This window comes from Halopelagius longus, assembly GCF_900100875.1.
GTDB classification, from domain to species: Archaea; Halobacteriota; Halobacteria; order Halobacteriales; family Haloferacaceae; genus Halopelagius; species Halopelagius longus.
The window spans coordinates 1-57671 of sequence record NZ_FNKQ01000001.1 but is presented as its reverse complement, the minus strand read 5'-3'; the positions used below and the strand labels follow the sequence as shown (position 1 = coordinate 57671).

At 60.8% G+C, this 57671-nt stretch carries 56 protein-coding genes, 1 tRNA gene and 1 rRNA gene (1 of these 58 running past the window's edge); 26 read left to right on the top strand and 32 right to left on the bottom strand.

Annotation, left to right across the window (positions count from 1 at the left end; translation table 11 throughout):
* A protein-coding gene (locus BLS11_RS00280; protein ID WP_092531355.1) for a competence protein CoiA family protein crosses the window boundary here: on the bottom strand, positions 1-549 show its start. The gene continues 702 nt to the left of window position 1, outside the view; only the first 549 of its 1251 coding nucleotides appear in the window; its start codon is at positions 547-549; its stop codon lies beyond the left edge, outside the window.
* Positions 550-954: 405 nt separating this feature from the next.
* A complete protein-coding gene (locus BLS11_RS00275) occupies positions 955-2193 on the bottom strand; it encodes a PqqD family protein (protein WP_092531353.1) in 1239 nt (412 codons plus the stop codon).
* A gap of 1198 nt (positions 2194-3391) precedes the next feature.
* Here BLS11_RS00275 and BLS11_RS18915 point away from each other — a divergent pair.
* Positions 3392-3808 (top strand): DUF7342 family protein, encoded by a 417-nt coding sequence (locus tag BLS11_RS18915; RefSeq protein ID WP_139172746.1) that lies wholly within the window; start codon positions 3392-3394, stop codon positions 3806-3808.
* 200 nt (positions 3809-4008) lie between these two features.
* On the opposite strand, the gene BLS11_RS18910 is transcribed toward BLS11_RS18915, so the two are convergent.
* The 5 genes from BLS11_RS18910 to BLS11_RS00255 form a co-directional block, all read right to left on the bottom strand.
* On the bottom strand, positions 4009-4353 hold the full coding sequence (locus BLS11_RS18910) for a DUF7970 domain-containing protein (protein ID WP_139172745.1): 345 nt from the start codon (positions 4351-4353) through the stop codon (positions 4009-4011).
* Between the two features lies 1 nt (position 4354).
* Positions 4355-5185 carry a ParA family protein gene (locus BLS11_RS00270; RefSeq protein WP_092531351.1) on the bottom strand — a complete coding sequence of 277 codons (831 nt, stop codon included), beginning with the start codon at positions 5183-5185 and terminating at the stop codon, positions 4355-4357.
* A 1337-nt stretch (positions 5186-6522) separates the two neighbouring features.
* Positions 6523-7350: a hypothetical protein gene (locus tag BLS11_RS00265; RefSeq protein WP_092531349.1), complete on the bottom strand. Its 828-nt coding sequence runs from the start codon at positions 7348-7350 to the stop codon at positions 6523-6525.
* A gap of 59 nt (positions 7351-7409) precedes the next feature.
* Positions 7410-7655 carry a type II toxin-antitoxin system HicA family toxin gene (locus tag BLS11_RS00260; protein ID WP_092531347.1) on the bottom strand — a complete coding sequence of 82 codons (246 nt, stop codon included), beginning with the start codon at positions 7653-7655 and terminating at the stop codon, positions 7410-7412.
* A 125-nt stretch (positions 7656-7780) separates the two neighbouring features.
* A complete protein-coding gene (locus BLS11_RS00255) occupies positions 7781-7999 on the bottom strand; it encodes a type II toxin-antitoxin system HicB family antitoxin (protein ID WP_092531345.1) in 219 nt (72 codons plus the stop codon).
* A 119-nt stretch (positions 8000-8118) separates the two neighbouring features.
* On the opposite strand from BLS11_RS00255, the gene BLS11_RS00250 reads away from it, so the two are divergent.
* The gene (locus tag BLS11_RS00250) at positions 8119-8340 is read left to right on the top strand and encodes a hypothetical protein (RefSeq protein ID WP_092531343.1); all 222 of its coding nucleotides are present in this window, start codon (positions 8119-8121) and stop codon (positions 8338-8340) included.
* Here the strand turns inward: BLS11_RS00250 and BLS11_RS00245 are convergent, their stop codons facing one another.
* Positions 8341-9030 carry a ParB/RepB/Spo0J family partition protein gene (locus BLS11_RS00245; protein ID WP_175454333.1) on the bottom strand — a complete coding sequence of 230 codons (690 nt, stop codon included), beginning with the start codon at positions 9028-9030 and terminating at the stop codon, positions 8341-8343.
* Between the two features lie 232 nt (positions 9031-9262).
* Entirely contained in the window at positions 9263-9454 is a 192-nt protein-coding gene (locus BLS11_RS00240) for a hypothetical protein (RefSeq protein WP_092531340.1), read from the bottom strand.
* Between the two features lie 321 nt (positions 9455-9775).
* On the opposite strand from BLS11_RS00240, the gene BLS11_RS00235 reads away from it, so the two are divergent.
* The 3 genes from BLS11_RS00235 (at position 9776) to BLS11_RS18905 (ending at position 10874) form a co-directional block, all read left to right on the top strand.
* Positions 9776-10354, top strand: a complete 579-nt coding sequence (locus BLS11_RS00235; RefSeq protein ID WP_092531339.1) for a hypothetical protein — start codon at positions 9776-9778, stop codon at positions 10352-10354.
* Between the two features lie 75 nt (positions 10355-10429).
* The gene (locus tag BLS11_RS00230; RefSeq protein WP_092531338.1) at positions 10430-10681 is read left to right on the top strand and encodes a hypothetical protein; all 252 of its coding nucleotides are present in this window, start codon (positions 10430-10432) and stop codon (positions 10679-10681) included.
* The gene (locus tag BLS11_RS18905; protein ID WP_139172744.1) at positions 10674-10874 is read left to right on the top strand and encodes a hypothetical protein; all 201 of its coding nucleotides are present in this window, start codon (positions 10674-10676) and stop codon (positions 10872-10874) included. Before BLS11_RS00230 ends, BLS11_RS18905 begins: the two co-directional genes overlap by 8 nt.
* A gap of 1108 nt (positions 10875-11982) precedes the next feature.
* Here BLS11_RS18905 and BLS11_RS19195 read toward each other — a convergent pair.
* On the bottom strand, positions 11983-12147 hold the full coding sequence (locus BLS11_RS19195) for a hypothetical protein (RefSeq protein ID WP_175454332.1): 165 nt from the start codon (positions 12145-12147) through the stop codon (positions 11983-11985).
* Positions 12148-12511: 364 nt separating this feature from the next.
* Entirely contained in the window at positions 12512-13657 is a 1146-nt protein-coding gene (locus tag BLS11_RS00220; RefSeq protein ID WP_092531334.1) for a tyrosine-type recombinase/integrase, read from the bottom strand.
* Positions 13658-14286: 629 nt separating this feature from the next.
* Here BLS11_RS00220 and BLS11_RS18900 point away from each other — a divergent pair.
* Positions 14287-15741, top strand: a complete 1455-nt coding sequence (locus BLS11_RS18900) for a hypothetical protein (protein WP_139172743.1) — start codon at positions 14287-14289, stop codon at positions 15739-15741.
* Between the two features lie 87 nt (positions 15742-15828).
* Here BLS11_RS18900 and BLS11_RS00205 read toward each other — a convergent pair whose 3' ends face one another.
* The 5 genes from BLS11_RS00205 to BLS11_RS00190 all read right to left on the bottom strand — a co-directional run bounded on the left by BLS11_RS00205 (position 15829) and on the right by BLS11_RS00190 (position 19786).
* On the bottom strand, positions 15829-16605 hold the full coding sequence (locus BLS11_RS00205; protein ID WP_342701724.1) for a tyrosine-type recombinase/integrase: 777 nt from the start codon (positions 16603-16605) through the stop codon (positions 15829-15831).
* A gap of 703 nt (positions 16606-17308) precedes the next feature.
* Complete coding sequence (locus BLS11_RS00200; RefSeq protein ID WP_092531326.1) at positions 17309-17878, bottom strand: DUF411 domain-containing protein; 570 nt, start codon at positions 17876-17878, stop codon at positions 17309-17311.
* A 27-nt stretch (positions 17879-17905) separates the two neighbouring features.
* A complete protein-coding gene (locus BLS11_RS00195) occupies positions 17906-18316 on the bottom strand; it encodes a cupredoxin domain-containing protein (protein ID WP_175454331.1) in 411 nt (136 codons plus the stop codon).
* A 336-nt stretch (positions 18317-18652) separates the two neighbouring features.
* Complete coding sequence (locus BLS11_RS18895) at positions 18653-18967, bottom strand: hypothetical protein (RefSeq protein ID WP_139172742.1); 315 nt, start codon at positions 18965-18967, stop codon at positions 18653-18655.
* A gap of 213 nt (positions 18968-19180) precedes the next feature.
* The gene (locus BLS11_RS00190; RefSeq protein ID WP_092531322.1) at positions 19181-19786 is read right to left on the bottom strand and encodes a helix-turn-helix transcriptional regulator; all 606 of its coding nucleotides are present in this window, start codon (positions 19784-19786) and stop codon (positions 19181-19183) included.
* Between the two features lie 354 nt (positions 19787-20140).
* On the opposite strand from BLS11_RS00190, the gene BLS11_RS00185 reads away from it, so the two are divergent.
* Together BLS11_RS00185 and BLS11_RS00175 are read left to right on the top strand one after the other, a co-directional pair.
* Positions 20141-22888: a glycoside hydrolase family 97 N-terminal domain-containing protein gene (locus tag BLS11_RS00185; RefSeq protein ID WP_217628966.1), complete on the top strand. Its 2748-nt coding sequence runs from the start codon at positions 20141-20143 to the stop codon at positions 22886-22888.
* Between the two features lie 371 nt (positions 22889-23259).
* Positions 23260-23670, top strand: coding sequence for a DUF5684 domain-containing protein (locus BLS11_RS00175; RefSeq protein WP_217628965.1), 411 nt, complete (start codon positions 23260-23262; stop codon positions 23668-23670).
* A gap of 110 nt (positions 23671-23780) precedes the next feature.
* Here BLS11_RS00175 and BLS11_RS00170 read toward each other — a convergent pair whose 3' ends face one another.
* Positions 23781-24542 carry a cytochrome b family protein gene (locus BLS11_RS00170; RefSeq protein WP_092531316.1) on the bottom strand — a complete coding sequence of 254 codons (762 nt, stop codon included), beginning with the start codon at positions 24540-24542 and terminating at the stop codon, positions 23781-23783.
* 344 nt (positions 24543-24886) lie between these two features.
* Between BLS11_RS00170 and BLS11_RS00165 the strand changes: the two genes are divergently transcribed.
* Positions 24887-25756 (top strand): winged helix-turn-helix domain-containing protein, encoded by an 870-nt coding sequence (locus tag BLS11_RS00165; RefSeq protein ID WP_245698639.1) that lies wholly within the window; start codon positions 24887-24889, stop codon positions 25754-25756.
* 154 nt (positions 25757-25910) lie between these two features.
* Entirely contained in the window at positions 25911-26990 is a 1080-nt protein-coding gene (locus BLS11_RS00160; RefSeq protein WP_139172741.1) for a hypothetical protein, read from the top strand.
* 51 nt (positions 26991-27041) lie between these two features.
* Here BLS11_RS00160 and BLS11_RS00155 read toward each other — a convergent pair whose 3' ends face one another.
* On the bottom strand, positions 27042-28061 hold the full coding sequence (locus BLS11_RS00155) for a hypothetical protein (RefSeq protein WP_092531312.1): 1020 nt from the start codon (positions 28059-28061) through the stop codon (positions 27042-27044).
* A gap of 222 nt (positions 28062-28283) precedes the next feature.
* Here BLS11_RS00155 and BLS11_RS00150 point away from each other — a divergent pair, with 222 nt between their 5' ends.
* From BLS11_RS00150 to BLS11_RS00125, 6 genes are all read left to right on the top strand, one after another.
* The gene (locus BLS11_RS00150) at positions 28284-29492 is read left to right on the top strand and encodes a PstS family phosphate ABC transporter substrate-binding protein (protein ID WP_092531310.1); all 1209 of its coding nucleotides are present in this window, start codon (positions 28284-28286) and stop codon (positions 29490-29492) included.
* Positions 29493-29553: 61 nt separating this feature from the next.
* On the top strand, positions 29554-30687 hold the full coding sequence (gene pstC, locus BLS11_RS00145) for a phosphate ABC transporter permease subunit PstC (RefSeq protein WP_092531308.1): 1134 nt from the start codon (positions 29554-29556) through the stop codon (positions 30685-30687).
* On the top strand, positions 30687-32315 hold the full coding sequence (gene pstA / locus BLS11_RS00140) for a phosphate ABC transporter permease PstA (protein ID WP_092531306.1): 1629 nt from the start codon (positions 30687-30689) through the stop codon (positions 32313-32315). The genes pstC and pstA overlap by 1 nt, the downstream gene beginning before the upstream one ends.
* Positions 32312-33223 (top strand): phosphate ABC transporter ATP-binding protein PstB, encoded by a 912-nt coding sequence (pstB, locus tag BLS11_RS00135; protein ID WP_092531304.1) that lies wholly within the window; start codon positions 32312-32314, stop codon positions 33221-33223. Before pstA ends, pstB begins: the two co-directional genes overlap by 4 nt.
* A gap of 85 nt (positions 33224-33308) precedes the next feature.
* Positions 33309-34337, top strand: coding sequence for a phosphate signaling complex PhoU family protein (locus tag BLS11_RS00130; RefSeq protein WP_092531302.1), 1029 nt, complete (start codon positions 33309-33311; stop codon positions 34335-34337).
* Positions 34338-34396: 59 nt separating this feature from the next.
* Positions 34397-35410, top strand: a complete 1014-nt coding sequence (locus tag BLS11_RS00125; RefSeq protein ID WP_092531300.1) for an alcohol dehydrogenase catalytic domain-containing protein — start codon at positions 34397-34399, stop codon at positions 35408-35410.
* 554 nt (positions 35411-35964) lie between these two features.
* On the opposite strand, the gene BLS11_RS00120 is transcribed toward BLS11_RS00125, so the two are convergent.
* Positions 35965-36270: an L-rhamnose mutarotase gene (locus BLS11_RS00120; RefSeq protein WP_092531298.1), complete on the bottom strand. Its 306-nt coding sequence runs from the start codon at positions 36268-36270 to the stop codon at positions 35965-35967.
* 81 nt (positions 36271-36351) lie between these two features.
* Here BLS11_RS00120 and BLS11_RS00115 point away from each other — a divergent pair, with 81 nt between their 5' ends.
* Positions 36352-37215 (top strand): amidohydrolase family protein, encoded by an 864-nt coding sequence (locus BLS11_RS00115; RefSeq protein ID WP_092534326.1) that lies wholly within the window; start codon positions 36352-36354, stop codon positions 37213-37215.
* On the opposite strand, the gene BLS11_RS00110 is transcribed toward BLS11_RS00115, so the two are convergent.
* The 4 genes from BLS11_RS00110 to BLS11_RS00095 all read right to left on the bottom strand — a co-directional run bounded on the left by BLS11_RS00110 (position 37216) and on the right by BLS11_RS00095 (position 41870).
* Positions 37216-38388 carry an ABC transporter ATP-binding protein gene (locus BLS11_RS00110; protein WP_092531296.1) on the bottom strand — a complete coding sequence of 391 codons (1173 nt, stop codon included), beginning with the start codon at positions 38386-38388 and terminating at the stop codon, positions 37216-37218.
* Positions 38389-38492: 104 nt separating this feature from the next.
* A complete protein-coding gene (locus tag BLS11_RS00105) occupies positions 38493-39458 on the bottom strand; it encodes a carbohydrate ABC transporter permease (protein ID WP_092531294.1) in 966 nt (321 codons plus the stop codon).
* Positions 39458-40384, bottom strand: coding sequence for a carbohydrate ABC transporter permease (locus tag BLS11_RS00100; RefSeq protein ID WP_092531292.1), 927 nt, complete (start codon positions 40382-40384; stop codon positions 39458-39460). Before BLS11_RS00100 ends, BLS11_RS00105 begins: the two co-directional genes overlap by 1 nt.
* 49 nt (positions 40385-40433) lie before the next feature.
* Positions 40434-41870: an ABC transporter substrate-binding protein gene (locus BLS11_RS00095; protein WP_092531290.1), complete on the bottom strand. Its 1437-nt coding sequence runs from the start codon at positions 41868-41870 to the stop codon at positions 40434-40436.
* A gap of 302 nt (positions 41871-42172) precedes the next feature.
* Between BLS11_RS00095 and BLS11_RS00090 the strand changes: the two genes are divergently transcribed.
* Positions 42173-42937, top strand: coding sequence for an IclR family transcriptional regulator (locus tag BLS11_RS00090; protein ID WP_092531288.1), 765 nt, complete (start codon positions 42173-42175; stop codon positions 42935-42937).
* Positions 42938-43463: 526 nt separating this feature from the next.
* On the opposite strand, the gene BLS11_RS00085 is transcribed toward BLS11_RS00090, so the two are convergent.
* A complete protein-coding gene (locus BLS11_RS00085; RefSeq protein ID WP_092531286.1) occupies positions 43464-43709 on the bottom strand; it encodes an HTH domain-containing protein in 246 nt (81 codons plus the stop codon).
* 343 nt (positions 43710-44052) lie between these two features.
* Between BLS11_RS00085 and BLS11_RS00080 the strand changes: the two genes are divergently transcribed.
* On the top strand, positions 44053-45540 hold the full coding sequence (locus BLS11_RS00080) for an aldehyde dehydrogenase family protein (RefSeq protein WP_092531284.1): 1488 nt from the start codon (positions 44053-44055) through the stop codon (positions 45538-45540).
* Between the two features lie 78 nt (positions 45541-45618).
* Positions 45619-46269, top strand: a complete 651-nt coding sequence (locus BLS11_RS00075; RefSeq protein ID WP_092531282.1) for a hypothetical protein — start codon at positions 45619-45621, stop codon at positions 46267-46269.
* Positions 46270-46342: 73 nt separating this feature from the next.
* Here the strand turns inward: BLS11_RS00075 and BLS11_RS00070 are convergent, their stop codons facing one another.
* Positions 46343-46963: a VOC family protein gene (locus BLS11_RS00070; RefSeq protein WP_092531280.1), complete on the bottom strand. Its 621-nt coding sequence runs from the start codon at positions 46961-46963 to the stop codon at positions 46343-46345.
* 161 nt (positions 46964-47124) lie between these two features.
* On the opposite strand from BLS11_RS00070, the gene BLS11_RS00065 reads away from it, so the two are divergent.
* The 3 genes from BLS11_RS00065 to BLS11_RS00055 are packed head-to-tail and all read left to right on the top strand — an operon-like array spanning position 47125 to position 49262.
* A complete protein-coding gene (locus tag BLS11_RS00065; protein ID WP_092531278.1) occupies positions 47125-48132 on the top strand; it encodes a VOC family protein in 1008 nt (335 codons plus the stop codon).
* Positions 48129-48782: an alpha/beta hydrolase gene (locus BLS11_RS00060; RefSeq protein ID WP_245698637.1), complete on the top strand. Its 654-nt coding sequence runs from the start codon at positions 48129-48131 to the stop codon at positions 48780-48782. Before BLS11_RS00065 ends, BLS11_RS00060 begins: the two co-directional genes overlap by 4 nt.
* A 57-nt stretch (positions 48783-48839) precedes the next feature.
* Positions 48840-49262, top strand: a complete 423-nt coding sequence (locus tag BLS11_RS00055) for a Rieske (2Fe-2S) protein (RefSeq protein ID WP_092531276.1) — start codon at positions 48840-48842, stop codon at positions 49260-49262.
* A 39-nt stretch (positions 49263-49301) separates the two neighbouring features.
* Here BLS11_RS00055 and BLS11_RS00050 read toward each other — a convergent pair whose 3' ends face one another.
* On the bottom strand, positions 49302-49514 hold the full coding sequence (locus BLS11_RS00050) for an HVO_2142 family zinc finger protein (RefSeq protein ID WP_092531274.1): 213 nt from the start codon (positions 49512-49514) through the stop codon (positions 49302-49304).
* A 131-nt stretch (positions 49515-49645) separates the two neighbouring features.
* On the opposite strand from BLS11_RS00050, the gene BLS11_RS00045 reads away from it, so the two are divergent.
* Both BLS11_RS00045 and BLS11_RS00040 read left to right on the top strand, forming a co-directional pair.
* Complete coding sequence (locus BLS11_RS00045; protein WP_092531272.1) at positions 49646-50686, top strand: NAD(P)-dependent alcohol dehydrogenase; 1041 nt, start codon at positions 49646-49648, stop codon at positions 50684-50686.
* 94 nt (positions 50687-50780) lie between these two features.
* Positions 50781-51788, top strand: coding sequence for a CapA family protein (locus BLS11_RS00040; protein WP_092531270.1), 1008 nt, complete (start codon positions 50781-50783; stop codon positions 51786-51788).
* Between the two features lie 220 nt (positions 51789-52008).
* On the opposite strand, the gene BLS11_RS00035 is transcribed toward BLS11_RS00040, so the two are convergent.
* The 3 genes from BLS11_RS00035 to BLS11_RS00025 all read right to left on the bottom strand — a co-directional run bounded on the left by BLS11_RS00035 (position 52009) and on the right by BLS11_RS00025 (position 53905).
* Positions 52009-52368 (bottom strand): DUF8062 family protein, encoded by a 360-nt coding sequence (locus BLS11_RS00035; RefSeq protein WP_092531268.1) that lies wholly within the window; start codon positions 52366-52368, stop codon positions 52009-52011.
* A gap of 192 nt (positions 52369-52560) precedes the next feature.
* Complete coding sequence (eif1A, locus tag BLS11_RS00030) at positions 52561-52845, bottom strand: translation initiation factor eIF-1A (RefSeq protein ID WP_092531266.1); 285 nt, start codon at positions 52843-52845, stop codon at positions 52561-52563.
* 199 nt (positions 52846-53044) lie between these two features.
* A complete protein-coding gene (locus BLS11_RS00025; RefSeq protein ID WP_092531264.1) occupies positions 53045-53905 on the bottom strand; it encodes a hypothetical protein in 861 nt (286 codons plus the stop codon).
* Between the two features lie 180 nt (positions 53906-54085).
* On the opposite strand from BLS11_RS00025, the gene BLS11_RS00020 reads away from it, so the two are divergent.
* Complete coding sequence (locus BLS11_RS00020) at positions 54086-55960, top strand: cation:proton antiporter domain-containing protein (protein ID WP_092534320.1); 1875 nt, start codon at positions 54086-54088, stop codon at positions 55958-55960.
* Here BLS11_RS00020 and solA read toward each other — a convergent pair.
* The 3 genes from solA to rrf all read right to left on the bottom strand — a co-directional run bounded on the left by solA (position 55957) and on the right by rrf (position 57633).
* A complete protein-coding gene (solA, locus tag BLS11_RS00015) occupies positions 55957-57111 on the bottom strand; it encodes an N-methyl-L-tryptophan oxidase (protein WP_092531262.1) in 1155 nt (384 codons plus the stop codon). The two genes, BLS11_RS00020 and solA, sit on opposite strands and share 4 nt — an antisense overlap.
* Before the next feature lie 157 nt (positions 57112-57268).
* Positions 57269-57344 (bottom strand) — tRNA-Cys (locus BLS11_RS00010).
* 167 nt (positions 57345-57511) lie between these two features.
* Positions 57512-57633, bottom strand: a 5S ribosomal RNA gene (rrf, locus tag BLS11_RS00005).
* Positions 57634-57671: the final 38 nt, after the last annotated feature.

Genomic DNA, 57671 nt, shown 5'->3' with positions numbered 1-57671 from the left:
ATAGTCTGCTTTCGTTCCGGTTTCGTCTAAGGAGGGTCCGTGAGGCACTCCGAATGGCCATGCAGGAATCGCTTGAGGGAGTTCGACGTCATCGTAGTCTGGATGTTCACCCTCGTAATTCTCTTCGAACAGCCAAATGACGCTGTATCCTCCTGTAAGGTAATCTGCAGTTGTTTCTGTGATGTCTTTTGCGTCGTTCCGGTATTGAACTTCGACCGCGATACCGGCCCCAAGTGGATGTTGTGGCTCAGAGAACTCCACAAATACATCTGCTCGGCGGGGTGTGTCCTCAGCACGGAATTCAACGCGCACCGTTGAGTCATCATATTCTGTGGTGAGTTTCTGTAATGCAATCGACTTCATCGCTAGATGTATCGATGACTCGCCTGCACACGTCGACTCTGGAGGATGGTAGAAGTGCCGAGCAATTCTCTCCCCCTCTCTCACCTTCATTTCTTCATCGCATTGAGGGCAGAGCGCAGTTTCGTCATCGTCGACGTTTACAGGGAGAAGTGGTTGGCCGTCGTCGTCAACCGCGATAAAGGGCATTCGGTAGTATCTGGAACGAGAGACTCTTACTTAATGTCTGTTGGTCATAATGACCTCTTGCAGTAGCCTACGCAAGCAACTGAAAGATGAGGCATCTGCACACTTTAGCTTAGGAAGGTCATGTCTACTGCACGATTATTATTGCTTTTCTCTACTTCTCCTTCGTTCTACTGTCAGTAGTGTAGTGGAGAAAGGCAGACCGAATCTCCTCCTTCGACGCAAAGTCTCCGTTAACTGCGTCAGAAATCCCTCTTAGAATTCCTTCTGGAAGTTGCGCCGGGTTATTGATGTTGTCCATAGTCTATTCTTGCAGGGATTGGATATGAATCCCCACCCGAATTAGAACGTGAACCGCTTAGTTACTGCACCGGGGGAAGGACACTAACTCCAGAGCGGAGACTACGATTAGTCAGATATCGCGTCCAGTAGTACATCACGAGCGTCCTGAACTCTATTAACGCTCTCTCTATCCATCTCATCGGTAGTTCTTCCTTCATCGACGGGAGTCTCTGCTGAATCGGGGTGTGTTTCCAGTATCACTTCCTGATACTGGCTCTTCACCTTCTCTTCTGACAGATTTTCTGACTCTACTCCTAAGATTTGACACGCCTCCTCGACGGACAGATCGTAATTCAATTCAGTTGAGGATCCCCTCCAAACCGTCTGGAAGTTATCCAATCGGTCGATAACACCCTTAACATCCGCCTCAGAGGTCGTTTCCCTAGCGACCCTCACAAGACTGTATGCAGCAGCCGATTCCTCGGGAGAGATTACTCCTCGTGAGCGCCATTTGTCTAAGGCGGTTTCCATAACGAGGTACCATGCTTCGCATCTCAACTGTGACGCCGACTCTGCGTCCGCCGGTTCTACGTATGGGCGAGTCCCAATGAGTTGTGATACAGCCCGCATTGTTTGGTATATACTGTCTCTATGGGCCTCCTTAGTGCGGATGAGGTCGGATTTGTACTTCGATTCGGTGAACAACTCCCAAGCCTTGCTAGTATTGTCGAATATTTTCCGCGCAGGTTCGTTATATGGGTAGTTGAGATCTTTGAGGTCCACGAACTCTCGCGGTGACATTGTTGTCCGAATCTCGTCGATACGACTCTTAGACCAGATCTCCTCATCAGCCTCAAGTTTCGGGTATAGGACTCCCCGATCAATTAGGCGCTGGACGTCTTTTCTTGCGGTCTCCTCGCTCACATCGAATTCCCGTTTTAGCAGGGATACTAGGTTCTCTCGAATGATTTCGCCCCTGAGACCGTGTGTGTGATTTATCAGAGCAACTATCGCAGGGAGCCGATCTGAGTGCGTTTTACTCACTACGCTTTTATCGCCTAAGTCGAGGGTTTCGGGATCCATCTCCACGTCATGTTCTAATCCGAGACTCCGCCAGTCCCTTGACCCGGATACGCTGGCTGGTAGCGAAGTCGTCTCCTGTCTATCTTCAGCGGTCTCTTCCACCAGAGTATGTAGCGTGCTAATCGTCGTTTCACCGGACTCGACGAGGTCTTCCTCCTGCACCGTAGCAGCTACATCAAGCAATTGTCGCAACGCTTTGGTCTTCGCGCCTTCTTCTTCCGCAAGTACATCTATCGCATCAAGTCGCCGCTCTTCTGTCACGTCACCATTGATTCGGGTCATCGTAACAGACCGTATTGAACTCGTATATAAGTACCCTCGCCGATTTCACACAATCATTACACAAATCGCCTTTACAGGAATCGTCTATAGAACTATTCAGAACCGAGCATACGGACTTTGCCTGCCCCGTGAGGATAGCTCTTACTCAGAGTCATCAAGGAGTTACTCACTAAAGAACGGAGGTAGAGTACCTGTCTCAGTCACGAAGAGAAGTTGATTAATCTCAGTAACCACACCCCGGATATATTCTCTTTAGTCGGGGCTTCTCTCCACTGAGTGAAGAGATTCTGTAGGTGAGGACTCCTACAGAGATCCCATCTCCCGCGCGTTCCGGTCGAGAGATGCCGGATTAGTGATAAAATGCGCTTTTAGACGCTCACTCGCACGATACTATGTCCATAGTATCGTACTTCGTTCGCTATAAGCGGCCGCTCACTCGATACTAATAGGGTGTTTTGTTTAAACCTTTCTCGGTTGAAGTTACTACGCTTCCGTTGAATTAAGATCCAGTCACTTCGCTGCACCGAGGTTGTAACCGGACGGCGACTAAGATCTAATCTGCTGAGTTGCGAGGTGATTTCCATCATCTGGTCCTTAAATCTGTAAGAGCGAAGAAGCACGCGAAGATGTCTCCATGTCTATTCTCGACCACTTTGGGGAACTTGGGGGTCGAGAATAAATATTCCAGAGACTGGTTTCGAGAGTAGTAACAGAGTTAGCGATGACCTCTGTACAGGGGTCTGTGCGGCTATATCGGGTTGAGTAACGAGTGAATTGAGAAGTGATGTTCTCCGTGAGGTAGTGTCTTATCCCCCTACTCGTAGAAACAGCGTCGAGAAAGAATATCTCAGAGACAGGTGTCGACAGGGAGTAGAGCCGTGATCCGTGAGGGTATAAGAAGTATTGAGAGTGCTGTCCTTGAGTAACCCTCTGCGAAAGTAGAGTGATTTTCCTCCCCACGTACTTCCGGAGTTACACTATTTCACTTTCACCCAGAATCCGTACTAAAGGCACATATGTGCCATTTCTCGCATTTCGTGCAAAAACTACCGCCTCAGTTCACTTGTACCGTCCAAAACACGGGATTGGGAGAGATGCAGAAAACGGTGGATATAGAATACCGTGTTGAGAAGTCCTGAGGACTACTTTCACCGGACTTGGGATTGATTCATCACACGTCCACGCGTTCACGGAAAACATGGAAGCAGGAAATGACGATTGGTCCAACGAGACTCCCCCTATTGAGCGTGTCACAACTGTTGCACTTACCCTCACTAGTCCAGCAACAGAAGCCGAAATCAGACACAAAGCACGCACCGATAAATCCACCACCGAAGCAATTCTCGAAACCCTCCAGAACCTCTATATCCTCCACCGGACCAGCGACACGGACGAAGCCCGCTGGTATCTAAATGAAGAGTTTAAGCGGTTTCGGAATGTCGAACAGGTCCGATGGACACACAGCCTTGATAACCTTCGACGATTCAGGGAGACCCTCGAGGATACACTCCCACACAGAAAGAGTTCAGACAAAATTGACCTCAGATACCGACTGATGCTCCTTGAAGACGCCATTCACCAACGGGAGAGTGATTGCTCAGGTCTCGCCAGATAGATACATCAGGTTAGTAGAATCCTCCAAAGTCAATATCATTCTCACCTTCTCCATTGTCTGATTCCCACTCGGTTTCTGAACTGAGGACAAAGTCGCCATAATTCTCCGTTGAGCTATTCTTTTTGTTCGAGGAAACGGCTCTGGCTCAAATTCTGAACTCGGTCGATCGATGCTAACCTTTCTCTATCTAATCGTCCTTCTCAGAGGTCATATCCCCATGTCTGGAGGATTTCTATTATTGACTCTGGGTGCAAAAGCCCTGCTCTAAATGCCGCTTCGCGGAAGTCAGTTAAGAGGATTTCTTCGTTAAGGACTTGCTCTACTTCGACCTTGCTTTGAGATCCCCTTCGTGTAGTCTCTTCCTGCAGGAAGAATTGGACCATTGTTCGCTCATCCTTGGCTGTCTTTCTGCGGAGCAGATAGGGATACCGTCTCTCTGTATCGGTTTGGGACTGATCGAATTGGACTTCATTTGTCTCGGTGGCTTGGTCTGTGCCTCCCTGCTCTGTCTCTTTGAATGGATCTGCTGAGGAGCCTTTTTTCATCTTAGACACCTCCCTCTTCTGTTGCCTCTAGGAACTCAGCCAACTCGTGAATTTTTTCGAGCGTCTCTTCCTCATACCCGCGTTTCCGATGTCGATGTTCTTCGACGAACCGGAACGCCGTGCATTGTCGCCGCCAGCATCCTTCGAAGAGTGATGCCCGTTCACCGATGACGACGGGGACGTCGAAGCCAAGAGATTCGATTTCCTTGCGGTAGTGGGATTGGTCGGTCGTGTGTTTGATTCCGTCCGGAACGACGGCTAAAACACCGATTGTAGTGTTAATCTCTTGTTCGAGCGCTCGAACAAGAGAGGAGAGGCCCTCGATTGACTGCTTCCCCTTGCCAGAGAGTTCTATGGGGATAACGAGGTTTTGCGACGCTGCAAGGGCATTATACAGTTGGGGCCCCTCCGTGGCGGGCGGATCAATGATGAGTGTATCGTATCTCTGTTGGATTCCTGCGTTCCGGAGGATGGTGAGTAATCGCGTATGCCGGTTGAAGTCGTCGAACCGCTCCTCGGCTTGGGCGAACCAGTCTCCAAGGTTTGCGAGAGAGTTATGGGCAGGAATGATGTCAATGTCCTCTTCGGTAGTCTGAATGAGATGCTCGACTGGGCCTTGGCCGATCCCGGCTAAGTGGTGGGTGAGTGTATCGACATTGTCTGATTTTCGTTCGTCGTCGACGTTGAGTAGGTACGTGAGATCTCCATCTTGAGGGTCTAAATCTATGACAAGCACGTTCCGGTTGTGGTCGTGGTGTGCACGTGCGAGGTTGGCAGCAAGGGTGGTCTTCCCAACTCCGCCTGCTTCAGTATATGTTGAGTAGGTCAACATACTCGGAGCGAGTGCCATTCTGGTATTAAAATTAACTCGTATAGACAGTCAAACTAAATAAGCAAATACGTATCGTAAACTAACCAAGAACTTGTTTAGATTAGGCTGAATATTGAGTATAACGTCTTAGTCTAACTTCTGTTGCTTAATTACTGTACCATCGAAACGTACCAACAGAAATGTACGAATCTCCTAATTCAAAGATCCGTTCCAGAATACAGAAGAACGGCTCAGAGAGGAGAGCGTACGTTAATAGATCTATATGAGGGCGAGTATGATTTAGTGGCCTTACTCCCAAAAGGCGTAGACGGTCACAGAGATATGACAGTCGAAGAAATCCATGACGCCTTCCTCGACGAGCCTTGATCTCTCTAGTTGCGACTAACGCATCCGGAACGCGCTCCTGTGCAGGGTCGGATATCTTGGCCTTCCTGATACCTCCCACAACAGTCAATTTCCGTAGTCGGCTCGACACATCCACCGTATTTAGCACGCGCTCTCTATTACTAACTAAGGCTCTAAACAGAGCCACTACGGTCTATAGTCGTGTTCCTCCTCTGCTGCTATCACGTACCGGAACGAGCACCAACGGAGTCATCTCTCTAATGGGCTATCCACTAGTGGCTATAGAGTTTCAAAAACTATGAGTGAGGTGATATATCCGGGGGTCAGCCGGTTTACTGACGAGTAACCTCTACAGTTTACTTGTTGGCTTACTAGTAATATTTCTTGTAGTCTGTATTTACAGACAACCGGCTGTACAACCATATTTACATACGGATGTCTGTACATCTGGCTGCATAGATGTCCATCCATACAGACGGATAGAAGTACATCCAACTAAGCCGACTCTGCACGGTTAATCCCCCTCTTCATTACTGCTAACTGAGGGATTCTAAATCAGACTCCAAACATCTCATTCTGGGGCGTTGCTTCCCTCCTCCCCACATCGACATTCGATTAGCTCGACGTGTTCGATCAATTTCTACTAGGAGTTTCTGTTGCCTCGTCTGAGCGTGCAACGGAATCGGCTCAAGATTCAAGAACTCGGCTACAACTTGATCTCTGTAGTCACTTGATTCGTTCTGGAAGAGGTGGTTTCTCTCTGTAGAATCATCCTCTCTCCTCGCAAAATAAAGGACAACTTCTAATACGGGTGTCTCCCACTTACTAGATGGAGCGCCGCAGGCACCGGCGTTTGAAGCCCGTCGCACCACTCCTGCCACACCCGGTAAGACGTGGTCCGAACGGGGACGTGATCGTTTAGAAACTCAATGCGCGTCCTCGGATAGGTCCCACGTGGAAACGGGGGTGGAGGCGGGAATCTGTGCCTTTTCCTACTGACTATCTAACCACATAGCGACATCGCTACAGCCTATTGCGTTGAGTCTTCCCACTACCGGTTGAACTCCGTCGCTCTCTGGTGGAGGTGCATGAGTTTGCCCAAAACTCCCGTTGAACCAGCATGTCACACGCTCGCGGAGTGAGCTAGCATACCGTTGTTCGTATGTTGCCCGTTGTACTTCTCCTTCCCCGCGTGCGACAGCAGAATAACCACGTCCCCAGAACCCTTGCTGAGAGTCTTGAGTTGTATTTATTATTGCCTCTACTGGCCCCTCCGGTGAGATAGAAGAAAGAACGGCAGAATCCTCCGAGACGGCGTCTGCTATGATACCCGCTACAAGGTCGGCCAGAAGGAGATGTGGATAATAGAGTTCTGATCGGACACAGTTCACTATCGAAGGTGGAACAATATCGATCGCTGAGGCCCCCTGATATAATTTCTCGGCTCGAGATTCGTCTCCATCAACAATGGCGATAGTATCGTCCGTAGTAACGCCCAGATTGTTAAGGATCATCGCAGAATGGACTGCCTCAGCAAACGGGAGTTTGACATCGTCGGTGTGGACACAGATGCCGACTTTCCCATTACATCGACGGAGAATATCTACTACCTTCTGTGATGGAAGAGAGAGGTCGCGGCTCTTTGTCCGGAATGGTAGATAGCCGTCATCAGAGATTGTCCGATATAAGTCATCAAGAAGTGACGCTTCCTGTGTTCGGTTCAGAAGAACGCCAACGGTCACGACCACATTCTGCCTGTCTGTAGCATCAAATCCGATAGACCGTGACCGTGGCTGATCGTCCACAATGAAATCCTGCATTCTTTCTTAGTCAGTCGTGAGACCTATGTGCTGATCAGTCGAGTCCCTGAATATCGGCGTCATAGAGTATCGCCGATCCACTCGCAGAACTTCTGGAAGTCATCGGCTCCGGCCTGCTTCGCGATTTTCTGAAGTGTTCCTGTCGCTATTTCGTCGTGCATCACGACGGTCACTCGGCGGTACTCGTCGGTCTCGGGATGTCTGTAGACGAGGGTGACATGGCTCCCGCCCCGGTTGGCTATCTTGAAGTCGTGTTTCCGGAGGGCTTTGACGGCCTCCCGGCCCGAGAACGTGCGGCGAGTCACAGATTCACAGGCGGTCGGCAACTTAAAAATCCCCCCGGTTTCTCGGTGTCATAGAGTGTTCCCGTGCGCACGTGAAGGGGGCTACGGGTCTCTAGGGGCACTACTTCGAGGCTACAAGACTCGGACTACAGCCACGGTGCCGAGGACGGTTCTAGGTCGTCCTCGACGTCGTCCGGAATAGGAGAAAGATGGAGTTCGATTGCTTCGGCGAGGTTAGTTAGGGCTTCAGGCCGGGTTGACCCTTGACTGGCGACGCCGGTTTCGGGGTCCTCAGCGACGTAGATGCCATCCTCATAGGTAAGGATGACATGGTCCTCCCCGTCCGAAGTATGGGCCTCGCTCATACACAGTTTTTCCGTGTCGCGGCAGTATAGTTGTTTACCTTCTGCTCTTGTTCGTCCGTTCCAGAAGCGATTCATATCAATCTAGATGATTGGGTTTTCTAACTGGGATAAGGAAGCGGATGTCTCTTCAGGAACTCCCGATGGATACAGCGTTCGCCATCCTCGCTGCCGCAGACCAGCGGAAAGCGTACAAGAGCGGCGAAGATCTGGTTGTAGGGTTGGGGAACCGTGTTGAGAGAGGCGAGGAATACCTCGTACTGGAACCAGAAGAACGGGACCAACTGAACGGTGCAACAAGTCTCAAAGACAGAGAAGTTGCGACGCTCTACCGGATGGGTTAGTCAGGCTTCCACGGCGTCTTCTTCCTGAGCGAGTTCTGTATCGTCGTTGTCCGGAGTGCCATCCTCGTTCTCATCGTCTTCGTTGTCCGGAACGACTTCTGCCTCATCGCTGTTCGGAGCGTCGTCCTCATTCTCCTCCTCCTCTTCGTCATCCGAAATGACCTCACCATCGAGCCAGCGCCGAACAACGGGGTGTTCACGGGCTTTCTCTTCTCCCCATCGGTCAACGAGTTCGTCTAACGCGCCCTCGACCGCTTCTTCCCGATACCAGCCCCGGTGCTGGGCCTTGAATCCGTCGTGCATTTCGTCCTCCGTGATGGGGATATGCTCGTCGACGAACCAGACGGCGGCTTCCCAGTCACTCATCTCTGTCACGAACACCGGAATAGACTGTAGTCCGGCTTGCTTCGCGGCCTCGCTCCGTTTATGACCGCTCACGACCTCATACCCATCTTCGATGGGTCGAACAACAGGGAACGACCCGAGGTGCCCCTGTGACCGGACCTGCCGGACGTATTGGAGGAAGTCGGGGTCGTCGAACGTACGCTGAGTGTACGGGGAGGGTTGGATCGCACTCGGAGGCACTTCTTCAATCGGCGGCTCGGTCTGTTCGCTGTGGACGATTTCGGGTCTGTCGATGTAGGTTGACCCGATATACTCGTCGTCGCCTTCTTCGTCCCCGATTTTCACCGCGCCGTCGAGCAGGACAGCCGGTCGGTGGTAGTGCCAGAGTCGTAGCCATCCATAGTAGAACTCTGTCCCTTCCGGACGATTACTTTCTCAGCCCGGAATCGGTCGTCAGCGAGGTCGTGGAATGGATTCCCCATTATTCAGTCAGAAGCGCACGTTCGTCATAGATAACGGTACACGTTGTTCGGTCCCTCAACGAAGACAAGAAAACCGGTTTGACGGCCTTTTCCAGTCACCCAGATATGGCGTCAAGGACCTGAGCGGCCCCGACAACAACCATAGCGAGCGCCAAGAATACTGCTAACGCAATCATCAGCCATCCAATGGCCGCGAAATTGAACGGGAGTATCGGAGCGAGGGCTGACCCCAGTAGTATCAGTACGACACCCGCGATGCCCAACTCTACTATGTCTTCACCGCTCACAGCCATTCACCTCCGAGTCGACGGAACAACAGCCAGATTGCCGCGAGTGCCCCCGTGGAGATTACTGCGGGACCTATCCCGATGACTATCGCAGGGAGTAACCCAATTACCGTCGCGATCGCTAGAAGGGTGATGACAGGGTGTCGGCCGTCGTCTCCTCCACGCCTTGGCTGGCCCTTGGTGAGCCGTCTTATCTTCGACATACACAGAAATTCACTCACCGTGACTACTTAGTGTGATGACTTGAATTGGGAGTTGATATGTCCCAACACGCCGATTCCATGACGGTTCGGGGAGAGTTGAGGGGTGCCAACTCAGAGGATGAGTGATGGATTGCCCGATGTTCCAGAGTGGATAGATGAGAAAATCGATGTCAACGAGCGACGGGAAACACAGGATCACCACATCGTGGACGCTATTCAGACGGCCCCCCGGCCGTTTGTTAGCGTGAAATACTTGATGAACAAACTGGGGATGAGTCGACAGGGAGTCAAGGACCGCCTTGATCTCCTTGAAGAGATAGATGTAGTTAGTAGCTGTCAAGGGGCGAATGGAAGGGTGTACTGGGTCACCAATCAGGTTTCAAAGTGGCCCGTCCCTCCTGACGTTGAGGTTGGACCCAAGAAGAGTGACGAAACTACGGTTTCTGAGTTTATCAGCCAGACTCACGTCCAACTTGCAGTCATTGCTTTGTTCATTGGGGTAGGAGGGAGTTTTCTTATCACGGTATTTTTGACCTCAACAGCACTTAGTGTGGAGATCCCATACGAAGTGATGGACGGAATCGTGCTTCTGGGCTTTCTCTCTTCGCTGTTTAGTGTCCTATTCATGTTTGTTGCTGGTGTCTACTGGCTATTCGATAGGGTTCAGAGACACGAATCACCCGGTCTGGGGTCATGAATCGTCGCTGGTGCCAGCCTTCGTTAGCTCTTCGCGGATGACTTTCTCGCCCCGGAATCGGTCGCCAGCGAGGTTGTGAAAACGGGTCTTCCATTATTCGTCTTCCTCGTCGATGTTGAACACCTGAACGAACTCCGCGCAGCGGTCAGCAGGTTACAACAAATCGTTGAGGAGGATCTCGCTCGTACGGTTAAAGGGACCGAGCCATGGGAAGACAGCCTCGGTCACGTCCCCTTCGGCGTTCTCGCCGACGGTCTCGACATCCAAATCGAGGACCTCCGGGATGTGCCACGGAAGAGTCACATGGAGGAATCCAACGATGAGTAAACCTGCGCCTTGCGATGGTGAAGCAGTCGTTCGGAACGAAGCAGACGATCTCCGGGAGTGGGCGCAGGGATACAACGAACCAGTTGTTGAGAAGAAAGGCGGCGGGCAGAAGCGAATCCACAACCCCGACCTCGACGCCGACGAACCCGTTCCTGACTGCCGGTCTGCAACGATTTCAGACGATGCTACGTAGCAGGTGAAGGAACGCACCCTCGTCTCTGGACCGTGGCGAAAATGCTACGGGCATTGCACATGGGAGGGCATCGACGATGAGTGAGCGTCCTCGAGTTGTCGCTCGGGTCCACCGGAACGAAAACGGAGACATTTGAAACGAGTACATCGTCGACGGCGTCGCCTACCCCTCAGCAGAGGCCGTGGAACGCGCTCTCAGCGGTCGAAGTGAGAAATATGTACTACGACCCATCGAAGGGGCGAACCTCAGAGACGGAATGTGTGGACGTATGACAGACTCAGCGACCGACTCATCGGCGTCCGCACGTTCGTTCCGAAACACTCCTTGCCGAACCCAACATGAAAACGCGGAATCGAAGTAGGAGGCCCAGAACACTAGAAAATAGAGATTATACACTTTGGATGTGGGGTGTCTCACGGTGGTCGAGGACGAGTGGAAGTGAACAACCACCCCTCGTATGGAGTTACATCTCACCCTCATCCCTCACCAAAACCGGCGGTTCCGGAACTACTACCGTATCCAAAGTGAAAACACGAAACCGGTGTAGGGCACTCAGAACGGCGGAGAACGAAGATTATACACTTTGGATATAGGGTGTACGTTCAGCGAACAACGCGGGCGAACGTAGATACGTACCCACCCCTCGTACGGAGTTATATCTCAGCCGCTCTCACCCCTTACCGGAAACGGTGGTCCAACACCACTCTACAAAACCGATGATTCCCACTCCTTACGACGAGATCGTAACTAAAATCGTAACGGAATTCTTGCAACAGGGATCTTGCAACCCCGAATCAGTATTTAAAAAAGGATGGTACAGACAACGGGGCTATGTTCACCCCTACGGGGTGAACTAACCAGCCCCCCGAACTGCGATCTGAGGGGGACCTACTCTAACAGACTAAACGAGGGGTACCATATCGAGACGGGAACTCGAACTTGATTGCTCCAGAATAATGAGGAATCACGCTAGCTTGGGTCGCGCAGAGGAGGTACAGAATAGTGGTCGGGCGTTACTTCTTATACGTCACATACCTGCCCACGACTTCCCTCCCACCCAAGGCTACTCTAGAATACGAGGGCCTTGTTTAAGACAGACCAATGGAAGTTATGTGTCGCTAGTTAGCGACTCAACGGCCTTTGGGCTATCTTTTTCAATTTTCTCACGGAGAGCAGTAACTACGATGAGTCGTTGAGGGACATTGTGGATCTCACTCATCATTTCTAATTCTTTCTTCAGCCTATCCGGTATCTCAGTATGGAGTTTTGCCATCTTATCATACAAGTACATTCATTGATATAAATGGTTGGTATGACAGGTTTTACTAACGATATATTGGTCGCATCACAGACCTCAGTTGAGATGTTGATATCCGAATTATACTCTTTCAACCGTTCTACCGAGGAATTACCTCATCAACTTCCGTGTAGTCTCCTCGGTTTACTCATCATCTGTCTCAGTAGATTACTCGTAATATTACTAGTAATCCATCTTGTAGTCTGGCTATCTTATCAATGATATGTACATATTGATGCTCAACTAGGCAGAAAACTTAGCGCCTACTTCTCGTGGAACGTTGATTGACGGTTGCGAGCCTTTGGTCAACTAGCCGATAGAGCGCGCTTACACCTACTGTTTAGGGATTAGAACCATTGTCATCTGGTTCAGTACTTTTTAGCGCTTGTTGGCGAGTAACCATCTTGTCGTATTCGTCTCGAGTATCGTAATGGGTTCCCATCACATCCTCAGTAACATCACACCTACTGCTAACGCACGAGGCGTTAACGCCTGAACCCAGTAGGTGAGTAATGTACCCTGTTCGAACCGTATGGGGTGCCTTACTGGACCCGCACTTTGATGCAGCATCGTTGTCAGTCGCTTCGCAATTGCGTTTATCTCTATTATGAGGACATTCCTTTCCGATCTCACAAGGGCGCGTCCACATATAGACGTATTTTCTGAGCGTGGACCGGCAGATCCGACCCTGTCCAGCACTTAATAGAGGTTCTCGACCGTACTCATCCTTGTACTTCTCCTCTGCGTCTGGGTAGTTTTCCAACAGGTAGTCATCAATTACAGTACGTACCTGATCGCTGATGGCAACATATCGCTCGCTCTTTGCGCCATTCTTCAGAGATGTTCCGCTCTCTGGTCGATGGCGGAGACGAAGGTAGTCCTGTTCTTTACCGGTTTTGTAATCACAGATATCCAAAGAGTGTATAGCCCCAGTTCGCAGACCAGTCTCAGCCATGACCTCCCATACAACATGCCCGCGCTTGGCGTACTCGTGCTCCCGAAGGTATCCTAATATCTCTGAGACGCGCTCGTAACTCACTTCATCAAGGCAGACATCATCACCCTCGTCCATGTCTGGGAAAGGGACGTCTTTGTGAAGCCCACTCTCAACTGCATCAATCCGCTCACATACCTGAATGAATGAGCGGATTATGTTCATTTGAGACTCTTCAGAGGACTTACTTAGTGAATCAACTTTTGTCGTAGCTTCGTCTCGTCTCCAGCTACGATACTTGCTTAAGTCACGGCTTGTGAGGTCATTGAGATTCTCAATACCCTGTTCGGAGCACCATCGTTTGAAGAAGCGGAGGGCCGATCGGTGAACTCTCTTTGTATTCGGTGCGAGGTCTCGGGACCGATCGTCGAAGTAGAACTCAATGGCCTCTTCAGGCGAGATCGATTGGAGGTCCTCTGATATATTCTCTCTTTGGATTGCCCGTAGGAGTTGTTCCTGAGTGATCTCCGGTTGGGTTTGTTGGCTACTCATCGAGAACCTCCTGAGCTACCTCCTGATCTGCGACCACTACGACCCTGCTGCGAGCGTTGAGTTTAGATGTATCTTTCATGAGGCTGCGACAGATTCGGCTAGTGATGTTCACCCAACGCAGAAGCGGCCTTTGACCCGCCCATAATTATACAGTATGAGCGGTAAGCCACATCTGGAGAGTCCACACTGCTGTGGATCTCCGAGTGCGCTTCCACCTTGGGGCGTGTTAGTCCGAAAGGCCTGTCAACTTTGGAAGGGTGGGCAGGCCAGTCGGACTTTGATCCGCTTGCGTCGTCGCCTTAGCAAGCGAATGCAACTGTTAGTTAAGAACAGATTCATAAAAACCGTAGGTTCCACAAACTATCTAATCTCCTCGACATTACTGGTAGGAGATTTTTCCGAAACACTACTCTCAGAAAAGACGCAGTCAACTTCTGAAGTTTCCTTCTGTGGATCCTCCTTGATTTCTCTTTCACGCTCACATCACGATATATACTATTTGTTCGAAGAGAATCTATCCAGATGATTTTCCATCGTACACGAGAAAGAGAGCGCTTAGATATCCATCAAGTTGGTAGACTAGTATGATAAGTTACTTGATTATTCACGTATACCACCTACCCAGTAATATGGGACTCGTCACGTTTCTAAAACACAACTATGTCTACCTGATTCTGGACATAGTATTAGTTCCAATATTGGCGTCCTTGACTTACTTGTCTATTCTCTCACCGGCATTACTGGCTGTCTTAGTAGTTCTTGTGAATATACTCCCTAAATATAGGGATCTCATAGATCGGTGGCAGTCTGCTAAAAATCGAGACCAACTCAGAGAACGAACTAAGGAATTCAATCAGAGTCTCCGATCCTTTGAGGCGAAATTTGAACAGGACTTCTTGGAGTTGGAGGAACTCGGGTCTGAGAATCTGATAAATTATGCAGAGTCTGTTATCCAACTAGAGGAAGAAACTGAAGAAGATATCTACCTCGCGCTTCTCTACATATACCTCGAAGAAGAATCCGATTTCTCTCTTGAGAACCACGAACGAACCTCATTAACTCAAAAACTTCAGTCAAGTCTCCAACGGTTCAGTCTTGTCCGTCCAACAGAAGATGATGTCCGCCTCGCATGGGGAGCATACCAACTGCTCTGTGGTGAGCCTGAACCGTACGATATTGAACCTCACAATGAGGAATTCATGGATACTACCTGTTTCGAGACAAGGTTCATCCACGAGTATCTACATAAGGAGCAAATCATCTCTCTTTTGACTTCAGAACGCAAGGAAGAAGCGGAATACCGAAACACACTAGCCCAACTGTATGATGCAGGGAAGTTGAGCCAGTTTGGAATACAGCAGGCGCTTATTGAACTTGAAGAGGAACTGAACTATGTTCTAACAGACAAAACTCACTACTTCATCCTCATCAACGAAATTCAGAATGATACTGAGATTATAGATGACATCAAGCAGGCTGTTCTCGCTGAAGGTGAGAGCGTGTATACTGGATCTATGATGTTGAACGCCGGGATGACCAGCCTTACTCTGTGCGTTTGCGATGAGAATTGGGAAACAGAGGAGTTCTATGATAATTTTGTCAAGGAGCCATTTGAGAAACATCAGGCAGACGGTGTCCTTTCTATTCACAGAGCGAAATTTGAGGGTGGTTCAATCTTCAAACAGCGGTACGAGAAGTCGGAACCCTCAGGAAACATCCTCAGAGGAATTGAATCCCGGGGCTTACTGACTACAGGTGAGGTAGCAGCAACACTAAATCTCCGAGAAAAACTCATTGAGTCCCATCTCTCCACAGATGAACTGCTGAGCGTACTCCCGCTGAATCTCTTTCTACCGAACCTCCCTTCGGATCAGAAGGAAGTACTCATTGAGAACAACGAAGGTATTAAAACCGTATTCGAGATTGATCGATTGACTGACTGGGCGAATCCAAATTATACTGCGGAGGAAATTGGCAGACATCTGCACCGTGAGTATTTCCCAGATGATTCAGAGCAAGAGTGGATAGAGAATACCGAGAAAATAATAAAAGAAGCGAAGAAGGTCGAGGCTGCATTGAGGTAACTGATTAATAGATAAGCGGTTCAAGGGGTAGCGACGATATCGGAGTCTTTGAGAACTCCTTCTATGGGGTGATTCCCAGTCAATGGATCAGACATTATCAAGATACCTCCGCCGTTGTTCCATCTTCTCTCGTTCTGTTCGTCGGTCATAGTGCTCGTCCAAGACTGCCGGTGATACGTTTGCTCTTGCACTCACTACCTGCTCAGGAACATCCGAATTTAGCCAATGGGTGATTGCACCACGACGAACAGCGTGTGGTGAGAGTGATGACGGACATGTTGATGCAGAACTCCTCATCGCAGCGGCTTTGCATTCAGAGATCTCTCGGTCATGGGGACAGTCCTTGTCATACGTACAGGGCCGAGTAATCGAATAGATGTAACTTTGTATCGTCGTTAGATGTGCTCTCCCCTGTGAAGTGGAAAGCATGGGGTTTCGACCATATTCATCAACCGAGTCAGGACGTCGATCTTCTATCCATGCATCGAGTACTGTACACGTCTCTGAAGAGAGCGCTATGAACCTCTCTCCGTTGTGTTTATTCTTAATCGGCGTTTCTGTTTCTGGGCGATGTCGAACGTCGAGGGACATCTCTTCAGAGTCGTAATCCTCCAAGTCCAAAGCGCGAACAGCCCCTCTCCGAAGTAGTGCATGCCACATCAGATGGAATGTAACGTGGCGTTCGGATGCGTATTCGTACGTGGAGAGATATTCGAGAATACCCTTTGCGACCTCTGAATCTACCATCACGTCCCGAGAGTTCTCACCTTCGGAGAGACTCGGTGAGACGACCTTCGACCAGAGATCAGTAGGGACTGCGTCGATAGTTCCGCACCATCGGATGAACACGCGAAGCGTGTCCATCTGTGATTTCTCCGTCGGCGGTGCGAGGTTCCCATCTGCTCGTCGCCAGAGCCGGTATCGGTGTAACTTCCGTCCAGTTAGCTCGTTCAGATTGTCGATTCCTTGTTCGTTGCACCAACGGACGAAGTGCCCCAAGCGAGAGGAGTGTGCGTATTGGGTGGACTTCGCGAGTTCGCTTTTTCTGTCTTGGAGGTACAGTTCGACTGCTTCTTCTGGTTCGAGTGGTTCGAGGGTCATGTCTCTTCGTGGTCGAATCACGTGAGACGGAGACGGCTCGGGTGTGAGTCGCTAATCGCCAGATGGCGTGGCGATTAATTCAGGCTTGTCAGAGTGCATGGCGAATGCCCGTCGGGTCCGCTACTTCTGCGACGAACGTGAGGAGCGAAGTAGCGACAGCCGCGGGATTTGAAACAGGGAGCGAGCGAAGCGAGCGACCGAGGTTCAAATCCCGTCGGGTCCGTTCGGCCTTCGGCCTCACTCCCCCGACGTAGTCACGTTCGCAGGCGCTCACGTGACTCCCGTCGGGTCGGGGATTCTCCATCACGGTTGTTCTTCAGCCCTGTGAACAGTCCGATTGCCGTCGCGAGGCTGCTGATTCCGAGTGCTCCGAATGCAACGGCCATCGAACCGCAGAGGGGAGCACACTCCGTACTCCCCTCCTTCGCGTCTAGTATCGGGATTGTCCACCTAGACTTCGTACCGGTTAGATCCGCACGAATTCGCGGTAGGTGCCGTCTTCAGAGGCGGCAGAGATGACGAACTCCTCGGCTTTCTCACCCGGCATTCCGGGCGAGCCACGTGGCATTCCCGGAAGTGCGATTCCGGCGATGTCGGGCTTCTCCTCCGCGAGCTTGCCAATAGCTTCCAGCGGAACGTGACCTTCGACGTAGTAGTCCCCGATGTCCATCGTATGGCAGCTTTCGACGTCTCGCGGGACGTTGTACTTCTCCTTCGTCTTCGCGAGGTCGGAGACTTCGACGACTTCGACGCTGACGTCAGTCGCCGTTTCGAGGTACTCGGTGTACTCGCGGCAGCACGAACAGTTCGGGGCCTTGTACAGCGTCGCAGTATCGAGATACGACGCAGCGGCCTCGCGAAGTCGCTTGGCATCGTCCCCCGTTCCGAAGTTGGCCGTGGAGTCACTCCCTCCTAAACAACCGGCGAGGGCACCGATACCCGTGACACCGGCCGCGCTGAGGAACGTTCGTCTACTGAATCTAGCGGTCTCTGGGGAGCCGCTATCGTCCGATTGTCCGGGTGTCTTCTGGTTCATCTACTGTGGTACTGGTGCAGTCGGGCGCTATTCATCGGGTTGCTTCAGGGCGTCCTTCGTTCGCGCGTTGAGTCGAGAGAGCAACGTCTGCGCTTCCTCGGGGAGACCGTCCTGTGGTGGTGCGAGCGCTGGCTGCGTATCCACGCTCGGCTCGCCGACGATAACCCTACCGACCATCGCTCGGTATTCGTGCGGGGTGCAGAAGTAGTCATAGACGCCTTCGTCCTCGAAAGAGCGCTCGAACGTCTTGCCGGGTTCGCTGAACATACCGCTGTCCCACGGTGGTGCACTCTCTGGAATCCGTAGCGGTTTCTCGACGTCGGGGTGGTAGGCTGTCGTCGTGTGGGCGCCGCTCTCGTTCGCCCACGTGACGGTTCCGGCCGGTTCTATCCAGACGATGTGCGGGCTGAAGTGATGTCCAGCGTCGGTGGATTGCATCGCGACGTCCGCGTGAGCGACCGGCCCCCCGAGATGAGTATCCTCCGCGTGCGTATGGTCGTGGGTATGCTCGTGGTCTGACGTCGGACCACTCTCGTGAGGATCGGAACCGTTGGTGGCGGCACCGAGGCAGCCAGCGACACTCAGCATTCCAATCCCACTCGCTAGTCGGAGGATCGTTCGTCGGTTCGAGTGTGGTTGTCCAGTTCTCATTTAATTACTCGTAGTGAGGGTTGCACGTACATACCCTCAGCGGTGTGATACGTTTTAGAGTATCAGGCTCATTCCGTTATTGGGTATTCAGACCGTGGGAGTCGAAGGGTCGATCAGAGGCTCTTAGTGACACCCCATACCCGTCGTACTGCCGTTCATCATGCCGCCCATCATCGATCCGTTCCGGTGGCCCGCCAGGTGTTCGCCCATCTCCTCGTAACTCGTTCCCGTTCGCTCTTGCATTCGCGCGGTTGCGTCCGCGCCCATGTGCTCGGTCATATGTCGTTCCATCCACGTGGCCCAGTCTGCCGCCGAGGCGTTCGCTCCGCTACTGTCGTGGTCGGAGGCGGTACCGTTGCCTCCGTGGGCGGTGACGCCACCGACGGTAAGCAGAAGGATCGCGAGGGCAGCGAGTACAGCGAGTGTTGAGCTTCGCATCTGTCTTGTACCTCTATCTGCTCATAGGCACGCTCCAGATTTATCCCTGTGGGCGCGAACGATCCGAGGAGAAGCGGCCAGAGCGTTCATAGGCTATTCTAATCGTTTCTCTCGGATAGAATCGTTCGTCGGAGCCGTTTTCGGTACCGAGAGACCTCCGCGACTCGGAGTAGCCTCTTCTGATAGCCCACGCAGGACGGTTACCGGCGTCCCTCACGATTGGTACTCCTTCAAGAGTTCTCCGGGATACACCCGATACGTCCGTCCCTGCTTTTCCCGATAGATCAGGCCTCTATCTTCGAGTTCGCTGACGGTCTGACTCACCTTCGCCTTCGAGAAGTCGGACCGACCACGCAGTTCGACCTGCGTTAGCCCGGGCGACTCCAGAATCGGTTCGACGACCCGTCGTTCGTCCTCCGGGAGAACGCTCAGTACCGAGTTTCGCTCCGAGAGCGAACTGTCCATCGAAGACTCACCTACCGACTCCGCCGACGGACGCTCGGGGGAGCGGTCACTCGGAGACGCGTCCTCTTTGTCGCGGTCGTCTTCGGAGGCACCGGCCGAAGTCGACGTCGCGAACATATTAGCAAGTTGTTCGCGACTACCGACGTAGACCCCGAGAACGACACCCACGGCAACGAGCGTTCCGAAGAGGTACCAGATCGGATCCGTCCCCGGCATCGTACTCATCATCTGACCCATCATCCCGTCGGTCGCGCGTGCTCGCTGCGTCGCTCGCCACCAACCGTAACTTCCGTACAGCAGAAGTCCGACGACGAGGAGGCCTACGAGTCGATCGACCGTCTTGAGCGTAACCATTAGTGTGGACTTGGTTCGTAGATCCGTGCGTTCTGACTACTTTCTTCCCCAATCGACGTCCGCGTCGTCCCCGTACGTCCATTGGAAGCCCGACCGCGATAACGACCGCGCTATCTCATACAGTTTATCGTTCGACAACGTAACGAACGCCCGTCGAATCCGTCAGACCTCTGCTGTGAACGAAGTGAACAGCGAAATCTACGGCAGCCGCGGGATTTCGATCGGGGACCGAACGGTGGCCGCCACAGCCCCCGTTATCGCCCGAACTGACCGTTACCGAGCATATTGAACGATTATTGAATTTGTGTTCGTTTGTGGAAATAGTTTATCATATTTCCAGGCGAGTTGGTGTTCGTGTCACGAGATAACAACGATACGTCCGATTCGCTCCTTCGACGACGCGAATTCGTCGCCGGTGCGGCGGCCGTCGGGGGACTGACGTCGATAGTGTCCGGAGTGGCGGCAAAGCCGATAGAGAGCACCGAACGGAGCGACCGAACGAAGGTACAGTCGCTCACCTCGCCCGGCGGCGACGTGGAGGTGACGTTCGAGTTGGTCGACGGGACGCCGACGTACGCCGTCACGTACGGCGGTCGGACGGTGGTGGACCGTTCGACGCTCGGACTCGCCTTCCGCGACGCCGCGCCCTTGGCCGACTCGTTCGAGGTGACGGGCGCGGAGCGTCGCAGTATCGACGAGACGTGGGACCCCGTCTGGGGCACGAGCGACTCGATTCGGAACAACTACGAGGAACTGGCCGTCGGCCTCCGGGAGACGGAGGGGTCGAAACGGTCTCTGAACCTCCTCTTTCGCGCCTACGACGACGGTGCCGCGTTCCGGTACGTCTTGCCCGAACAGGAGAACCTCGGCTCGTTCGTCGTCACCGACGAGCGGACGGAGTTCGCGTTCGCCGACGACTACACCTCGTGGTGGACTCCGGACGACTGGGAGAACTACGAGTACCTCTACGAGGAGACGCCGCTGAGCGAGGTGAAGCCGACGCCCGACGTGGGGTCGGAGGTAGACGGCGCGAACACGCCGGTGACGATGCGCGTCGGCGACGAAGCGTATATGAGCGTCCACGAGGCGGCCCTGACCGACTACGCGGGCATGACGCTCACCCGTGCCGACGACGACCCGACGACGTTCGAGAGTACGCTCGTCCCGTGGCCCGACGGCGAGTCGAAGGTGAAAGGCGAGGCGCCGCACGTCTCGCCGTGGCGGACGTTCACCCTCGGGTCGGACCCGGGCGCCCTCGTGGAGTCGGACCTCATCGTCAACCTGAACGAACCGAACCAGTTGGACGACACCGACTGGATAGAGCCGCAGAAGTACATGGGCATCTGGTGGGAGATTCACGTCGGCAAGTCGCGGTGGGCGCCCGGCCCGGACGTGGGCGCCACCACCGAGAACGCCAAACGCTACATGGACTTCGCCAGCGAGCACGGCATCTCCTCGCTCCTCGTGGAGGGGTGGAACGTCGGCTGGGAAGGCGGGTTCGACTCCTGGAGCAACCCGCCGCACGAGTTCTCGTTCACCGAGTCGACCGAACACTACGACCTGCAGGAGGTGGTCGAGTACGGACAGTCGAAAGACCCGAGCGTGAACGTCGTCGCGCACAACGAGACGGGCGGCGGCGTCGGCAACTACGAGGAGCAACTGGAGGAGGCGTTCTCGCTGTACGAGGACCTCGGCATCCACGCGATAAAGTCCGGCTACGTCAGCGAGGAGGGGCTAGACATCGACGGCGAACGCTACCACCACCACGGCCAGCGGATGGTGAACCACTACCGCCACGTGACGAAGAAGGCCGCAGAGCACGAGATAATGCTCAACGTCCACGAACCCATCAAGCCGACCGGGGTGCGGCGGACGTACCCCAACCTCATGACCCGCGAGGGCGTGAGCGGACTGGAGTACGAGAACTTCCGGCCAGAGGGGAACCCGCCGTCGCACACGCTCACGCTCCCGTTCACGCGGATGGTGGCCGGACCGCTGGACTACACGCCGGGCATCTTCGACATCCTGTACGAAGAGTACGGCAACACGCGCGTCCACAACACCGTCGCGCGCCAACTCGCCCTGTATCCGATGCTGTTCAGCGGCCTCCAGATGGTCGCCGACATGCCGGAGCACTACGACGACTTGGACACCTTCGAGTACATCGAGCAGGTGCCGGCGGCGTGGGACGAAACCGTCGCCGGCGCGGCCGAAATCGGCGATTACGCCACCATCGCCCGCCGCAAGGGAGCGGAGTGGTTCGTCGGCACCGGGACGGACGACACCCCGCGCACGCTCCCCGTTCCGCTCGACTTCCTGAAGAGCAACCGGAAGTACGTCGCCGAGGTGTACGCCGACGGCCCCGAGGCGGACTACGAGTCGAACCCCGACGAAGTCGCCTACTACGAGTTCCTCGTCTCCGCCGACGATACGCTCCACGCGTCGATGGTCACCGGCGGCGGGCAGGCCGTCCGCCTCCGCCCGCCCGAGGGCGGCGAACAGTCCGAGATTCCGGCGTACGAACCGCCCTCCTACGAGTACGACACGCCCATCGTCCCCGAGGAGGTGATGGCCGGCGAACCGTTCACCGTCCTCGTCGAGGCGAGCAACTCGGGCGGCATCGTCGGCGGCGAACGGATGACGCTCAGCGTCGACGGCGAGACGGTCGAGGAGACGTTCGTCCGCGTCGGCGCCGGAGAGGAGGCGCAAGTCGAGTTCCCCCTCCGCCTCTCCGAGACGGGCGACCACGAGGTGACGATGGCCGCCGCCGACGGCGACGCCTCGTTCTCGAAGACGGTGACGGTCACCGAACAGTCCGCGGAGTTCCGGATGTTCTCTTACGAGGGCTTCGAGGTGCCCGAGGAGACCACGGTGGACCGCCAACTGGAGATTCCGGTGACGGTGAGAAACACCGGCGACGAGGAGAGCCTGCAGGTGGTCAAACTCACCGTCGACGACGACGTCGTCCGGACGAGCGGAGTCGACCTCGAACCCGGCGGGTCGACGGACCTGACGTTCCTGCACACGTTCGACTCGCCCGGCGAGTACGAGGTGGCCGTGGAGGACCTCGACCCGCAGACGGTGACGGTGAACGTGTTCTGAGTCGCCGACTACGGCTCGGAGCCGACGAGCGTCACCGTCCGCTCTCGGACCTCCGTCCCGTTCGCAGAGTGCCCGCAATTACGAACCAGTGACCGGTGCGTGTACCCGCGCGCATCGCAGCGTTCGGCGAAGTCACCGAACCGGCCGTGACGACGACTGGCCCTGCCCCTGATTATCAGTTCCGATATTTGCAGTTCCGAGAGGAGAACGACCGCAGAATACGTAAACTTTCTATCACAACCTAGAGGCCGCTGAATCCCGATAGTGAGGAACAGCTGTGCCGAATCTCCCAGACAAGTTAGAATTAAATACAGTATACTTAGTTAGCAAGTTTTATTGCTCGATTTGATAGACGGGGACTGTGGAGATACATGGTAAGTAACGCAGGCAGCAGCGTGATGATTCCGTTACAGAGCGACGCAGGTGCAGGACTCGGAGCGGTGTTCTTCCTCCTCCTGATACTGGCTTTCTTCTTCGTTCCGGCCATCGGGATGTGGAAGACGTTCGTAAAAGCGGGCCAACCCGGATGGGGCGCGTTCGTTCCCTTCCTCAACTTCTTCTATCTGGTCGAGATCGCCGACCGTCCGACGTGGTGGGTGGCTCTGCCGATCATCCCGGTCATCGGCTGGATACTCATGATCGCACTGTTCGTCGACGTGGCCAAGCAGTTCGGCAAAGGACCGGGGACGGGACTCGGACTGGCGGTCCTCCCGTTCGTCTTTTGGCCGTTCCTCGGATTCGGAGACGCGGAGTATCTCGGCGATACGAATCCCGGCGTATAGTTACACCGGCGAGAACGGAGAGGATCGATTTTTCCGGCGAACGGGTAGCGAACCGCTGAAACGTCCGGGCTCGGAGGAGGGCCGAAAGCGAAGGACCGAGGCCGGACGGCTCACTTCGGCGGGCGGAGACGGTAGTACCGCTTGTTGAGGCCGTACATGTACCCCTCGCGCATCGCCTTCAGCACCGGGTACGCGACGAGGGCCGCGACGGGCGGCAGGAGGAACGTCATATCGAACAGCAGGTCCACGTTCATCGGCACGAGGTTCTTCGCCGAGTAGATGCTGAGAGTCAGCGCGAAGGTGACGCCGCCGACGCCGACGGCGGACCAGAACGGTTGCTCGACGGGGCGTCGCGCGCTTCCCTTGTTGAGGAACGGGACGATGGCGATGGCACCGACGACGACGATGTTCGCGAGGACGCCGTACATCCGGTCGCCCATCAGCTTCTGCCCGCCGAGGACGGCCAACTCGGGGTTCAGCGGACCGAGCTTCAGCAGGCCGAACGACCAGTAGAGGTACCAGTCCGGCAGGATGATGCCCGGCGTGGAACTCGGGTTCGCCGGGTTGCCGATGTGCGGCGGGAGCGTCGCCGCCAGAAACAGGATGATACCGACGAAGAAACACGCGATAGAGAGGTTACGAATTATCTCGTGGGGCCACGTCGGGAAGCCCAACACGTCGCGTTCGACGTAGTCGGACTCCCGCCGCAACTCCTCGTCTTCGCGGCGAGAGCGCTCGAAGTACTCGTAAGTGAGGCGCGGCAGGCCCGCCGAGCGCTCTTTGCGTTCCCGCCACGTCGGCGTCTCTCCGTCCGGGGCGACGACGCCCGTGCCGTCGGTGCGAGCGTCCTCCTCGGAGTGGTCGTCGGTCATCTGCGTTCGAGAGTCGCGGTGCGAGCGAACGGGGTCGCCACGCTACGGTGGGAGCCTCGACGTGCGGTTCGTCCGCCGTGGACGAACCGGGAGGGGAGTCTCGGAACGTCGCGTCCGCGATTCCTCGACTCGCTCGCCATCCGATAACTGGAGGGTATAGGGCGTCTATCGGAGGATCCGTGCATGCTCGACATGACGGCGGGATGGACTGTAAGCGTTCCCAGAGAAATATTTCTGTTCTGTGAGTGATATTTCCTCGGTCGCGCACGCGCCGAACGCGCTCGAACCGTCGAGCAGGTGCGGAACACGGAATATTGATGTAAATTGAGCGACGAGTTCGCGTCGTGTCGATCGACGGAATACCCGTTTCGGAACTCGACGACCTGTTCGGGTCCGTCGCCAACGAACTGCGAATCTCGATTCTCCGGGAACTGTGGGACCGATACGGCGAACCGGTCTCGTTCACCGAACTCCAGTCGCGGGTCGGCGTCCGCGACTCCGGGCAGTTCAACTACCACCTGAACGTACTCGTCCCGGAGTTCGTCCGGAAGACGGAGGAGGGGTACGTGCTCACCCACACCGGAAAACAGACCATCGGCGCGGCCGTCTCGGGGTACTTCTCCACCGAGGACGTCGAAGTCGACTCCGTCCGCGCGGGCGAGTGCATGTTCTGCGGCGAGGAACTGACCGCGCGGTACGAGGGGGGCAACGTCGTCATCGACTGTTCGGCCTGCGAGAACCTGATAACGAAGATGCCGGTGCCGCCGGTGACCGTCGCGAGCACGCCCCGCGAGAACCTCCCGCAGGTGCTCGGAAAGCACGTGCTGACGCTCGCACACCAGTTGAGCCGGGGGTTCTGTACGCTCTGTCACGGCCGCGTGGACTCGACGCTCACCGTCCGGTCGGACGAGGAGTCCGTCGCGTACCGCGCCGCCCTCGACGTCAAGTTCGAGTGTCGGGCCTGCGGGGACCGGACCCACCTGAACGCGGGTGCCGTCGTCGTGGACCATCCCGCGGTGGCGTCGTTCCTGTTCGACTCGGGAATCGACCCGCGCGAGACGTACCCGTGGGAACTTTTGCCGCTTCTCGACCCCGAGACGACGATTACGAGCGAGGACCCCCTCGAACTGGAACTGACGGTCCGCACCGACGGCGGCGCACTGAAACTGACGCTCGACGACGCCGCGAACGTCGTCGCGTACGCACGGCGGTAGCAACCCTCGATGGGACTCTCCACGAGGACAGGCGGTCGATACGAGATTCGGAGTATCCCCGGAGAACCGTCGGAGCGAGAACAGTTCGTATTATCAATAATTCTTTGTACGGAGACTGTAACCGATCGGTATGAATCGACGGACGTATCTCTCGATGGCGAGCGGAGTCTTCTTGGCGGGGTGCTCTTCCTCGGAGCCAGAGGCGGCCACGTCCGCGAGTCGAACGCCATCGGAAGAGACGGATACACCGACGCCGGAGAGCGTAGCGACCGATTCACCGACGCCGGCCGGCGAGGAAACGGAGACGAAGACGGAGACGCAGTCCGAAACGCCCGACGACGTCGAACGAACGTTGGACCGGGCGGCAAACGACCTCGACAAAGCGGTCGGACGGTACGTCGACGCTGCAGGCCCGAATCGGGGGTTCCACGATTTGAACGCGACGGACGGATTCTCGTTCGAGGAGAACGCCGGCCCGCTCTACGATGCGCGGAGTCGATTCAACGACATCGGGAGCGACGCCACCGGAGCGCAGCGAGAGCGGCTATCCCGTCTTCGAGAGGTGTACTGGTTCCTCTGGTGGGCGGGAAAGACGCACCAGCACCTCAGTCGTGCGTTCTATCGGCAGGGCGAGACCACCGACCGATTTTACGGCGGCGAGTACGACCGAGTCGGCAGCCAAGTGGAGCTCGTGACCGAGGCGGCTGGTGCGGCGAAAGAGACGGTTAGTAACATCAAGGAGCAGTCGCGCTCTGACAGCCTCGACGCCATCGACGACCTCGAACCCGCAGATTACGACACGAAGGTCGAACGACTCGAAACGGAGATATCCCAGTTCGATCGCTTCGCGGAGATAGTCCGGACGCTCTCCGATGAGGTTGGGAAGCTGCAACGGGGGTTCGAGCAGTATCGGGACGAGGAGTACGACGACGCCTCCGGGACGTTCTACGGACTGTCGGGGGACTTCGAGGACCTCCACGAAACGATAGTCGAGATAGACGCCGTCGAAGCGGTCGAAACACCGCTCGACGAGTTCGCCTGCATAACCGACGCGCTCTCGCACGGTTGTGACGTCCTCGACGAGGCGGCGACCGCCGGCGGCCACGGTAACCCCGAGAAACAGGAGGTCGCAGAAGACAACGCGAAAGCGGAGTTCGAGAGCTGTTCCGTCGTGACAGAGAGGATGCCGATGGTGCAGGAGTTCTTCGACAGCCTGCCGGAGAAACGGAGTTAAGCTCGTCCCGATCGAGGTCTCGTATCGCGGGACGGAGACCCTCGGCCGAGGTCACGCCGCGCCTTCGAGGGCCGGACGGTAGCGTTCGAGCACCCCGCGCACGTCGCCCCACGCGACGGGCGGTTCGAAGTCGTCGAGGGCGGCGTCGAACCCCGACAGTCGGTCGCCGTGACGCTCCCGCCACGCCGGGCGGCCCAGAGCGTCGAGGCGGCGGCCGAGCGTCTCCCGCTTCTCGTCTAACTCGTCGAACCGGCGTTCGAGTTCCTCGGCGCGGGCGTCGAACGCCGCGTCGCGGTCGTTCTCGCGGTCGGCCCACCGCCGGAGGTCGGCGAGTTCCGCGCGCGCGTCCGCGACGAGGAGTTCTACGACCCGGAGGCGGAGCGTCGCGTCGGCCCACGCGGCGTCGGCGGCGACGGCGTCGTCGGTCGTCGGAAGCGACAGCGTCTCCCGACCGCTCTCGTCACCGTCCGCCAGTTTCTCTACCACGTTCGCGGACGCGTCGAGCGACCGTTCGAGGGCGTCGGCGTCGGCGTCGAGTTCGCGGAACCGAGCGTCGGCGTCGGTCGCCCACCGCTCGAACGCTTCGAGGTCGGTCTGGAGGGCGTCGGCGGTCCGTTGGACCGTCTTCGCGTCCGAGGTGACGCGCCGCAGGTCGGTCACGAGGTCGTAAATCGAGCCGGAGTCGTCGCGCCGGCGCACCAGCGTCTGCAGGTCCGAACCGAGGTCGGTCGCGCGGCGTTGCAGGTCGGTCACCGCCGACTCGAACGCGTCGAGGCGCGCCCGGACGGTTTCGAGGTCCGAGACGGGAGCGGCCGTCTCTCTCGCCTCCGCGAGCGCCATCGACGCGAGTTCGGTTCGCGTCTCGGCGGTGCCGAGGACCATCGACGCGTCCGAGAACGCTTCTTCGAGCGCGTCTCGCGTCACCACGCCGTCTTCGGTCACGTGGTCGAGCACCGCCCGGACCGACTCCGGGTCGCGGGCGGGGTTCTCCGAGACGAGTGCGTCCGTCGCCTCCCGCACCGACAGACCGACGATGTCGTCGGGGGATGCGTCTCCGTCCTCCGAACTCATGTCCCGTCGGTTCCGACGGCTGGCCGTTATACCTTGCGCAGTTGAACTGTATCACCAGCGGTACGTTCCCCGATTAGTGAGAACGTTTGTCAATGTAGAGCTCCGGACCTATACGGACGTATGTTTTCTTATATTCCCAAACAGTATCGATACGTGTTACTAATAACGATATTAGACCAGCATTATAAACTGTTTTTATTATGACTACTGAGGCTCGAATCGATGACGCAAGAGTCAGAGCGTCTGACAGATCGAGTATCACGGCGGAAGTTTCTGGTGACGTCCGGGGCCATCGGGGCCGCCGGAATCGCGGGTTGTTCGGGCCAAGCCGAGCAGGAAACCGAGACCGAAACCGACGCAACCACGGAGGCGGCCGGCGAGACGGGGACCGAGAGCCCGACCGAGGAGGAGACCACCGAGGCCGAGGAGACCGAATCGGGCGACCAGTCGATGCTCACCGCCGAGGGGTCCTCGACGGTGTACCCCATCTCGAACAAGGGCAGTTCCTACTGGAACTCGAACGCCCCCGCCGACGACGGCGAGTACTGGGGGTCCAGCGACGAGGGGACCGTCCCCGGTTGGGACGAGATACAGACCGACAAGCGACTCGCCGACTACTTCGCCGGTCTCTACGGGTTCGAGGCGACCGAAACGCAGGCGAAACCGCCGTTCGCGACGAGCGTCGCCCTCAGTCACTCGGGGACCGGGTGTAAGTCCGTCCGCGACGGCCTCGTCGACATCGGCAACTCGTCGGGCCCCATCACCGCGGAACTCGGAATCACCGAGTCGAAGGCCAAAGAGCAGTTCGTCGACCACGTCGTCGGCCGCGACGGCCAACCGGTCGTCGTCAGCAAGGACGTCTACGACGCGGGCGTCACCCAACTCACCGGCGAGCAGGTCCGGAAAATCTACCAAGACGAGATTACCAACTGGAGCGAGGTCGGCGGCCCCGACCAAGAGATATACGTGGTCGGCCGCGCCGAAGGCTCCGGAACGGACACGGCGTTCCGACTCAACATGCTCGGCGACGCCGAAGCGTCGATGCCGGGCGTCGACACCCGGAAGGGGCAGAATCAGCAGGTCGCGACCGTCGTCCAGCAGAACGAGGGCGCCATCGCGTACATGGCGCTCGCGTTCACCGGCGAGCAGGTTCGACCCATCGCCCTCGACATCGAGGGGACGGTGTACAAGCCGAGCAAGGACGCGGAGAACACTATCTACGACAGTTCGTACCCGCTCAACCGCGACCTCCACATGTACACCAAGAAGACCGACGACACCCCCGAGGGGACGGACATGCGGGAGGCCGCCTTCATCAACATGTTCCTGACCACCTTCGGGCAGAAGACGTTCGTCGAGGACGTCAACTACATTCCGCTGCCGACGAAGGACATCGAGGCCGAAAAGCAGAAGCTGCCCGCCCAACCGTAACGCCGCGTCCCTCTCGGTGGCGTGCGACTCGCCGACTTCCTATCCACATTCATATCCAATCATGACATCGACGACAGAGAAGCCCCCCTCGGGGGCGTCAGCTCCGTTTCGGCGGCGGTTCGACCGGGCGCGGCGATTCGTAGCGGAGACCGAACGGTCGGCGCTGGCCACCGCCTTGGTCGGGTCGGTCAGCCTCTTGGCGGCGTTCGTCGGCTTCCTCGTAAGCTCCCCGCTGACGGTCGCCCTCTTCGCCGCGTTCCTCGCGACGACGGGGTACGGGTGGGTCCGCCACCGGGAACTGACCGCCGAGGCGGTCACCCTGACGATGACGATTTCGACGATTCTGGTTCTCGGGCTCATCACGGTGTTCATCTTCGTGGAGGCGTGGCCCGCGGTAGCGTACGAGAGCGCGGAGGTGTTCGGCGTGACCGTCCCCGGCGCGCGGATGTTCCTCCAGACGCGGTGGGACGCCGCGTCGCCGCCGGTTCGCTACTCGATGGTCCCGATGATACACGGGACGCTCGTGGTGACGACGATAGCCACGCTCGTCGCCGGACCCCTCGGCGTCGCCGCGGCGCTTTTCATCAGCGAAATCGCCCCGGCGACGGTCCGCGAACTCGTCAAGCCCGGCGTCGAGATTCTCGCCGGCATCCCCTCCATCGTCTACGGGTTCATCGGGTTCACGATACTCAGCCCGTGGGCCTCCGAGAAGTTCGACCTCGTCGGGCAGGGGACGTACCTGTTCGTCGGCGTCGTCGTCGGCCTGATGGCGCTCCCGACGGTGGTGTCGGTCGCCGAGGATGCCCTCGACAGCGTGCCCGAATCGATGAAGAGCGGGTCGCTCGCCTTGGGGACGACCGACTGGCAGACGATGACCGCAATCACCCTCCCGGCGGCGTTCTCGGGCGTCTCGGCGGCCGTCCTCCTCGGCGTCGGGCGGGCCATCGGCGAGACGATGGCCGCGACGGTGATGCTCCGAAACAACCCGAAGATAGCCGAACCTCTCTACAACGTGTTCTACGGATACGAGACGCTCACGTCGCTCATCGCGGCGAACTACGGCGAGGCGACCGGCCTGCAGATGAACGCGCTGTTCGTCGCGGGCGTCATCCTGTTCGTGACGGTCCTCTGTCTCAGCGTCGGGTCGCAGTTGATAGAGGCGCGGATGCGCCGTAAACTCGGGGGGAGCGACTGATGGCCGGCGCGACCGAATCGGACCTCGTCCGCGAACGGGCGACCGGAACTGGCGCGGCGGCCGCGGGCGCGGTCGGACTCTCGGCCCTCCTGTTCGCACTCGGGTTGGCCGCGCTGTTCGAGGTGGTGTCCGTCACGGGGACCGTCGGCGGCGTGCGGACGGTGTCGCTCCTCGGCGGCCTCCTCGCGGTTCTCGGCCTCGCCGTCGTCGCGTTCGGCGTCGGATCCAGCGTCGGCGCGGTCGAATCGACGCCCCGGTCGGACGCCGGGGCGGTCGCGGCGGCGGCGTTCTCCGGCGTCTGGTTCGTCGTCGGCGGACTCGTCGGCTCGCAGACGCTCGGCCTCGGCGGCCTCGGGTGGGTCGCCGTCGCCGTCCTCGCGGGCGGCGTCGCCTTCGCCGTCTCGGTCGTCCCGCGCGAGGACGTGGGCTCTACGGTCCCTGCGGGCGCACTCGCCCTCCTCGCGGGCGGCGCGTTCCTCACCGGCGCAATCGGCCCGGCGTGGTCGTGGGAACCGACCGGCCTGCGCGCGACGTTCGCCGCGGACCTCGTCGTGCCCGCGCTGACGCTGTTCTGCGCCCTCCTGACGGGGTGGGCGGCGGCGAAAGCGTACGGCGGGTTCGGAGCGCAGGGCCGACACACGGGCGCGTACGTGCTCGTGTCGCTGAACGTCCTCGCCATCGTCTCCGTACTCGTCGTCCTCGTGGCGTTTACGGTCACCAAGGGCGCGCCGGGTCTGTTCCGGGGCATCGCCGTCGGCGCGGGCGTCGGCCCGGAGACGACCATCGACCTGTTCGGATTCAGCCACACTATCGTCTGGCCGGTGTCGTGGCCGTTCGTCACGAACGGCGTGGCGTTGCTCAACGACCACAACGGCGTGCTCCCGGCCATCGTGGGGACGGTGTGGCTGGTCGTCGGGGCGGTGACGTTCGCGGTTCCGTTGGGCGTCGGCGCGGCCATCTACCTCACCGAGTACGCCGAGCGGGGGCGGTTCACGCAGGTCATCGAAGTCGCCACCAACGGCCTCTGGAGCACCCCGAGCATCGTCTTCGGGCTGTTCGGCTTCGCGTTCCTCGTCCCCCGGTTCGGGGGCCGCAGGACGCTGTTCTCGGGGATGCTCACGCTCGGGTTCATGTTACTGCCGCTCGTGGTCATCACGAGTCGGGAGGCGATGCTCGCGGTGCCCGACGAGTACCGCGACGCAAGCGCCGCCCTCGGCGTGACGAAGTGGCAGACCGTCCGGAGCGTCGTCCTCCCGGCGGCGCTTCCCGGCGTCGTCACGGGCGTCATCCTCGGCGTCGGCCGAATCGCCGGCGAGACGGCGCCCATCCTCTTGACGATGGCGGGCGGGACGTTCGTCCCCGGAGGACAGACCGTAGACGTCGTCGGCGGCTTCCGGTTCACCGCGTCGCCGCCGTTCGTGGAGAACCCCGAGTTGATGCAGGCGACCGCCGCCCTGCCGTACCAACTGTACGCACTCATCACGGCGGGCGTCGGGAAGTCGGGACCCGTCTCCGACCTCGAGCAGTTCAAGTGGGCGACGGCGCTCGTGCTGTTGGCCGTCGTGCTGTCGTTCTACCTCGTCGGCATCGTCACGAGATACTACTTCCGCAGCAAACTTCGAGAATGAGCGAGACTACCAAACCTTCAGAGACCGACCGCAGTACCGACCAACCCGCCCGAACGACGAACGGAGAGACCGACGAGCGGATTCGAGCCGAGTGGTGCGACTACGAGTTCGACGGGCGGGCGAAACTCGCCGTCGAGGACTTAGACGTCTACTACGGCGACGACCACGCCCTCGACGGCGTGTCGATGGAGATACCCGAGAACAGCGTCACCGCGCTCGTCGGCCCCTCGGGGTGCGGGAAATCGACGTTCCTGCGCTGTCTCAACCGGATGAACGACCGCATCAAAGCCGCGAGCGTCGAGGGGTCGGTCCGGCTCGACGGCGAGGAGATATACCGCGACCGGGTGGACCTCGTCGAACTCCGCAAGCGCGTGGGGATGGTGTTCCAGTCGCCCAACCCGTTCCCGAAGTCCATCAGGGAGAACGTCGCGTACGGGCCGCGGAAGCACGGCGACATCGACACCGGACTGCTGTCGAACCTGCTCGGTCGGTCCGACGAGAGCGAGGAGGAAGCGCTCGTCGAACGGTCGCTTCGGCAGGCGGCCCTCTGGGAGGAGGTGAACGACCGCCTCGACGACAACGCCCTCGGCCTCTCCGGCGGCCAACAGCAGCGTCTCTGTATCGCTCGGGCGTTGGCGACCGACCCCGAGGTCATCCTGATGGACGAACCCGCCTCGGCGTTGGACCCCATCGCCACGGCGAAGATAGAGGACCTCATCCACGACCTCTCGACGGAGTACACGGTGGTCATCGTCACCCACAACATGCAGCAGGCCGCCCGCATCTCCGACCAGACGGCGGTGTTCCTGACGGGCGGCAAACTCGTCGAGTACGGCGACACCGACCGACTGTTCGAGGAACCGCAGAGCCAACGCGTCGAGGACTACATCACCGGGAAGTTCGGGTGAGCGCCGTGAGCCGCGAGTCGAACCGCCGAGCGAGCGACGACGAGACGGACGCAGACGAGGGCGAAACCGCCTAACGGGACGAGAGATGGAGACGCGCAAGATTCAGAAAGTCAGCAACGGGACGTACACGGTCTCACTTCCGAAACGATGGGCAGAGGACGAAGACATCAGCGCGGGCACGGTGGTCGACCTCCACACCCACATCGACGGCCTGTTGGTCGTCCAAGCGCCGGGGCGCGAGGACGGGTCGACCGGCTGCGTGACGGTGCAGGTCGCCCCCGAGAGCACGGAACGCCTCGAACAGACGCTCCGGGCCGCCTACACCGCCGGGTACGAGGAGGTGGTCCTCGACGTCTCGGAGTCGTTCACCGACGCCCAGAAACGAGTCCTCAGGCGTGTCACGAGGAGTTTAGCCGGGATGACGGTCACCGACCGGAGCGACGAGAGGGTCGTCGTCCGGAACCTGCTGGACGCGAACCAAGTGTCGGTCCGGCAGTCGGTGCGCCAACTGCAGTTCGTCGCACTCTCGATGCACCGGGAGGCGACGGCGGTGCTGACCGGCGACGGACCCGCCGAGAACCTCTCGGACCGCGACGACGAGGCAGACCGCCTCTACGCGATGGTGGACCGCCACTTCTGTCGCGGACTGACGCGCCTCGACGAGATAGACGCCCTCGGCGCGACGCGCGAGGAACTGTTTCGGTTGCACGCGACGGCGCGCGAACTGGAGCGTATCGCCGACCACGCCGAACGCATCGCGACGGTCGGGGCCGCGGTGGAGAACCCGCGGACGCGCGCCGTAGACGACATCGCCGACATCGCAGAAACCGCCCGAGGAGCCGTCGACGACGCGGTGGCCGCCGTCGTCGCGGACGCCGACACCGCCGCGGCGGCGTTGAACGCCCGCGACCGAGTGCGCGAGGAGGCCGAGACGCTCGATCGCCGACTGTTCGAGGCCCCCGACGGCGACTACCGCCTCACGTACGCCCTCGACGGCGTTCGCCGGACGGCCGAACACGCGGGCAACATCGCGGAGGTCGGACTTCGGACGGCGATTCGGGACGGCGTACCCGCCGCGTCGCCGTCCGATACAGACGGAGACGGCGGCGACTGAACGACGGTCCGCGGCGGCCGTCACCCACGGTTATGGGCCTGCGACCGGTTCGTCTACCTATGCGCGTTGCAGCGTTCGGCGAACTCGTCGGACCGGACGGAGTGAGCCTCGTCGACCGACCGACGCCCGACCCCGGACCGGGGGAGGCCGTCGTGGACGTCGAGGCCTGTTCCATCAACCGACACGACCTCTGGATTCTGGAGGGCGACTCCGCGATGGTCGACGCCGACGACCTTCCGTTCGTCAGCGGACTCGACGTCGCCGGCGTCGTAGACGAAGTGGGCGAGGGCGTGACCGGCGTCGAGGCGGGGGACCGCGTCGTCCTCTGCCCGAACGAGACGTGCGGCGTCTGCCGGTTCTGCCGGGAGGGGCCGGAGAACCTCTGTGAGAACTTCTCTCTGTACCACGGCGGCCTCGCGGAGGCGGCGCGCGTCGACGCCGACCGCCTGATTCCGCTCCCGGAGTCGGTCACCGCGGCCGAGGCGGCCGCCCTCCCGACGGCGTACGTGACCGCCTACCACATGCTCCGGCGGGCGGACGTCTCGCCCGGCGACCTCGTGTTCGTTCCCGGCGCGACCGGCGGCGTCGGCGTCGCGAGCGTCCAACTCGCGGACGTTCTCGGCGCGCGAACCGTCGGCACCTCCTCCTCGGCGGCGAAACTCGACCGCCTCGACGAACTCGGTCTGGACCACGCGATAGAGGGAACCGACCCCGACGAACTCCGCGAGGCGGTACTCGAAATCGGTCGCCCCGACGCGGTGGTGAACCACCTCGGCGGCCCCTACACCGGCCTCGGGTTGGACGTACTCCGCCGCGCCGGGACGATGACCGTCTGCGGGCGCACCGCGGGCGGCACCTCGGAGATAGACGTCCCGGACCTGTTCCTCGGACAGAAGCACGTCGTCGGCAGTACGATGGGCACGCAGACCGACTTAGAGCGGTTGGTCGAACTCGTCGCCGACGGCGAACTCGCCCCGGAGATAGACGAGACGTTCTCGCTGGACGCCACCGACGACGCCTTCGCCGCGATGCAAGACCGCGAGAGCGTCGGGAAGATAGTCGTCACGCCCTGAGCGAACCGAGACGAACCGGCGCCTCGAATCGGTCTTCCCTCCTCGTGGTACAATATCTTCTGTTCACCAGAGAGAGCGCAGAATTCGTCTCGGAGAGGTTCCGAAGTGGATATCAACCGACATAACCGCCATATGCCGAATTATCTCCGAATCACTGAGCAGAAAAACACCAGCTATCGATCCGACTTCTTTGAGAGGCAATTCATCCCGAAATAGAACTAGTACGGACCCATACCAGCCATATTCGTATATTTCTGGTTCCGATCGTCTGTAACGTTCCGTCGAACTCGAATAGAAGAGATTAGACTAAGCCGGAGACGCCCGACGGAGTCGACCGTGGTCCGTCTCCCTCCCGTTCGGCGGCCCGTCCTAACTCACAATACGTCGCCCCCGAATCGTGTTTCGAAGGCTCCGCCGCCGAGAGCACTACGTCTCAACGATGAAATCCATCGTTCAGACCGGAACCCGAAGCGGTCGAGTCGGCCTTCGGGGCGTTCCTGAACTCCGAGACGTGTAAGCCGGTGTTCGCGTTCGCGGAGTAACCCGCGCCGTCCCTACTTCATCCGATACACCTCGTCCATCCACATATCGCCGTCGCCGTCTTCGAGGATGGGGTCCATCACCTCGTTCCAGTCCGATTGGGCCTTGCTCGACTCCATCACCCGACGAATCTTCTCTCTGTCCTCCAGTTCCATGTAGCCGAAGACGTGACCGTCCTTCTCGAAGACGCTGTACGTCTCAAGACCCGCCCCGGAGGTGAGGTACGCCTCCTCTAACGCCTCGGGCACGTCCTCGTGTTTCTCTCTGTACGCCTCTCGCTTCCCGTCAGCTATCTCTAAGTGAAACGCGATGCGCTCCATGGTGTCACATCGCCCGACCCCTACAAATCGATTTCGCCGAGGAATAATTTATGGGACGCCGGAGTGTTCCACCGGACGATGATCGTAGACAGCCACACACACGCGTGGGGGCATCCCAGTCGCGACCACCCGTGGGTGAACGGCGACATCGTCGACATCGTGGAGACGTTCGACGTGGACGCCGTCTACACCGCCGAGAAGTTGCTCGACGACATGGACGAGGCGGGCGTGGACGAAGCCGTCGTCGTCGGCTACCCCATCTGCGAGTGGACGGACAACTGGTACACCGTGAAGGCGGCGACGGAGTACGACCGCCTCAGCGGTATCGTGATGGTGGATCAGTTCGCCGACGGGGCGGCCCAGAGGCTCAGAGACCTGATGTCGAACGACGGGATACTCGGCTTCCGACTCGGCGCGATATGCCCGTACGACCGGATGTGGGAGACGTTCGACCCCTCCGTCGAGTGGCTTCGGGAGGCGAAAGCGGAGACGGAGTTTTGGGAGGCCGCCCGCGAGACGGACGCCGCGGTGCAGATACTCGCGCACGTCGAGCAACTCGACCAAGTGGTCGAACTCGTCGAGGCGTACCCCGAGTTGACGTACCTGATAGACCACTTCTCGCACGCCGACCCGAACGAGTCGCCCGACGAGTCCGCGTTCGCGCGGTACGCCGAACTCGCGGAGTACGACACGGTGTACGCGAAGGTGTCGGAGGTTCAGCACCGCTCGGAGGAGGCGTACCCCTACGAGGACATGCACGACCACCTGCGGTGGCTCTTAGAGCAGTTCGGCAGAGAACGCCTCGTGTGGGGGGCGGACTACCCGAACGTCAGCGACGAGGCGACGTACGAGGAGTGTCTGACGTGGTTAGAGCGGGTGGACGGACTCAGCAGTAAAGACAGGAAGTGGCTCACCGGACGGGCGTTCGAGCGAGCGACGAAGTAGTCAGACCGTCGCCTCCTCCGCGCTCCCGGTGTCGCTCGTCTCGGCGTCGAGCCGTCCCTTGATGAGTCGCTCTGTCTCCTTCTCGAAGAGGTAGACGTGTTCGGGCGCGACGGTGAACCGGACGGACTCGCCCTCGTCTATCTCGTGGAACCGCGTCACCGTGGCGGTCAATTCGCCCGCCTCGGCGTCGGCGTGGACGATGGCGTCCGTCCCGAGCGGTTCGATGACGTTCACGTCGGTGTCGATGACCGGCCCGCCGTGACCCCGCCGCGTCGCGGAACTGCCCTCGCGGAACAGGTCCTGCGGGCGGAACCCCACCGTCACGTCCATCGCCGCCGTCTCGCCGGGGACGAGGGCCGCGGGGATGCGAAACGACGTGCCGGCGGTTTCGATCCGGTAGGCGTCGCCGTCCTCGGTCATCGTCGCCTCGAAGACGTTCATGTCCGGACTGCCGACGAACCGCGCGACGAACAGGTTGGTCGGTTCGTTGAACACCTCCGCGGGCGTCCCCACCTGCTGGAGTTTCCCGTCGTCAAGGACGGCTATCTTGTCCGCGATGGTCATCGCCTCCTCCTGATTGTGCGTGACGTACGCGGAGGTGATGTCCATCCGCGACTGGAGGCGGTCGATTTCGGTCCGCATCGTCTTCCGCAGTTTCGCGTCCAAGTTCGCGAGGGGTTCGTCGAACAGGAACAGTCGCGGTTCGCGCACGATGGCGCGCCCGAGTGCGACGCGTTGCTTCTGTCCGCCCGACAGCGCCGCGGGTTTCTTGTCGAGGAGGTCCAGAATCTCGAGCATCTCCGCGACTTCCCGCACCTTCTCCGTAATCGCCGCCGACGAGAGGTCGTTGTCCTCCCGTTCTAAGCCGAAGCCGAGATTCCGCTCGACGGTCATGTGCGGGTAGAGCGCGAAGTCCTGAAACACCATCGCCACGTCCCTGTTGCGCGCTTTCACGTCGTTGACCCGGATGCCGTCGAACATCACGTCGCCCTCCGTCGGCTCCTCCAACCCGCCTATCATGCGGAGCGTCGTCGTCTTCCCGCACCCCGACGGTCCGAGCAAGACGAGGAACTCCCCCTCCTCGACGGTCAGAGAGAGATCGTTGACGGCGACGACCTCTCCGCCGGGACTGTCGAACGTCTTCGTTACGTTACCGAGTTCTAGCCGGGTCATGCGAGTCAACATCTCGCACTGTCACGTATTAAAATTATTGTCTATCGGAGTCGGGGACGAACGGGGAGACGCCCCGAGGACGGTGCGGACGGCGGCGAAGGGGGTTAGCCCTTTATCGCGCCGCCGGTCAGGCCTTGGACGAAGTAGCGCTGGATGTACGCCAGTCCCACGAGGACGGGCAGGGAGACGAGGATGGACGCCGCGGCGACGACGTTCCACTGGGTGTTGAACCCCTGCACGAACGTGAGCAGTCCCGGCGGGACGGTGTAGTTCTCGTTGCTCAGGAGCGTCAGCGCGAACACCAGTTCGTTCCACGCCAGAAGGAACGCGAAGATGAACGACGCGATGAGGGAGTTTCGCGCCATCGGGACGAGGACGTACCGGAACGTCTCGTACGACGAACATTGGTCCATCCGCGCGGCGTCGATGATGGAGTCGGGGAAGTCGTCGAAGAACCCCTTCATCAACCAGACGACGAACGGCGCGGTCATCGCCCCGTAGATGAGCACCAACGCGACGTGGGTGTTGAACAGGTTCAGGGTGTTGATGAGTTCCCACTCCGGCACCATGATGGCCGTGCCGGGGAACATCAGCGACGCCAAAAGCAGGCTCATCAGGGCGTTCTTTCCGGGGAACTCGTGGCGCGCGAGGACGTACGCCGCCACCGACCCGAGGACGAGAGCTATCAGGCCCGCGCCTATCGCGACTTTCAGGCTGTTGAAGATGAGCCCGAGGATGTCGATGTCGATGGCCGAGGAGACGGTGTAGCCGAACAGGTCCTCGACGAGTCCCGCGTACCCGCCCGCCTGTAGCGACGACTCGACGACGAGTCTGAATCCCTCCAGGGAAAACTCCTCGGGGAAGACGGTGGGCGGAATCCGCTGTATCTCCGCCGTCGTCTTGAACGCGGTGACGGCCATCCAGTAGAGGGGAAACAGGACGAACAGGAAGACGAGGAGCGTCGCCGCCCCAACGAGCGTCTTCCGCAGGTACGCGCCCCCTTCGCTGTCGTACAGCCACGATTGGTTCTTCCGGAACTGTGCGGTCGGGTCGTCGGTGTCTGCGGCCATCAGAACTCACCCTGTATCTTGTCGTAGACCTTGATGTAGTAGTACGAGAACACCAGGAGGACGACGAACAGTATCATCGACAGCGCCGACGCCAAGCCGACGTTGAAATCGACGAACGCCGTCCGGTATATCATCACGGGGAGGGTGCTGCTGGAGACGCCCGGACCGCCCTTCGTCATCACCCATATCATCGAGAAGTTCCTGATGTTGTAGATGAGCATCAGGAGGAAGCCGATGGCGAGGTTGTACCGCATCATCGGGAGGGTGACGTGCCGGAACTGCTCCCACGGCGTCGCGCCGTCCATCCGCGCCGCCTCGTAGAGGTGGTCGTCGATGCCCTGGAACGACGTGAGCGTCAGGAGCGCGAACAACGGCGCGAGTCGCCAAATCATCCCGACGATGGGCGGCCAAAGCGAGAGGTCGTTCGACCCCAGCATGACGATGTACTCGTCTATCACGCCGAGTTGGACGAGCAGTTCGTTGACGATGCCCTGCGACCCGCCGAACATGAACTGCCAGATGGACGCCCCGACGACCCGCGGCAGGACCCACGGGATGAGGACGATAGCGCTGACGACGCTCACGTACGGGAGTTTCTCGTGGAGCAGCCACCCCATCACGAACCCGAGGACGATGGCCGCCAGACTGCCGACGGTCACCCACACGAGCGTGTTCCACAGCACCTGATGGATGGTCGGACTGGTCCATATCTCCGCGTAGTTGGCGAGGCCGACGAACTCCACGTCGCTGGGGTTCAGCAGGTCCTTCGAGAAGAAACTGGAGTATATCGCCTGCGCGATGGGGTAGAGGATGAACACCCCCACGAGGACCATCACCGGGAGAATCGGTACGTACACCTGGAGCGTATCGGGAATTCTATCGAGGGTTCGTTCGTACGACGAACGCGTCTGGTCTGGGAAGCTCATTGGTGTGTCTCGTGTCGAATGTGGTTGTGGGGAGGCGTCCGACGGTTCGTTAGGCCAACTCGTCGTCGATGACGTCCTGCACCGCCGAGTTGGCGTTACTGCAGGCCTCCTCCGCGGTGGCCTCGCCGAGGACGACCGGCTGGATGACCTGCGTGTTGATGACGCTCTGGACGGAGGCGACCCCCGAGAACGAGGGGAACCGCGAGGTGCGGTTGAACAGGTTGTCGTTCTGGTACAGCGTGATGAGATCGCCGAACTGGCTCTCGAACAGGTCCGAGGGGTCTTCGAACGCGCTCTTGAGCGTCGGAACGCGCCCGCGGATGCCCACGTCGCTGTCGGACCGGTACGTCCACGGCGCGAGCTGTTCGGGTTGGCTCCACCACTCGATGTAATCGAGGGCCGCCTGCAGTTCGGCGTCGCTCTCGGTTCCGTTCGCGAGCATGAACCCTTGGGCGTTCTGCAGGAGGAGGTCCCGCGGTTCGAACTGCCCGGAGGGGTTCTCGGGCAGGGGCGCGCGCGTGACGGTGTGACCTTCGCCGTCGAGCCACTCCTGCGGCGCGCCGGTCGTCTGGTACACCGCGTTCGCGTGCGAGTAGGTGATGAAGATGCCCGACTCCCCCTCCCGGAGGAGACGGCCCGCGGCGATGTGGTCGTTCTCCGCGATGGAGTCGGGAAACAGTCCCGCCTCGGCTATCTCCTGATACAGCTTCACGGCGTCGACGAAGCCGGGTTGGTCCACCGTCGCCGTCAGCGACTCGGGGTCGTAGTACCGGCCGCCGTTCGCGTAGACGAAGCCGATGAAGTACCCCGCTGTCAGCCCGAAGTCGGTCCCCGGCGCGGTGATGGCGGCGGAGACGTCGTCCAGTTCCTGCATCTCCGTGCCGAGTTGGACCAGTTCCGGCCACGTCCGCGGCGGTTCGTCGAAACTCGTCTGCTCTAGGTAGTCCGTCCGGATGTCCACGAACGGGCCAAGGTCGGCGTACCCGCCGGGGACCCCCCACTGCCGTTCCCCGTCGGTGTCGCCGAGGCCCGAGTACATCTGCGTCTCGACGTTCGCCTCGATGAAGTTGCCGTTTATCTCCTCCAGACGGTCCCCGAACCCCTCTCGGTCGAGGGGTTGAATCGCGCCCGCCCCGGCGTAGTCGGGAATCTGCTGGGTCTGTCCGGCCATCACGTCCGGGAGGTTGTCGTTCGCCGCCGCGGAGGCGATTATCTGGTACTTCTGGCCCCACTCTTGGTGCTGGTAGCTGACGTCGTGGTCGGAGAACTCGCCGTAGTGGTTGCTGATGTACTCGCGTTCGGCCGGGATGCCGCCGAACAGCCAGAAGTCGAGGCTCTGAGAGCCCGAACCGCCCCCGCCGCCGGTTCCGCTACCGCCGTCGCCGCCGCCCGAACACCCGGCGAGACCGGCCGCGGCCGCCGCGCCGAGTCCCGCGACGAAGGACCGCCTATCCAGCCTGTCGTACGATTGCTGCTCGTTGGACATGATTTACTCCCACACGGTGGCACTGACCACCATGGGTATGTTTACCGAGACGGTACGAAACTGTCATAAAAGTTTGGGTGAGTGAGTCGGTGGGCGGCGCCGTCGCCGCGCGAAAGCGCGACGGTGGCGGAGACTCCTCTCCCCGCGGAGGGCGAGTTCCGTCCGGTATTAGCCGACGGGAGAGGTACGTCGCGGAGGGCGGCGCGAGACGGCCGAACGGCCCGTCTGACGGGAAATTGCCGCGAGAGGCGCCGTTCGGTACTGCCAAACATTTATGAGTCCTCTGTCAACATATCTCACGCATGTCCACGACAGACCGACTTCGGGTGAAGTCCGCGGGAACGATGTTCGCCGTCGTCGACGCGTTGCAGGAACTCGACCACCCGAGCGTCGCCGACGTCGCAGACCGGGTGGGCGTGCCGAAGAGTACGGCCCACGACCACCTGAGCACGTTAGAGGAACTGGACTTCGTCGTCAAGGAGTCGGAGGGATACCGAATCGGCGCGCGGTTCCTCGAATACGGCGGGTGCGCGCGCGAGAACATGAAGGTGTACCGCGTCGCGCGTCCGGTCGTCAAGCGACTCGCCGAGGAGACGGGCGAACACGCGAACCTGATGATTGAGGAGCACGGCCTCGGCGTCTTCCTATACAAGGCGAAGGGCGAGAACGCCGTCACCCTCGACACGAGACCCGGGATGCGCGTCCCCCTCCAGACGACCGCGCTCGGAAAGGCGATTCTGGCGCACACGCCGCGAGAGGAGGTCGAACGGATACTCGAAGAACACGGGATGCCGAACGTCACCGAGAAGACGGTCACCGACCCCGAACTCCTGTTCGAGGAGTTGGCGGAGGTGAGAGAACGGGGGTACGCGACGGACGACGAGGAACGGGTCGCCGGGATGCGATGCATCGCCGCACCGGTGTTGGACCGGAACGACGAGATTCTCGGAGCAGTCAGCGTCTCGGGTCCGATGAGTCGGATGAACGACGAACGCTACCAAGACGACATCCCCCGGAGCGTCAAAAGCGCGGCCAACGTCATCGAAGTCAACATGACGTACTCGTAGCAGTCGGTATTACCGGACGGCCCGACGGGCGCCTCCGTCTCGACTCTCGCCGCCTCTCAGTTCCGTTCTCCCGAACCGGTTCGAGCGTTCGGCCGGAGGTCGTCCGCTTATACCGGACGGCGTCGAAGGAACGTCGCCGTTACATCCGTAATCCTGTAATGGATATGCGGCGAGGCGAACCGATCACCGGTGAGTTCGCCTCCTTGCCTCGGCGGAAGTCGTCACCGCCAATTGTACAATTAGTAATGTAAAGGCTAATATTGCCACCATCTTCTGATTCCCACATACACCTGTTTAATACGGGGATTCGGAGTATATTCGGAAAAATGTTCGCCAGAACTCGAAGTCGCTTCTACCGCTCTTAATAACGACAATAGTGTCGTGACGCGCTTGTGAACGGTTGTAAATCAGCTTCCACGAGAGACGAATGGAATATTCAAGTCATAATTAATTGTATCCAGATGTTTAATAATAAACGGAGGCGGTCGCCTCGTCGCCGAGACGGACGGAAGCCGACGACGGAGCGTCACTCGGCGTTCGCCGTCGTGGAGTACACCCGCTTTCTGGCGTCGCGGAGACAGATGTCCTTGCTCACCAAGTCGGCACGTTCCAACTGGTCGAGCGCGTTTCGGACGGTTCGCGCCGACAGTTGCGTCTGTTCGACGAGTTCGCTCTGGGTCAGCGGTGACTCCCGTTGAAGCAGAACGTGCACGAGTTTCGCACTCGGAGTCAGGTCGCCGAAACCGTTCGCGTTCGATGTGCTGTGAGCCATGGCGGTTGAAACGTATCTCCTCAGACAGGGTGCCGTCGGAGCGCGTTCGTACACTCCGATACGAGCTACCGCTACTTATCTATTCCTTGGCACGAGGGTAACCGGGTTACACCGCCGTCACCGGACCGAGTCGACGGTCGCGGTTTCGGGCGCGGAACGGCGTTCACAACCGGATTTTAGTTCCGATATTCGGATGCACGGCGCCGGCAGAAAGCGGCGGAATAGTCCGGAATCGGAGAGGACCGGCGGCCGGACGCGACGGCCGTCTAAGTCTGTCGGTAACCGAGATTTCCTCGCATTGGTCGCTCGACTTTGGTCGGGGAGGACGTAGTGGACGGTCCACATGGTAGACATCTCGGTAGACGCCGACTGGAACTCCCTGTACATCGACGGCGAGTGGACCGACTCCGCGGGCGAGGAGACGATAGCGAACGAGGACCCCTCGACGCGCGAGACGTTCACGCGCGTCCCCGCGGGCGTCGAAGCCGACGTGGACGCCGCCTACGAGGCGGCCGCCGAAGCGCAGACGGAGTGGGCGAACGCGCCGCCCGCCCGGAGACAACGGGTCGTGCAGGAGGCCCTCGGCGTCCTGGAGGAGAACCGCGAGGCGGTCATCGAACTGCTGGAGTACGAGGCCGGCGGCGGACAGATCATGGGCGAGACGTCCGTCCAGATCGCCTCCGACCACCTCGGCGAGGCGGCGACGCTCCCCGTCCGGATGAAGGGCGAACACGCCCAGTCGAACGTCCCCGGCAAGGAGAACATCGTCAAGCGAATCCCGAAGGGCGTCGTCACGGTCATCTCGCCGTGGAACTTCCCGCTGAACCTCTCGATGCGCGCCGTCGCGCCCGCCATCGCCACCGGGAACGCGGTGGTCCTCAAGCCGGCGACGAACACGCCCATCGTGGGCGGCCTCCTCTTGGCGAAACTGTTCGAGGAAGCGGGCCTCCCCGAGGGCGTCCTGAACGTCGTCACCGGTCGCGGGTCAGACATCGGCGACGCCGTCGCCGGCCACCCCGAGAGCGACATGGTCGCGTTCACGGGTTCGACGCCCGTCGGCCGACAGGTCGCCGCCACCGCCGCGGAGAACCTCGCGGTACAGGCGATGGAACTCGGCGGCAACAACGCCCACGTCGTCACCGCCGACGCCGACTTGGACCGCGCGATAGACGGCGGGGTGTTCGGGTCGTTCGTCCACCAAGGGCAGGTGTGCATCTCCATCAACCGGCACGTCGTCCACGAGGACGTCTACGACGAGTACGTCGAGCGACTGACCGAACGCGCCGAGGAACTCACGGTCGGGAGCGCCCACGACGAGGACACCATCGTCGGCCCCATCATCTCCGAGTCTCAACGCGACGAGATGCTCGGGTACGTCGAGGAGACGGTCGAGGCGGGCGCGACGCTGGAAACCGGCGGCGGAATCGCGGAGTTAGACGGCGTGGAGGACTCCCTCGTCGTCGAACCGACCGTCCTCTCGGACGTGACCAACGACATGCCCGCCGCGTGTAACGAGCACTTCGGCCCCATCGCGCCGGTCATCCCGTTCTCGGACGTGGACGAGGCGGTCGAAATCGCCAACGGAACCGAGTACGGCCTCTCGGGGTCCGTCCACGCGGGCGACTTCGACACGGCGATGGACGTCGCAGACCGAATGCAGACGGGCCACGTCCACATCAACGACCAGCCCATCAACGACGAGGCGCACATCCCCTTCAGCGGTACCGCCGCCTCCGGGATGGGCGGGTACAACAGCGAGACGATGCTCCACGAAGTCACCGAGACGAAGTGGATATCGCTCCAGCGAGACGCGCGCGACTACCCGTTCTAACCGACCGACCGAACGGCCGTCTCCCTCGGAGGGGAAGTTTCAGAAAGGTTAACTCTCGTCCGAGGCGCAGTTTTCGTGATGCCCTCCACGAACGATATCGAACGTCCGAGCGAGGCGCTCGCCGTCACGAGGCGATACCTCAGACGTGAACGCCCACTTTCAGCGCTCGTCGCCGTGCTCGCGGTTGCAGTGTTCCTCGGGACGTACCTGACGGCGTCGTTCCTGCCGGCCGTCGTCGTCGCGGCCGCCTCGGTCGTCGTCGCACGCGCTCCGATTCTTCAGTCGCAGGGGACGATTCGGCTCCGAACCGAGGCCGACCCCGAGACGGTCCGCGACGAGTTCGCCGGACCGACGCCGCCGATACTCGCGTTACAGTGGGGAGTCGCGGACGATGTGAACGCGCGAGACGACGCGGTGACGTACCCGACGTCGTATCTCTTCGGTCTGCGCTCCGCCGACGTGACCGTCCGCACGGAGACGGAGACGACGCCGGAAGGGAACTACCGAGTCGAGTCGGAGGTCACGATGAACGACCGGCAGTGGGCGACGTACGTCTCGACGATTCGCAGCGACGGCGACCGGACGCTCGTCGACGTCGAGTACGCGGCGCACCGGCGCTTCGGACTCCGGCGCGTCCCCCAACAGTTCGTCGCGAGACGGTACCGCGACGATGCGCTCGCGGTTCAGGGGTACGCGGTCGTCGAACGCGACTCGCACTTCGGTCTCTGACGGGGCGCTTCGGCGTTCGCCCTCTACGTCCGAGTTTCGAGCGACAAAACGGAGAGACCGCACCGCGAACCGATTACTCGACGCCGCCGACGCCGGCGTCGGCGTCCGGCAGGTCGTACGGCGTCGCGTCCAAGCCGAGTTCTTCCAGGGCGGCCGCGAGGTGTTCGTCCTTCGCGTAGTCCGCGCCGTCCTCCTCGCGGATTCGCTGGGTGGTGGCGAGGACGTCCGCGCGCCGGTCGTCGGGGATATCGTACTTGTCCGTCGAGAGCTCGATGACGAGGCCGTTGTTGTCCTGCGTGTAGATGGAGTGGAAGATGCCCCGGTCGAAGACGTTGTATCCGCGGCCCGCCTCGTCTAGCGCCTCCATCACCTCCTCGTATCGTTCGGGGTCCACGCTGAAACAGAGGTGGTGCACCGCGCCGGTGGTGCCGCGCTGGCCGTGGGGGTTCGAGGGCCGGTCGCCGACGAAGAACGTCAGGATACGGCCGTCGCCGGTGTCGAAGAACAGGTGGGTCTGGGAGGGGTCGTCGAGGTTCGGTTGCCGGAGGACCAGCCGCATCCCCAACAGGTCGCGGTAGAACGCGAGCGTGTCCGCCTCGTTGCTCCCCCAGATGGTGATGTGGTCGGTTCCGGTCGTTCGGAATGCGCTGTCCGGATACTCCGCGGTCACCGGCGGCGCGTCGTCGTCGCTCATACCCTCCCTTCTTCGCCGGTGCGGATAAGGACCCGCGGACGCCGACGCCACCCGGTTACATCGATGTCAGTGGCCGGGCGGGAGGCCGGTTACGTTCGCGTCCGGGGGTGACGCCGACGCCCCGAACGGGCTTATTGCGCGCCGGAGCGTACGTTCCGAGAGTGCTCTCCGATACACCCGGCGTACACCACGTCTCGGTCGTCGCGGGCGACCCCCAGCGGACGGTGGACTTTTACACCGAGGTTCTCGGCCTACGGTTCGTCCTCCGGACCGTGAACTTCGAGGACAAGTTCGTCTACCACCTCTACTTCGGCGATAGCGAGGGACGCCCCGGCACCGTCCTCACGACGTTCGCGTACCCCGCGGACGTCGAGGGGCGAGACGGACGCCCCGGCATCCCGTCGGTGCAGTTTTCGGTACCGCCGGATTCGCTCGGCGCGTGGACCGAGCGACTGGCGGCGCGAGATATCGACACCGAAGGGCCGAGCGAACGCTTCGGCGAACGCCGCCTGTCGCTCTCGGATCCGGACGGGACCAGAATCGAACTGATCGAGGACGACGCGGGCGAAATCGGAGGCGGAGACGCCGTCGAGGACGAGAGCGACGCCGACGCGTGGACGAGTCCCGTCCCCGCCGACGCGGCGATTCGCGGCGTCCGCGGCGTCTCGGTGCGGTCCACGAGTCCGTACGTCACCGCGAGCCTCCTGCAGACGCTCGGGTTCGAACTCGTCGCGGAGACGGACGACGCCGTCCGCTACCGCCTCCCGGACGGACGGGAGTCCGTCGTGGACCTTCTCCTGGACGACGCGCCGTACGGCCGGGAGGGCCGCGGGTCGATACACCACGTCGCCTTCGGCGTCGGGAGCGAGGCCGAACTCCACGAGTGGCGCGAGTTGCTGGACGAACGCGGTTTCGACGTCTCGCGCGTGAAAGACCGGAACTTCTTCCACTCGCTGTACGTCCGCGACCCCGGCGGGGTGCTCTTCGAACTCTGTACGGAACGGCCCGGCCTGGGCGTGGATGCGACCGACGGCGCACCCGGCGCGTCGCTTCGCCTGCCGTCGTGGTTGGAGGAGGACCGCGAGATGATTCAATCGCAGTTGCCGACGCTCACCTCGCCGGAGGGGCGAGACGGCGACGGGGGCGAGGGCGGGGAGGCCCCGCGGTGAGCGACGGCGGCCCGCACGACGGTCGACCCATCGAAGTGGCGGGCGCGCCGCGGGCGGCGGCGACGGCGGCCGTCGTGATGCTCCCCGGCCGGGGCGACTCGGCGCGGAACTTCCTGCGCCTCGCGGAGGAGTTTCACCACCACGGCGCGACGTACCTCGCGCCCGAACCCGCCGGGAAGGCGTGGTACCCCGGTCCGACGGACGACCCCCCGGAGGCGAAGGAACCGTGGCTCTCCTCGGCGTTCGGCCTCGTCGCCCGCGCACTCGACGAGGCGGGAGCGGCGGGCGTTCCGCCCGAACGAACCGTCCTCGTCGGCTTCTCGCAGGGGGCGTGCGTCGCCGCGGAGTTCGCCGCCGCGCGCCCGCGCCGGTACGGGGGCCTCGCCGTCCTCGCGGGCGGCCTGTTCGGACCGGACCCCGAAGCTCGGGCGTTCGAGGGCTCTCTCGACGGGACGCCGGCGTACCTCGGGTGCGGCGACGACGACCCGCGCGTGGACCCCGAACGTGTCCGCGCGTCGGCGGCGGCGTTCCGACGCCTCGACGCGGACGTGACCGACGAGGTGTCCGAGGGACTCGGCCACGCCATCGGCGACGACCAGATGGCGGCGGTACGTCGGTTGGTCGGCGGCGTCGCAGACGAGACGGAGTGAGATTGCGTCCCCGTCCGCCGCCGAACGTTTACGCGTCGGGCGGTCGTTGCACCGCACGTGCCAGAGCGAACGCGACTCACGACGGTGGCGGACGTACACGAGAACGACTCGTGGCTGTTCACCGTCCGAGACCAGTACGGCGAGACGGAGGAGGTGATACTCCTCCCCTGCGAGGAGAGTGTGGAAGCGTGGATAAACCGGTGTATGCACCAACCGCAACGACTCGACAGGGGGTTCGGCGCGGCCGTCCGCGACGGCGAAGTCGTCTGTCCGCGACACGGGTCCGCGTTCGACACCTGCTCGGGGCACTGCGACAACGGCGAGGCCGAGGGGACGACGCTCGTGAACGTCGACGTCACAGTCGAGGACGGGACGGTGTACCTCGACGACCGGAGTTACTCCTTCGCTCACGAGGGCGGCATCGACGAGGACGGCGACGACGACGGCGGACCGAGTTCGAGTTCGCACATCTCGTTTTGACCGTCGTGTCGCGGACGCGCCGGGCGGCGACTCCCGCGGTCAGTCCGCGCCCGATTCGGACCCGCCGGTCTCGCTACCGTCGGCTTGCGCTTCCTCGACCGTCGCGACGCCGACGAACGTGTCGCGGCGGTACCGGCAGTGCTCGCAGAAGAACTGCGCGTATCCGGCCGACTGCGTGCCGCTGAACAGCATCTCCTCGCCGCAGTCGGGGCACCACTCGCGCGGGACGGCGGGCGGACGTTCGATACTCATACCCGTCAGATAGGGAGATAGTTCAAGATTCTTTCGGTCGGGCGGGCGGAACGTCCGACCGCCGGAGATCCGCCGCGAACAGAACCTTGACGAACTTTTATTGTAATTACGGCGGGAGTTCCTGTGGGACGATGCAAGCCGCACGCCTGCACGAGTACACGGACGAGATGGAGAACGCCCTGCAGATAGACGAGATAGACCGTCCGGAGGCGACGCGGTCGGACCACGTCGTCGTCGAGGTGGAGGGCGCGGGGTGGTGCCAGACGGACAACCACATCATCGAGGGGATGTGGACGGACTACGTCGAACAGGACCTCCCGATGACGCTCGGCCACGAGAACGCAGGGACGGTGGTCGAAGTCGGACCGGAGGTCAGGACCGTCGAGGAGGGCGAGAAGGTCATCTGCCACCCGGTGATGACCTGCGGCGTCTGTCGGCAGTGCCGCCTCGGCAACGACATGTACTGCGTGAACTTAGCGTTCCCCGGCCTGACCACCGACGGGGGGTTCGCGGAGTACCTCCTCACCAACGAACGGGCGGTCATCCCCCTGCCGGGCGAGGTGAACACGACGGACATCGCGCCACATGCCGACGCGGGCATCACGGCCTACCACGCGGTCAAGAAGGCCGCGAACGAACTGAACCCCGGCGACCACGCCGTCGTCATCGGCGTCGGCGGACTCGGACACATCGGCCTGCAGTGTCTGGAGGCGATGACCGCCGCCGAGATTACCGCCCTCGACATCAAAGCGGAGGCCCGCGAACTCGCCGCCGACCTCGGCGCGCACCACACGCTCGACCCCTCCGAGGAGGACGTAGAGAAGGAGATTCTCGCCATCACCGACGGCCGGGGCGCAGAGCAGATTATCGACTTCGTCGGGGCGGACCAGACGACGGCGATCGGGCCGAAAATCGCCGGGTCCGGCGGCGACCACCACGTCGTCGGCTACGGCGGCCACGTCCACGAACCCTCCCAGACGCTGGTCGACGGCGAGTTCAGTTACGTCGGAACGCTCGTCGGCGAGTACACCGAACTGCAGGAACTGGTCCGCCTCGTCGAACGCGGCGACGTCGAACTCCGAACCTCGCAGTACGACCTCGGCGACATCAACACCGTCGCCGAACGACTCGAACACAACGAAATCGAGGGCCGCGCGGTCATCACGCCGTAACGCGCCGCCTCCCCAGCTTCACCCGTCGGAGTCGGGGACAGTCGTCTCGCGGCCGCCTACAGTTCTACGGACTCGCAGCCGAAACCGAGTGAGTATGGTCCGGACCGTTCGACTGGGGTTCACCGGCGACGTGATGCTCGGACGAAAGGTGGACGAACGACAGCGGGAACGCCCTCCGCCCGCCGTCTGGGGGACGATGCGTGACCGCCTCGCCGCCGCCGACGGACTGTTCGTCAACCTCGAGTGCTGCCTCTCGACGCGCGGGCAACGTTGGACGCGGACGAACCGCCCCTTCCACTTCCGCGCCGACCCGTCGTGGGCGACTACCGCCCTGACCGACGTCGGCGTCTCGTACGCGACGCTCGCGAACAATCACGTCCTCGACTTCGAGGAAGTCGCCCTCGAAGACACCCTCGACGCCCTCTCGGACGCCGGTATCGCGTACGCCGGCGCCGGACGGACCGCCGAGGAGGCGTGGCGGCCCGCGCGGGTGACCGTCGACGGACTCGAGGTGGCCGTCGTCGCCTTCACGGACAACACGCCCGAGTACGCCGCGACGGAGGACTCGCCGGGCACGGCGCACGTCGATATCGACCCGACAGACGACGACTGCGTCGAACGGGTTCGGTCGGCTATCGACGCGGCGGGGGACCCGGACCTCCTCGTCGCGTCGCTCCATTGGGGACCGAACATGACCGAATCCCCGCCGGAGCGGTTTCGGGCGTTCGCTCGCTTCCTCGTCGACGAAGGCGTCGATTTCCTCCACGGCCACAGCGCGCACGTGTTCCACGGCATCGAGGTGTACGACGGCGCGCCCATCCTCTACGATACGGGCGACTTCGTGGACGACTACGCGGTGGACCGCCGCCTCCGAAACGACAGGGGGTTCCTCTTCGAGGCGACGGTCACGACGGACGGCGTCGTCCGCGAACTGCACCTCGTCCCGACGGTGATTCGCGACTGCGCGGTCCACGCTGCGACCGCCGACGAGGCGGCGTGGAACCGCGAGGCGATGCGGGAGCGTTCGACCGACTTCGACACGCGGTTCGAGGCGGCCGACGGCGGACTCCGCGTCCCCGTCGCGGCCGACGGGAGCGACTGACCCCGCCGCCGTCGTCTGCGCGCCGTCCCGACAGACTCCGCGTCACCCCCGCGCGGACGTACGGTACGGAAGGAGGGCGCGTCTCTCGATAGACCTCGTAGAAACCGATACGGGCCGCCTCGAACTGGACGCAGAGACGGTGGACGTTCGCGGTGAGGCCGTCACGGGCGAGCGAACCGTCGTCGCCCCGTTCGACGAACGCCTCGAATCCGAGCGAGGACTACTCCGGGTCGACGACCGTCTCGGTCTCCTCCTCGTGTTGCAGGACGACGCTGTGGCGCGTGTGGCGCGCGTGCGTCTTCGACCACCGGCGGGCCGGGGCCTCCGAGAGGAACTCCTCGCCCTCCCGGCAGTGTTGACAGTCGGCTATCCACGGCCGCACGTCGTCGGGGAAGTGACCCGTGTGCCGCATGTGGTCGAGGGCGAACTGTTCGAACGACTGGTTACCGACCTGCATCTCGTCGAGTTCGTACGCTAACGACCACTCGCGGTCGCAGATAGTACAGGAGACCGTCGGCGCGTCGTCTACGTCCTCTGGCGACGCGCGCGCGTCGAAGTCGTCGTCGGGATTGTCGGGCACACCTGCGCGTAGAACGTCCAGCCTCTTTTATCCGACCGCCGATGCCGACGCCGCGTGGGACGATACCGATACGGGTACGTCGCGCGGTACGAACGCACCGTTCGCTACCGGTCGCTTCGACGCCGCGGTGAAAATCCCTCGCACGGGACGTGTTCGCCTCACGGACGACGCGCCGCGAAGCCGAAGAAAGAATTACTGAATGTGGCCTTCGGCGCGGAGTTGCTCCGCGTCTTCGCTCGAATACCGCCACTCGATGTTCGCCTTCTCGTCCTGCCACGACCACGGTTCGACGAGTACCACGTCGTCCTCGTTGATCCAGTTGCGGTACTTCATCCGACCGGGAATCCGGCCGAGACGAGTTTCGCCGTCCGCGCATCGGACGCGCACGTGGTTTCCACCCAGGTGCTGCGTCACGACGGCGAACATCTCGTCGTCGTTGGGCATTCGGAGGTTCCGACGCCCTGATTCTTCGCTCACATCCCTAGTTGGTAACGTAGACGTTTAACTTGTGGGAGATGGGTGGTACCGTTTGACACGTTCGGCGGTCGGCGCCGAACCGGACGGGAGAGCGGTCGAGATACCCGTCAGAGGACGGAACGGCGATTCGAGGGACGGCGCAATCGGTAGTGGTCGGAGTCGGTGCGGAAAAAAGCGACCGGTCGCCGCGGGGCGACGTTCAGTACCGCGAGGGCAGGAACGCGAGGCCGACGAGCAGAACCGCCACGGAGCCACAGAGGACGACGATTCCCCACAGGCCGTTCTCCTGCGTGTGGAACGTCTCTATCTCTTCCTCTTGGGCGTGGTAACTCTCGAAGTTCTGCGTCAGTTGGAGCGTCTCGTTGTTCTTGAAGTGCGCGAGGTACGTCTGGTTGTTGAGCGTCACGTTACTGTCGCTGGAGACGTCGATGGTGTTCGTCCGCGCCGCCGTCCACGTCACCTCGACGCCGTCTTGGGTCACGTTGGCGACGTTCGTCTGGTTACCCTGATACTGGAGCGTGTCGCCCTCGGACACCTGTCGGGACTGCGGGGCGGGGAAGTACTCGCTCGCGGGAACGAGCGTCGCGTTACCGTCCTGATTCTGGACGACGACGTACTCTTCGCCGTTCCGCGTCACCGTCTCGTTGTCGGCGTTCGGGTCCTGCTGTAGGAGGCTGGTCCGGTTGACGTTCTGCCGGAGGGTGAACTGCGAGGGGTCCGAGTCGTTGGGAACGAGGACGGTCCAGTTGGTGTCCTGGACCGTCACCGAGGTGTTGTTCTCCCACGTCTCGGTGTACTCCGCGGACTGTTCGGTGTACGTCAGCGTGGCCGACCGCGTGAGGGAGGCACCGCCGCCGTGACCGCCCTCCTCCATGCTCGCGGACAGTTCGCTCACGTTGTACGTCTGCTGGCCGACTTGGAACGTCTCACCCTTCGAGACCGAGTATTCGGGGTTCTGGAACTGTACCTCGGGCGTCTGTGCGGTCGCGATGAGCGAGTACGATGCCGCACCGATGACTAAGAAGAACGCGACGTAGATAGCCGCGGCACGTCGTTGCATAGTTCGAGCATGGGATACGCGGGGTATAACGGTTACCGTTTCGCCGGACTCGCGTTCGAGTACCGTACCAGTTCCCGTCGGGGGTGGTGACTTCGAGACGAAACTGAACGTTCGCCGGTGCGTCCGGGCCGTCCCCGGTGATTTTGTGCCGAGAGCGAGTAGTTCCGGTGGGTGTCCGGCGTGGACTCCGGAACAGGACTCGTTTCGCTCGTCGTGGCGATCTTGGGACTCGGCGTCGCCGCGCAGGTCCTCGCGGACCGACTGCAGATGCCGAGCGTCCTCTTTCTCATCCTCGCGGGGATAGCCGTCGGACCGGAGGGACTCGGCCTCGTCACCGCCGACGCGTTCGGACCGTCGCTCCCGGCGATAGTCGGCCTGAGCGTCGCCATCATCATCTTCGAGGGCGCGTTCCACCTCGAAGTAGAGAAGATTCGCCAGACGCCGCGGGAGGCGTTCCGACTCGTCACCGTCGGCGCGGCCATCGGGTTGGTCGGAACCGCCGCCGCGGTTCGGTTCGCGTTGGGCGCGTCGTGGGAACTCTCCTTCCTCGTCGGGTCGTTGCTCATCGCCACCGGCCCGACGGTCATCACGCCGATTCTCGGCGTCGTCTCGGTCCGCGACAGGGTGGCGGCCGCCCTCGAAACGGAAGGCATCGTCAACGACGTGACGGCGGCGATACTCGCGGTGGCCGTCTTCGACGCCGTCGTCGCCGGGAACACCCGACCGGCGCATCTCCTGCAGTCGTTCGCCTCCCGACTCGGTATCGGCGTTCTCGTCGGCGCACTCGCGGCGGGCGTCCTCTGGTACCTCCTCGACCACGCATCGCTCCCGCCGACGAACGCCGTCCAGAACGCCCGGCTGATAGTCCTCGTCGGCGCTATCGGGACGTACGGGATCGCGGAGTCGATAACGACGGAAGCCGGCATCGCGGCGGTGGCGACGGCGGGCATCCTCCTCGGAAACGCCGACCTGCCGCACGAGGACGACATCGCGGCGTTCAAAGGCGACGTGACGCTCGTCGTCCTCTCGTTCGTCTTCATCTCCCTCGCTACGCTTCTGTCGTTCGACGAACTCACCTCCCTCGGCGTCGGCGGCGTCCTCGTCGTCGTCGCCGTCGTCTGCGTCGTCCGCCCCGCACTCGTGTTGCTCTGTACGTACGGCGAGCGGTTCACGTTCCGCGAACAGTTGTTCATGAGCGCCGTCGGCCCCCGCGGCATCATCCCAGCGAGCGTCGCCACCCTGTTCGCACTCGAACTCAGACCGTCGAACCCGGAGGCTGCGACCGTTCTCGTCGGGACGGTGTTTCTCGTCATCCTCACTACCGTCGTCTTCGAAGGCGGGTTCGCCCGCCACATCGCGGAACTACTGGAAGTGATTCCAATGCGCGTCATCGTAGTCGGCGGGGGCCGCGTCGGCCGCGGCCTCGCCAAACGACTGGAGGACAGAGGAGAGAACGTCGTCGTCGTCGAACGCGACGCGGACGTGGTGGAGACGGCTCGGAACGAGGGCTTCACCGTCCACCACGGCGACGCGACCGACATCGGCGTTCTGCGCTCGACCGGCGCGGAGAACGCGAAAATCGTCGCCGCCGCGACCGAAGACGACGAGGTGAACCTCCTCGTGGCCCAACTGGCGAACTCGAAGTTCGACGCCGAGACGGTCATCGCCCGGGTGAACACGCCGGGGAACGTCGAAGCGTTCGAAGAACTCGGCGTGCGCGCCATCTCCGCGAACGAGTCCATCGCCCAGTCGATGGACAACGCCGTCGAACGACCGGCGCTCTCGGAGTGGATGAGCGAACTCGGTCGCAACGGCGACGTACAGGAGATAGAGGTCACCGCCGAACGACTCGTCGGGCGGTCCATCGGCGAGTTAGACGAGAGCCTCCCGGACGGGGTGTTGGTCGCACTCGTCAGCAGAGACGGCGAGTCCCAGATACCCGAGCCGGATCTGACGCTCCGTCGCGGCGACCACCTGACGTTCGTCGGACGACGCGAGTCCGTCCACGAGGCCATCGAACGGTGCCACCCCGGACTGCACGGCGAGTTGGGTTAGCCGCCTCGCGCCCCGTCGAATCGGTCGAACCGGTCCAACCGAAACAGGTCGACGTCGTGGTCCGTCTCACCGTCGGTCGCGAGGTCCGCGAGGACTTCGCCGACGGAACTGGCGAACTTGAACCCGTGGCCGGAGAACCCGGCGCCGACCGTGATTCGGGGGTCGTCGGGGAGCGTATCGAGGATGAAGTGTTCGTCCGGCGTGTTCGTGAACATGCAGGTTGCGAGTCGCATCGTCGGCCCCGCGCCGTCCGGGAAGTACCGCTTCGCGTACGCTCTGAGCATCTCCTCGTCCTCCCGGCGCGGTTCCCGGTCCATCGCGTCGGGGTCTACCTCCTCCTCGAAGTGGTTGAACTTCCCGAACTTGAAGCCGGGAACGTCGTACCGGGGGAAGCCGTAGTAGTGGCCGTCGTCCGCGGCGTGGACGAACACCGGGAAGTTCGACGCCTCGAACCGTTCGGGTTCCGTCGGGCGAAGCCACGCGAGCACCTGCCGTTCGGGAACCGCGAGTTCGGCGAGTTCGGGTAGGAGTTTCCGCGCCCACGCGCCCGCGGTGACGACGACGTCGTCCGCCTCGTACGTCCCCTTGTCGGTGGTGACGCGCACCCCGTCGGGGAACGACGCCACGTCGGCGACGGACTCCCGGGCGTGAATCTCCGCACCCGCGGCCTGCGCCGCCTCGACGTGCGCGATGATGCACTGTTCGGGGACGAGAAAGCCGCCGTCGGGTTGATACACCGCGCGGTGGTGGTCCGGCAGGTCGTACCCCGGGAACCGCTCGTTCAGTTCGTCCGCCGACAGTACCTCGTGGTCGATGTCGTGTTCCTCGCAGGACCGCACCGACCCCGCGAACACCTGACTGTCGGGCGGCCCGGCGTCGATACCGCCGGTAACGTGCAACAGGTCCCGCCCCGTCCGGTCCTCCAGTTCCCGCCAGAGGTCGTACGCCCGACGGACGAGGGGGACGTACGCCGGGTCCTCGTACTGCGCCTTCCGAATGATGCGCGTGACGCCGTGGGACGAGCCCATCTCGTGCGGTACGTCGTAGCGTTCGACCCCGAGGACGTCCAGTCCGCGGTCCGCGAGGTGGAACGCCGTCGCACTCCCCATGCCGCCGACGCCGACGACGATGCAGTCGTAACGGTCGGTCACGCTTCCTACAGCGCGGTCGGTCACAAAGTAAATTCCCCCGGTGCTCTCGTCTCTCCGGTCCGACCGGACCGACGAACGGTGTTCCTCGACGAACGGGTATCGGCCCCCGGACGTCGCTCCGTCGAGACGCAGCGCTCCGAGGTAGTTTCTCGCAGAAAGCCAAGGGCCGGATTTGAACCGGCGATGGGCGGCTCTGCAGGCCGCTGCGTTCGGCCGGACTCTGCCACCTTGGCGCAGGTAATCGTATTCCCGTCTCGCGCTTAAGCCTAGCGGTCTTCGGTACGCGGACCGGTGGTTGGGGAGCGGAGTGAGCCTCTGCAATGCTCGTCGCTCTCCGGCGCGTCACCTTCGAAATGAGAAAAGCCCACTCTCCCGTTGAGAGTGGGCTGTGGAGTATGAATAGAGGCGGCGAATCGGATTTCCCAGAGGCTCGCGCACTCCAGTACTGACCGAAACGCGAGTGGGCTTAACTTCCGTGTTCGGGATGGGTACGGGTGTAACCCCACTGCTGTGGCCGCCTTAACGCCGATCGACGGAATCGAACCGTCGTAAACACCAGT

Coding starts and splice junctions, on each gene's coding strand:
- BLS11_RS00105 (WP_092531294.1), bottom strand. CDS start 39,458: ATGGCCGCAGACACCGACGACCCGACCGCACAGTTCCGGAAGAACCAA.
- BLS11_RS00265 (WP_092531349.1), bottom strand. CDS start 7,350: ATGCAGGATTTCATTGTGGACGATCAGCCACGGTCACGGTCTATCGGA.
- BLS11_RS00200 (WP_092531326.1), bottom strand. CDS start 17,878: ATGAACCAGAAGACACCCGGACAATCGGACGATAGCGGCTCCCCAGAG.
- BLS11_RS00070 (WP_092531280.1), bottom strand. CDS start 46,963: ATGAGCGACGACGACGCGCCGCCGGTGACCGCGGAGTATCCGGACAGC.
- BLS11_RS00080 (WP_092531284.1), top strand. CDS start 44,053: ATGGTAGACATCTCGGTAGACGCCGACTGGAACTCCCTGTACATCGAC.
- BLS11_RS00195 (WP_175454331.1), bottom strand. CDS start 18,316: ATGCAATCCACCGACGCTGGACATCACTTCAGCCCGCACATCGTCTGG.
- BLS11_RS00095 (WP_092531290.1), bottom strand. CDS start 41,870: ATGTCCAACGAGCAGCAATCGTACGACAGGCTGGATAGGCGGTCCTTC.
- BLS11_RS00045 (WP_092531272.1), top strand. CDS start 49,646: ATGCAAGCCGCACGCCTGCACGAGTACACGGACGAGATGGAGAACGCC.
- BLS11_RS00155 (WP_092531312.1), bottom strand. CDS start 28,061: ATGAGTTCGGAGGACGGAGACGCATCCCCCGACGACATCGTCGGTCTG.
- BLS11_RS00085 (WP_092531286.1), bottom strand. CDS start 43,709: ATGGCTCACAGCACATCGAACGCGAACGGTTTCGGCGACCTGACTCCG.
- BLS11_RS00120 (WP_092531298.1), bottom strand. CDS start 36,270: ATGGAGCGCATCGCGTTTCACTTAGAGATAGCTGACGGGAAGCGAGAG.
- BLS11_RS00090 (WP_092531288.1), top strand. CDS start 42,173: ATGTCCACGACAGACCGACTTCGGGTGAAGTCCGCGGGAACGATGTTC.
- BLS11_RS00250 (WP_092531343.1), top strand. CDS start 8,119: ATGTCTCTTCAGGAACTCCCGATGGATACAGCGTTCGCCATCCTCGCT.
- BLS11_RS00205 (WP_342701724.1), bottom strand. CDS start 16,605: ATGGACACGCTTCGCGTGTTCATCCGATGGTGCGGAACTATCGACGCA.
- pstC (WP_092531308.1), top strand. CDS start 29,554: ATGACATCGACGACAGAGAAGCCCCCCTCGGGGGCGTCAGCTCCGTTT.
- BLS11_RS18915 (WP_139172746.1), top strand. CDS start 3,392: ATGGAAGCAGGAAATGACGATTGGTCCAACGAGACTCCCCCTATTGAG.
- BLS11_RS00170 (WP_092531316.1), bottom strand. CDS start 24,542: ATGACCGACGACCACTCCGAGGAGGACGCTCGCACCGACGGCACGGGC.
- BLS11_RS00125 (WP_092531300.1), top strand. CDS start 34,397: ATGCGCGTTGCAGCGTTCGGCGAACTCGTCGGACCGGACGGAGTGAGC.
- BLS11_RS00100 (WP_092531292.1), bottom strand. CDS start 40,384: ATGAGCTTCCCAGACCAGACGCGTTCGTCGTACGAACGAACCCTCGAT.
- BLS11_RS18910 (WP_139172745.1), bottom strand. CDS start 4,353: ATGAAAAAAGGCTCCTCAGCAGATCCATTCAAAGAGACAGAGCAGGGA.
- BLS11_RS18900 (WP_139172743.1), top strand. CDS start 14,287: ATGGGACTCGTCACGTTTCTAAAACACAACTATGTCTACCTGATTCTG.
- BLS11_RS00150 (WP_092531310.1), top strand. CDS start 28,284: ATGACGCAAGAGTCAGAGCGTCTGACAGATCGAGTATCACGGCGGAAG.
- pstB (WP_092531304.1), top strand. CDS start 32,312: ATGAGCGAGACTACCAAACCTTCAGAGACCGACCGCAGTACCGACCAA.
- BLS11_RS00255 (WP_092531345.1), bottom strand. CDS start 7,999: ATGAGCGAGGCCCATACTTCGGACGGGGAGGACCATGTCATCCTTACC.
- BLS11_RS00190 (WP_092531322.1), bottom strand. CDS start 19,786: ATGGTTACGCTCAAGACGGTCGATCGACTCGTAGGCCTCCTCGTCGTC.
- BLS11_RS18905 (WP_139172744.1), top strand. CDS start 10,674: ATGAGTAAACCTGCGCCTTGCGATGGTGAAGCAGTCGTTCGGAACGAA.
- BLS11_RS00130 (WP_092531302.1), top strand. CDS start 33,309: ATGGAGACGCGCAAGATTCAGAAAGTCAGCAACGGGACGTACACGGTC.
- BLS11_RS00270 (WP_092531351.1), bottom strand. CDS start 5,185: ATGTTGACCTACTCAACATATACTGAAGCAGGCGGAGTTGGGAAGACC.
- pstA (WP_092531306.1), top strand. CDS start 30,687: ATGGCCGGCGCGACCGAATCGGACCTCGTCCGCGAACGGGCGACCGGA.
- BLS11_RS00235 (WP_092531339.1), top strand. CDS start 9,776: ATGAGTGATGGATTGCCCGATGTTCCAGAGTGGATAGATGAGAAAATC.
- BLS11_RS00275 (WP_092531353.1), bottom strand. CDS start 2,193: ATGACCCGAATCAATGGTGACGTGACAGAAGAGCGGCGACTTGATGCG.
- BLS11_RS00175 (WP_217628965.1), top strand. CDS start 23,260: ATGGTAAGTAACGCAGGCAGCAGCGTGATGATTCCGTTACAGAGCGAC.
- BLS11_RS19195 (WP_175454332.1), bottom strand. CDS start 12,147: ATGGCAAAACTCCATACTGAGATACCGGATAGGCTGAAGAAAGAATTA.
- BLS11_RS00025 (WP_092531264.1), bottom strand. CDS start 53,905: ATGCAACGACGTGCCGCGGCTATCTACGTCGCGTTCTTCTTAGTCATC.
- BLS11_RS00160 (WP_139172741.1), top strand. CDS start 25,911: ATGGCGAGCGGAGTCTTCTTGGCGGGGTGCTCTTCCTCGGAGCCAGAG.
- BLS11_RS00075 (WP_092531282.1), top strand. CDS start 45,619: ATGCCCTCCACGAACGATATCGAACGTCCGAGCGAGGCGCTCGCCGTC.
- BLS11_RS00040 (WP_092531270.1), top strand. CDS start 50,781: ATGGTCCGGACCGTTCGACTGGGGTTCACCGGCGACGTGATGCTCGGA.
- BLS11_RS00110 (WP_092531296.1), bottom strand. CDS start 38,388: ATGACCCGGCTAGAACTCGGTAACGTAACGAAGACGTTCGACAGTCCC.
- BLS11_RS00220 (WP_092531334.1), bottom strand. CDS start 13,657: ATGAGTAGCCAACAAACCCAACCGGAGATCACTCAGGAACAACTCCTA.
- BLS11_RS18895 (WP_139172742.1), bottom strand. CDS start 18,967: ATGCGAAGCTCAACACTCGCTGTACTCGCTGCCCTCGCGATCCTTCTG.
- BLS11_RS00050 (WP_092531274.1), bottom strand. CDS start 49,514: ATGAGTATCGAACGTCCGCCCGCCGTCCCGCGCGAGTGGTGCCCCGAC.